Consider the following 55,959-nt stretch of genomic DNA (forward strand, 5'->3'; position numbering starts at 1 on the left):
TTGATCGGTCCGAGTGTGACGTTATCGAGCACGGTCTTGTGGGCGAACAGGTTAAAGGCCTGGAACACCATTCCCACATCCGCGCGCAGATGGGCGAGAGCCTTGCCCTCCTCGGCCAGTTTGACCCCATCGATGGTGATGACCCCATCGTCAATGGTTTCGAGACGGTTGATCGCCCGGCAGAGAGTCGACTTACCCGAACCACTCGGTCCGATCACGACGACGACCTCGCCGCGGTTGACCGTTGCGTTGATGTTCTTGAGAACATGCAGTTCTCCATAGTGCTTGTTGATGTCTTTGACGACGACCAACGGTTCGCCGCGACGGACCGTGATGTTTGACGTGGCCGGCGTGACGTTTGTAGGCTCCATACAACCAACCTAGAACAAAACTCGTGCCGTGGCGCGCCAAACCCCCGACGGTAACCGATTCGTAACAGTCGGCACCGCCGGGGGCGGGTTTAACGGGTGGGAACAGGACTTTATCCCGACGGATTAGCTGCGCTGCGCGAAAGCGCTCTCGTACAGGCATACGGATGCCGCGGTGGCGAGATTCATGGACTCGGCGTGACCATAGATGGGAACGCTGATGGCCCGGTCCGCCTTGGCGAGGTCCTCATCACTGAGACCGCGGGCCTCGTTGCCGAACAGCCACGCCGTCGGCGCGGCGAGCACGCCCTCGTTGCGGGCGGCGAGCAGGTCGTCGCCCTTGATGTCGGCGGCAAGAAGCTGCAGCCCGGACGAGCGAACACGATCGCGCACGTCTTCGAGGCTCGCGGCGATGGCGACGGGCAGGTGGAAGATCGAGCCAGTGGAGGACCGAATCACCTTGGGGTTGTAGAGGTCCACGCTGCGGCCGCAGAGGATCACGGCGTCGGCACCGGCCGCATCCGCGGCGCGAATGATCGTGCCGGCGTTACCCGGGTCGCGAACCTCTTCGAGGATGACGACAAGTTTCGGCTCGGCGTTGAAAATCTTTTTGACCGAGGTGGGGAACTGGTGGCACACAGCGACGAAGCCCTGGGGCGTGACCGTGTCAGCCATGGCGTCGAGCACTTCTTCGGAGACGAACTCCACCTCAACGCCAGCGGCGACGGCGGATTCGGCAATATCGGTGTAGCGTTCGAGGGCTGTCGGCGTGGCGTACAGCTCCACGACGAGCTCTGGACGGAACGTGAGGGCCTCGGAGACGGCCTGCGGACCTTCGAGAAGGAACAGCCCCAACTCCGTGCGCGCATCGCGCTTCGCAAGTTTCGCGACGGCTCTAACGCGCGGTGAACGTGGGTTATCAAGCATGCATCAAGCCTACTTGCAGAAAACGTGAGCGAATGCAGAAAAAGGGAGTGGCCGCTTTCGCGGCCACTCCCTTTTCGCTGTTCTACCTACGCTGCTGTTCCAGCGAAACTGGTGATCTAACTACGCTGCTGCGACCTTCGGTGCCGACGTGTCGGCGGGAAGGGCGTCCTTGGCGGACTCAACGAGGGCCGCGAAGGTGGCGGGCTCGTTGACGGCCAGCTCAGCGAGCATACGACGGTCAACCACGATGCCAGCAAGGCCGAGGCCCTGGATCAGACGGTTGTACGTGAGGCCGTTGGCGCGCGATGCAGCGTTGATGCGCTGGATCCACAGGCGACGGAAGTCACCCTTGCGTGCACGGCGGTCGCGGTAGTTGTAGGTGAAGGAGTGAGTGAGCTGCTCCTTGGCCTTGGTTACCAGACGCGAGCGCTGGCCGCGGTAGCCCTTGGCGCGCTCGAGAATTACGCGACGGCTCTTGTGGGCGTTTACAGCCCTCTTGACTCTTGCCATTTTTCCGGTTCCTTAAAAGTGTGTGCGGTCGTCGGTTGCTTAGAGACCGAGAAGCTTCTTGATGACCTTGGTGTCCGACTTGGCCACGGGCTGGTCCTTGTTGAGGCGAGCCTTGCGCTTCGTGCTCTTAACCTCAAGGTTGTGTCGCATGCCAGCCTGCTGCTTCATGAGCTTGCCGCTTCCGGTGACCTTGAAACGCTTCTTCGTGCCAGAGTGAGTCTTCATCTTAGGCATCTTTTTCCTCCAGTTTCGCTGCCTTATCGGCAACCTTGTCTGCCTTATCGGCAACCTTGTCTGCCTTTTCAGCAGCCTTATGTGCGTTAGTCTCCGCCTTGGCCTCTGACTTGTTCTTCAGAGGTCCGATGACCATGACCATGTTTCGTCCGTCAATGGTCGGAGTTGATTCCACGGAACCGAACTCGGATACATCCTCGGCAAATTTTCTGAGCAGTCGCACACCCTGGTCGGGGCGGGACTGTTCACGACCACGGAACAAGATCATGGCCTTGACCTTGTCGCCGGCCTTCAGGAAGCCTTCGGCGCGTTTGCGCTTGGTCTCGTAGTCGTGTACATCAATCTTGAGACGGAAACGAACCTCTTTGAGGATCGTGTTCGCCTGGTTGCGCCTGGCTTCTTTAGCCTTCTGCGCAGCCTCGTACTTGAACTTGCCGTAGTCCATGATCTTCGCCACGGGAGGCTTAGCTTCAGGGGCAACTTCGACGAGGTCGAGGTCGGCGTCCTGGGCCAGTCGCAGGGCAACATCAATGGCCACGACCCCTACCTGCTCGCCGTTGGGACCAACGAGACGAACTTCGGGGACGCGAATACGGTCATTTGTACGGGGATCGCTGATGCGTCTCTCCTCCTGATTAACTTCGTGGTTACAGCCAGGCGACGGATGTCGACTGGGACGAAGAGAGGAAAATCACGAGCGTTTTTTCGAGCATATTTGCTCGTCCAACCACACGGCACCCTGGCTGCCTTCACCCCCTGGAAACCAGCGGACGACGACGGAGTGCAAACTACCCGGTAACCTTTATGAAGCGGTCAAGCGCGGGTGGGAGATTCTCCACTTTCGCACCGAGACTAATGTCTCGGAACCGACGTAACTCTAGCAGAGGATGGCAGTGAGTACCAATTACGACGAAGAAACCGCCCAAGCAACGCGGGACATCGCGGATGTCGGAGCGGTGGAGATCATTACCACCGCGGCCGTGCACCTCCTGAGCGCAGCGGCAGTGAAGTGCGGACTGGCCGATGACCCGATCGCACAGACCGACCTGGACGAGGCCCGCAAACTCATCACCGCCCTCGCCGGCCTCGTGACGGCGGCCGCACCTGAAATCTCCGACATGCACGCTCGCAGTCTGCGCGACGGCCTGCGTTCCGTTCAGCTCGCGTTCCGCGAGGCATCCACCATTCCCGACCCCATCGGCGAGGGACCGGGCGAAAAGTACACCGGCCCCGTCAACTAGCTCCCGCACGCAGCGCCCACCGCCGGATGGCCTGGTGGGTGCTGCCGCATCGCGGATTCCCGTTCACGTCTGGCAGCGGGGGCACCAGAAGACGTCGCGCAGCTCGAGTTCGCTGCGACCGATTTTCGATCGGACGAGTCGTGTGCCGCACCGGCGGCAGGCCTGCCCGTGTCGCGAGTGGACCCACAGCCGGGCGCCCCGCCGGGTATTGCCCGTCGTCGTGCGTTCGACCCGGTCTCGATTGGCATTGATCAGTCGATGGGCCAGTCCCACGAGCGCGGGAAGATCTGTCACCTCACCGATCAACCTGGTCGGCAGGATGCCGCGCAGGAAGCACAGTTCGTTCACGTAGACGTTGCCGAGGCCGGCGAGGTTCCGCTGGTCCGCCAGTGCCACGGCTACCGGCACGTCAGGCCGGACGGCCAGGCGCCGCACCGCTTCGCCAGCGTCCCAGTCGGCGCCGAGCAGGTCCGGTCCCAGGTACCCGAGCGCCGGCACCTCTGCCGTGCGCGGCATCAGCTCGAGCACGCCGAGGTCGAACCCCGCGGCCGCGCAGTCGAGTGTTTCAAGCACGATCCTGGCCTGAAACGCCGGCCGCTGCCACGCAGTGCCGTGGCGGTACAGGTGCCACGACCCTTCCATCTTCAAGTGGGAGTGCACGCTCACGCTGTCGGTGCGGATCAGTAGATGTTTGCCGCGACTGGCGATCTCCTGCACTGTCTCCCCCGTCAGGTCGATGGTGGCCCATTGAGGAACCCGGATGTCGCAGCGGGTGAGAACACTCCCCCGCAGGGCGTCACCCAGCGACCGCGCCTCGCGGTAAACGGTGTCTCCCTCAGGCACTGAGCCTCAGCCCCTTGGGGGTGAGGGTGAAACCGGCCCTCTGGAGCTGCTCACCGACGGGCGTGCCGATCACGAAGGCTCCGTTGACGGTCTCCACCGCCAGCTTGTCGATCCTTCCGGCCTTCACCACGGTGGCCAGGCTCGCCGCGGCGGCAGCCAGCGGTGCAGCCTCCGACGAATACGACAGCACGGTCTTGCCGCCCCGCTCGATGTAGAGCACGAGCTCACCGTCCACGAGCACGACGATGGCGCCAGACTTGCGTGCGGGACGGTGCCCGGTACCTTCCGCGAGCGGCGGCCACGGCACCACGGCGCCGTACGGGTTGGCCGGATCGGTGGCGGCGAGCGTGTGGGCCATCGGGCGTCGCGGCCCGGCGCCCTCGGCCGCGGCAGCGAAGGACCGCAGCCGGTCAATGGTTCCCCCTCCCGCGAACTGGGCGGCGCCGAGACCGTCAACGAAATACCCGCGCCGGCAGCGTCCGGTCTCCTCAAAACCGCTGAGCGTGCGGTAGACGAGGGCGAAGCCGCCGACAACGCCCTCCGCCTGCACCGCACCTCGGGTGACGACCCCGTAGCGTTCGAGGAGGGTTTCGCCGAGGGCGTGGGCGCGCCGAGTCGCAACGGAGTCGGCGAGCGGCAGGATCGACCACCGACCGGACACCGTCGGCGGTCCGCCACGGGTCGGGAGGGCCGATCGCGGCACCGACCGACCGCGGTGCATGTGGGCGCGCGGGGCCGAGCGGCTGGGTTTGTGCGACGTTCGTCCGCCGTTCAGGCGGGATCGCATCGGAGCGAACGTGTCGTTACTGATCAGCCCGGCCCAGACCAGATCCCACAGGGCGTCCACGAGGTCGGAGTCCACCTTGTTGCCCACCGCGTCGGAGAGTTGGCGGAAGAAATACCCGCCTCCGCCACCCAGGGTCGCCAGCACGTGCTGTTGCTGCTCGGTCAGGTCGCGGTCGAGCGCTGGGGGCAGGGTCAGCGGTGCCGTGTCCGCCAGGTGCAGGCTGATCCAACCGTCGTTCCCGGCGAGGGATCCTGCCCCCGCCCAGATCACCTCCCCCGCATTCGTCAGTTCGTCGAGCATCCCGGGCAGGTACCCGTCTATCCGCGCCGGCAGGATGAGCGATTCCCACGCCGAGGCCGGTATGCGGGCGCCCTCGAGTTGTTCAATAACGGAGGCAACGCCGTCAACTCCGCGCAGCCGTCCGCCCACGTGTTGCCATTGCGGGAGAAAACGGGCCATTGTCACCTGATCAACGGGTTCGACCTCGTGTCGGAGTGCCGCGAGCGAGCGTCGACGCAGTCGCCGCAGTACCTCGGCGTCACACCATTCGCTGCCGGTGCCGTTCGGCCGAAACTCGCCCTCCACGATGCGCCGGGAATCGGCGAGTCGTCGCAGCGCCTGCTGCATGACCGCGGTACCGAGTCCGAAGCGGTCCGCCGCCGCCTCCGTCGTGAACGGTCCGTGCGTGCGGGCGTAGCGGCTCACCAGGTCGCCGAGCGGGTCGGCGACGGACTCGCTGAAGACCCGCGGAATGCCCAGCGGGAGCGGGACGCCGAGCGCGTCACGCAATCGACTGGCGTCTTCGATCACCGCCCACCAGTCGCGGCCGGCGAAGCTCGTGCGCACGGCCCGTTTGGCGTCGACGAGGGCCCCGAGGTGAGCGACCCAGTCGGCCGGGGCGCCCTCCGACAATCGGGGGCCGAACTCGTCGAGGGTGAGGGGGCCGAGCCCGCGGAGGAGGTCAAAAATGCCCTCGAGTCCGAGCGCCTGCCGATCGGGAGCGAGTCGCTGCAGCTCCCGGTCGGTCGCGGCGATCACCGCTGGGTCGAGGAGCTCGCGCAGTTCGACCCGACCGAGCAGCTCCGCGAGCAGGCTGGAGTCGATGGACAGGGCCGTCGCGCGCCGCTCGGCGAGGGGAGTGTCGCCCTCGTACATGAACGCCGCCACGTAGCCGAACAGCAGGGTGCTCGCGAACGGGCTCGCGGCATCCGTTTGCACCTCCATCAGACGAATCGAGCGGGATTCGATCTGTGTGGCCAGTCGCGCCAGGGCCGGCAGGTCATAGACGTCTTGCAGGCACTCGCGTATGGTCTCGAGGATGATCGGGAACGTCGGGTGTTCCCGGGCCACGTCGAGCAGTTGCGCTGCCTTCTGCCGTTGCTGCCACAGCGGCGAACGCGAGCCGGGGTTGTAGCGCGGCAGCAGCAGCGCGCGTGCGGCGCATTCGCGAAACCGCGCCGCGAAGAGGGCAGACCCGGCCACCTGCTCCGTGACGATCTCCTGCAGCTCGTCGGGTTCGAAGACGAAGAGTTCCGCGCCAGGCGGCTCGACTCCCGTGTCGGGAATGCGCACGACGATGCCGTCATCGCTCGCGACACAGTTGCCGTCAAGCCCGAAGAGATCCCGCACCCGGGCGCCCACGGCAAGGGCCCAGGGCGCATGCACCTGCATGCCGTACGGGGAATGCAGGATGACGCGCCAGTCGCCCAGCTCGTCGGTGAACCGCTCCACGACCAGGGTTCGGTCCGTCGGCAGATAGCGGGTGGCGGACCGTTGCTCGTTCAGGAAGGCCAGCAGGTTGGTGATCGCCTGCTCTCCCAGGCCGGCGGCGGCGCACCGCTCGCGGGCCTGGGGCCCGGAGAATGCGGACACCTCGCGCACGAAGACACCGATCGCTTCGCCGAGTTCGGCGGGGCGGCCCTGGCCATCACCCTTCCAGAACGGCAGTCGGCCAGGTTCCCCAAACGCCGGCAGCACCAGCACGCGGTCGTGGGTGATCTCCTGGATGCGCCAGCTGGTGGTGCCGAGCGCGAAGACGTCGCCCACGCGCGACTCGTAGACCATCTCCTCGTCGAGTTCGCCGACTCGCTTGCTGCCCACCTCGTCGCCGCCCACCATGAAGACACCGAACAGGCCACGGTCGGGAATGGTTCCGCCGCTGGTCACGGCGAGCCGTTGTGCGCCGGGTCGCCCGGTGAGGGTGCCGGCCACCCGGTCCCAGATGATGCGCGGGCGCAGTTCGGCGAACCGGTCGGACGGGTACCGCCCGGCGAGCAGGTCGAGGGTGGCCTCGTACAGGGAGCGGGGCAGGCTCGCGAACGGGGCGCTGCGGCGAATGGTCTCGAACCACTCCTCCACGTCGATCTCATCGAGTGCCACGGCGGCCACCGTCTGCTGGGCCAGGATGTCCAGCGGATTGGCGGGAATGCGCAGGGCTTCGATCTGGCCGGTGAGCATCCGCTCCGCGGTGACGGCAGCGTGAATAAGGTCTGCCCGGTGCTTGGGATAGATCACTCCGCGGGAGATCTCCCCCACCTGGTGCCCGGCCCGCCCCACCCGTTGAAGCGCACTGGCCACCGACGGCGGCGATTCCACCTGCACCACGAGGTCGACGGCGCCCATGTCGATACCGAGCTCGAGGGTCGAGGTGGCCACGACGCACCGCAGCCGCCCGGACTTCAGGTCGTCTTCGATGAGCGCTCGCTGTTCTTTGCTGACCGATCCGTGGTGGGCCCTGGCGAGCACGGCGTCGGCGCCGGTGGTCTGGCCGCTCGCTCCGAGCAGTTCGGCCGGTGGCCTCGTGCGGGCGGCGGATGCCTCGGTACCGAGTGGCGCATCCAGTCCCCCGGCGTCATCGGCTGCCGCGAGCCGATCGGTGTAGATCTCGTTGAACCGGGCGGTGAGACGTTCGGTGAGTCGCCGAGAGTTGGCGAACACGATTGACGAGGAGTGCGCGAGCACCTCGTCGACGATGGCCTCCTCGACGTGCGGCCAGATTGACCCGGTCTGGGCCGACGACGCTGCGGTGGATCCTTCGCGCGGCACCACCGGTCCCAACTGGCTCATGTCCTCGACGGGCACGACAACGCGCAGGTCGAACCGTTTCGGTGAGGCCGACGCGACGATGCGCACCGGGGCGCTTCCGCCGAGGAATCGGGCCACCTCGCTATGCGGGCGCACGGTGGCCGAGAGGCCGATGCGCTGGGCCGGCTTGGCCAGCAGCGCGTCGAGGCGCTCGAGGGACACGGCGAGGTGGGCGCCACGCTTGCTGGCCGCCACGGCGTGCACCTCATCAATGATGACGGTGTGCACCCCGCGCAGGGACTCACGTGCCGCGCTCGTGAGCAGCAGAAAAAGCGACTCCGGCGTGGTGATGAGAATGTCGGGGGGCGTTTTGACGAGGTGTCGGCGTTCGGCGGCGGGGGTGTCACCCGAACGCACCCCCACGCTCACCTGCGGCACCGAAAGGCTCAGGCGTTCCGCCGCCCGGGTGATGCCCACGAGGGGTGCACGCAGGTTGCGTTCCACATCGACGCCGAGGGCCTTGAGCGGTGAGATGTAGAGCACGCGGGTGGAGGCGGGTTCCACCGCGGCGCCGGGCGGGGGTGCGAGGGCGAGCCGGTCGATAGCCCACAAAAATGCGGCCAGCGTCTTGCCCGAGCCCGTTGGCGCGACGACGAGGGCATGGGAACCTCCGGAGATGGCCTCCCAGGCACCGAGCTGCGCCGCGGTGGGCGCCGCGAATGCGGCGTCGAACCACGCCCGGGTTGCGGGCGAAAAGCGATCCAGCACCGTCATGGGTCTATTGTCGCGCGCCGCACCGACATCCGCTCGTTGCTACTTCAGGAGAAACGCACACGCGAACGCCCCGCCCCCGCGCCAACACGCCGGCGCGCGAGCCGCAGCAGCCGGGATCTCCTGAACGAGCAACCACGCGGGCTATGTCGGCGGCGAGTGGATGCCGGGGACGGGCTACTCGGAGGCGACGAGCTGCACCGTGAGGGAATCCACCCCGGTGGCGATCACGTCGCTCGCGGCCCAGCGTGCGGCGAGGCGAGCCAGGGTAGCGTCGAGTTCCGGCTGGGTCAGGCCGACAACGAGCTCAAGGCGCACGATGAGTTCGGGTCCGCTCAACCGGCCGTGCGGGTCTCCGGCGACGAGCTCGAGGCCGAGCACGGAGAGCTCGGTGGCGACCGTGGCGTCGAAGGCTGCTCGCACCTGCGCGCTCGCGTAACTCGGCGTCCAGGGCAGTGCTTGCGCAATCGACCACAGGGCCGGGCGGCGAATGACGAATTCCGTCGGCGCCATCGGGTCGAGAACAACGACGTCGGTGTTCTCCTGCGCCGCGGCGAGGGCAACCCGAACCCCGTCGGCGGGAACCGGGCGGGCCTCGGGGTTCCAGGCCGACATGGCCGCCGCGGAGGTGAACGCCGGCAACACGTTTCGTCCGTCGGGCCCGGCCACGGTGATGATCGACAACTCCTGCGTCTTGTCGATCGTCACGCCGTCGTCGTTGGTGCCGGACTCGCCAAGCGCGGTGACGAGGGGGATCAGCAACCGCGAGGTACGGATCGCGTCGATGACGCCCTCCTCGCCCGCTTCACGCGCGTGGAATCGACGCACCGCCTCGATGAGCGGCGCCGGAGCGAGCCCGTCGTCGTCGGCGCTCATGTTCGGCTCGAAGTCCCGCCCCGCCCAGGGCTGCCCGGCGGAGTCGGCCGTGTTGCCGCCGATGGTCGGCCCGGACGATGAACCGGTGGAACCGAGGTTACGAGCCCGAGACATCCAGCGCCTCGGCGAGGGTGAAGGCTCCCGCATACAGCGCCTTACCGACGATGGCCCCCTCCAGGCCGAGCGGCACGAGTTCCCGCAGGGCAATCAGGTCGTCGAGGCTCGACACTCCCCCGGAGGCGATGACGGGTTTGCGGGTCTTGTCGAGGATCTGGCGCAGCAGGTCAATGTTGGGTCCCTGCAAGGTGCCGTCCTTGGTGACGTCGGTCACGACGTAGCGGGCGCATCCGGCAGTTTCGAGGCGCTCAAGGACCTCCCACAGGTCGCCGCCATCCTTCGTCCAGCCGCGGGCCGACAGGGTGGTTCCGCGCACGTCGAGTCCCACCGCGACGGCCTCGCCGTACTGCGCGATGACGTTCGCTGCCCACGCGGGGTTTTCGAGCGCGGCAGTGCCGAGGTTGATGCGCTTCACGCCCGTGTTGAGCGCCGCCTCGAGCGACTCGTCGTCGCGAATTCCGCCGGACAGCTCAATATTCACGTCCTTGACCTGCCGAATGACCTTCTTGATGACGCCCGTGTTGTTTCCACGGCCGAAGGCTGCGTCGAGGTCCACGAGGTGAATCCACTCGGCTCCCTGGCGCACCCAGTCCGCTGCAGCGTCTTCGGGGGTGCCATAGCTGGTCTCGGTGCCGGCCCGCCCCTGCGTCAAACGCACGGCCTTGCCATCGGCGACGTCGACGGCCGGCAACAGAACGAGACGCGGGGTGGTGTTGAACTCACTCATTAGTTTCCTCTAATTCACATGGCCGCTGAGACGGCCGACTTGAACACAATAATGTGGGGTGATGCGCTAGTGGCGCAGGGTTGCCAGCCAGTTTTTTAGCAGGTGAATGCCAGCCTCCCCGGATTTTTCCGGATGGAACTGCGTGGCCGAGAGCGGCCCGTTTTCAACGGCGGCGAGAAAGGGCCCACCATGCTCGGCCCAGGTCAGGCGCGGCTGTGGAAACGGGGGCTGAACCTCGAGCGTCCACGACTGCGCGGCGTAGGAGTGAACGAAGTAGAACCGCTCCTCCTCGATACCCCGAAACAGTACGGAATCGGGGTCGGGGGACACGGTGTTCCAGCCCATGTGCGGCAAGACCGGCGCGGGAAGCTCCGTCACCGTTCCCGGCCATTCCCCGAGGCCCTCGGTATCGACACCACGCTCCACTCCGTGCTCGAAGAGCACCTGCATTCCCACACAGATGCCCAGCACGGGTCGTCCTCCGGCGACGCGCCGGTCAATGATCTCGTCACCACGCACGGAGGTGAGCGCCGCCATGACCGCGCTGAACGCACCAACACCCGGAACAACGAGGCCATCGGCCTCCAGGGCAGCCTTCCGGTCGTGGGTGAGTGTCACGTCGGCGCCGGCAAGTTCCAGCGCCTTGACGGCGGAGTGCACGTTGCCGGTTCCGTAGTCGAAGACCACAACAGAGGTCACAGGGCGCCCTTCGTGGAGGGGATACCGCTCACGAGCGGGTCAAACGCCTTGGCGAGACGGAAGGCACGAGCGAAGGCCTTGAATTCTGCCTCCGCAATGTGGTGCGCATCCCGACCGCCCAGAACTCGCACGTGTACGGTCAGTCCGGCGTTGAAGGTGATGGCCTCAAAGACGTGACGCACCATAGAACCGGTGAAGTGCCCGCCGATGAGGTGGAACTCGAATCCAGCGGGTTCTCCACCGTGCACGAGGTACGGCCGACCGGAGATGTCCACGACGGCCTGCACGAGTGCCTCGTCGAGCGGAACCACGGCGTCACCGTAACGGGAGATGCCGGACTTGTCGCCGAGCGCCTGCTTGATGGCTTGGCCGAGCACAATCCCAATGTCTTCGACCGTGTGGTGCACGTCGATCTCGGTATCGCCATGAGCGCGCACCGTAAGGTCGGTGAGGGAGTGCTTCGAGAACGCCGTGAGCAGGTGGTCGTAGAACGGTACGGTCGTCTGAATGTCACTCACCCCGGTTCCGTCCAGGTTGATCGACAGCTCGATACTTGATTCGCTGGTCTCGCGTTGCAGGTGGGCGACGCGCGGTGCAACCGGCGTTGAAGATGAGCTCATGAGCCTAGTTTATTCGCCTGCGGACGAAGCCGGTCGACCGAGGCGCTCAAGCGCCTCGAGGAACGCCGTCGTCTCGGTGCGGGTACCGGCCGTGACACGCAGGTGGCCGGCGATCCCAACGTCGCGGATGAGGATTCCCTCGGCCAGCAGCGCCTCGAAGATGGCGTGCGGATCCGGTACGCCGCCAAAGAGCACGAAGTTGCTCCCGCTCTCGTACGGGGAGTAGCCCAGACGCGCGAGTTCGACCACCAGACGGTCCCGCTGACCGCGAATTTCGTCCACCATGGCCAGCATCTCCTCGGAGTGGGCCAGCGCCGCGTTGGCGGCCGCCTGGGTGAAGGCCGACAGGTGGTACGGCAAGCGAACGAGGCGCAGGGCGTCTGTCACGGCGGGGTCGGCGGCGAGGTAGCCCACCCGGGCGCCGGCGAAGGCGAAGGCCTTGCTCATTGTGCGAGAGACAAGCAGGCGTTCGCGCCCCGGAAGCAGCGCAACGGCGCTCGGAGTGCCGTCCGGCTCGAACTCGGCGTAGGCCTCGTCTACAACAACGATCCCGCGGCTCGCCTCATAGACAGCGGTGATCGTGTCGAGGGACAAGCTCGTGCCCGTTGGGTTGTTGGGGGAACACAGAAACACGAGGTCGGGGTTTGTGCGCGTTACCCAGTCCGCCGCAGTCTCTGGTGACAGGTGAAAATCGGCATCGCGGTCGCCCTCGATCCACTCAGTTCCCGTGCCCGAGGCGAGAATGGAGTACATAGAGTAGGTGGGGGCAAACCCCAGTACGGACCGGCCGGGGCCGCCGAACGCCTGCAGCACCTGCTGCAGCACCTCGTTGGAGCCGTTGGCCGCCCAGATGTTCTCCCGGGTCAGTTCGTGGCCGAGGTATGCGGCGAGTCGATCCCGGAGCTCGGTGAACTCACGGTCGGGATACCGGTTCACGGTGAGAACCGCCTGAGCCAGGGCGCGCACAATGTCCAGAGCCACGGGCTCCGGTATCGGGTGCGTATTCTCATTCACGTTGAGGGCTACCGGCACGTGCAGTTGCGGAGCTCCATAGGGGATTTGACCGCGAAGGTCAGCGCGCAGGGGAAGATCATTGAGGCTGGTCACCCGTCAATGCTACGGCGACCCGGGGCCTCTCCCCCAACCCGCAGGTTCTCGGAGCGGAGTACGCGCGCGGGGGTTGGCCTCCGTCAGTAGCCGGCGGGCAGGGTGAGACGCTGACCGGGCTGCACGGAATCACCCTGCAACTGGTTGAGATCGATGATGTCGACAATGACATCTCGGGGGTCTGCGCTGGGGGCGATCGACTCGGCGAGGTTCCACAGGGTTTGGCCCGGGGCCACGGTGACGTACCGGAATGACACGAGTTCCGCGTGCAGGACAGCGCTCGAAGCGGCACCGGGCGTTGTCGCCTCGGCGATTCCTCCGTTCAGTGCCAGCATGATTGCCGCGACAACCAGTGGGGTCGCCGCGATCGTGGTGAGGACGATTCGTCCGCGCCGGGTCAGTCGAAATCGGGTGTTGGCCGCTGTTGCCGCATTGCCAGGTGCCGTGGTCATGTGTACGGTGCTGATGTCTACTGCCCTCATGTCGAACCTCCGGGTGATCTAATTCGGCGAGTTCCGCATCCGACTCTCGGCCGGGAGGGACGAATGCGAAACTATGTTCCGAATATAACTTCGAATATTCGAACAATCAACCCTTTCGCTTGCAATCTACCCAAATAGTTCGCGACACCCTCGAATAGATGTTTGTCTTGGCTGCGCAAACTGGATAAAGTTTCGATAGAGAAATTGTTCATTCCGAACTCAACCAGACACCACCGACATTCCCGTCTCACAGCCATCAGGCCCAGGCGGGACCGACTCGAGGAGCGAAAGCGTGACGAAAGACACCAGCGGTTCCCGCGACAAGGGCGGCACCAGGCGACGCAAGAGCCTGAGTGACCGCCAGCTCGCCATCCTTGACGTGATCCAACGCTCGGTCAGCCAGCGTGGGTATCCGCCAAGCATGCGAGAGATCGGCGACGCGGTGGGACTTGCTTCCCTATCGAGCGTCACCCATCAGCTCAACCAGCTTGAGCTGAGCGGCTATCTGCGCCGCGACCCCAACCGCCCCCGGGCGCTTGAGGTACTGATCGAAGTTCCCCGATCGGCAGAGGACACCGTCGTGCGCGAGGGCGAGGGCTCGGCGAGCCCCGCCCAGATCGGCGACGCGGCCATGGTTCCGCTCGTCGGGCGTATCGCTGCCGGCGTTCCCATCACGGCCGAGCAACAGATTGACGAGATCTTCCCTCTCCCCCGGCAGCTCGTGGGCAAGGGAGAGCTCTTCATGCTCAAGGTCATCGGCGAGTCGATGATCGACGCGGCCATCTGCGACGGGGACTGGGTCGTCATCCGTCAGCAGAAAACGGCCGAGAACGGCGAGATCGTCGCCGCCATGCTCGACAATGAGGCCACCGTCAAGGTCTTCCGGCAGCGGGACGGCCACACCTGGCTTCTCCCCCGCAACTCCAACTTCGAGCCCATCGTTGGCGACTTCGCCGAGATCCTCGGCAAGGTCGTGGCCGTTCTCCGATCCGTATAGCTACGACACACACACGACGCCGCGCGGCGAGAAGCACGGTATGTGCAGCTCCCCGCGCGGCGTCTGTTGTTTCGGCTAGGCCAGTACGGCAGCGACGATTCGTTCGCGAACGATCCGGGTCGCTTCGAGCATGTTCTTGAGCGAATCGACCGTCTCGGCATACCCGCGGGTCTTGAGACCGCAGTCGGGGTTCACCCAGACCTGTCGCGCCGGGATCGAGCCGAGTGCGGTTTCGAGCAGTTCCGTGAGTTCGGTGACACTCGGAACCCGCGGGGAGTGGATGTCCCATACTCCCGGCCCGATGCCGTGGTCGAAGCCACCGGCCTCGATGTCGTGCACCACCTCCATGCGCGAGCGCGCGGCCTCGATGCTCGTCACGTCGGCGTCGAGGTTCGCAATCGCGTCGATGACGACACCGAACTCCGAGTAGCAGAGGTGAGTGTGGATCTGGGTGGCGTCCGCGACGCCGGCCGTCGCCAGCCGGAAGGATCCGACCGACCAGTCGAGGTAGTCCGGCTGCTGCTCCTTCTTGAGCGGCAGTAGCTCCCGCAGTGCCGGCTCGTCAACCTGCACGATGCCGATACCGGCAGCCTCGAGGTCGCCGATCTCATCGCGCAACGCGAGCGCCACCTGACGGGCGGTCTCGCCCAGGGGCTGGTCGTCGCGAACGAATGACCAGGCGAGGATCGTCACCGGGCCGGTGAGCATGCCCTTGACCGGCTTCGTCGTGAGGCTCTGTGTGTACACGGACCAGTCCACGGTGATCGCCCGCGGCCGGGACACGTCGCCCCACAGAATGGACGGTCGGGTGCACCGGCTGCCATAGGACTGTACCCACCCGTTCTCGGTGACGGCGAAGCCGTCGAGGTTTTCGGCGAAGTACTGCACCATATCGTTGCGCTCGGGTTCGCCGTGCACGAGAACGTCAAGTCCGATCTCCTCCTGCAGCGCCACAACCCGAGCGATTTCGGCCTGCATGAGCGCACGGTACTCGGCCTCGGTAAGCGAGCCCTTGAGCAGCTGGGCACGTGCGCGCCGGATCTCACCGGTCTGGGGGAAGGATCCGATCGTGGTGGTCGGTAGCAGCGGCAGGCCGAGCGCCTCTTCCTGGGCCGCGAGCCGATCGACGTAGTCACCGCGAGAGAAGTCGGCGGCGCTGAGGGCGCCCGTACGCACGCGCACCGCGCCGTCGCGCACTCCCGGTGCCGCCTGGCGAGATTCCAGAGCAGCAGCGGCAGCGGCCAGTTCGGGTTCAATCGCTGCGGGACCGTCGAAGAGCCCGCGAGCCAAAACAGCCACCTGGGCGACCTTCTGGTCGGCAAAGGCGAGCCAGCTCGTGAGGTCCGCACCGAGCGATGACTCGTCCGTCACGTCGTGCGGCACGTGGAGCAACGATGTCGACGTCGCGATGGTCACCGACGGGGACAGCTCACGCAGCGCCTCGGCGCGGGTGAGGGCGTTCCGAAGGTCGCCCCTCCAGATGTTGTGCCCGTCGACCACGCCGGCCACGAGCACCTTGGTGGAGAGCCCCGGCGTCGACGCCGGTACGGCTCCGCGTACGAGGTCGATGCCGATGGCCTCCACCGAGGTGCCGGCGAGAACGGGAAGTGCATCGTCGAGGCTGCCGTAGGGAGCGGCCACGAAGATGGCCGGGCGGCGGTCCAGCTGTCCGAGGGTCGCGTACGTCGCGGCAAGCGCTCCGAGCGTTTCTGCGCGAGGCACGTCGATGCTTTCGCTCACGAGGCCGGGCTCATCCAGCTGCACCCACTCGGCTCCGGCTGCGGCGAGGCGGCCGAGGAGCTCAGCGTAGACGGGCACGAGATCATCCAGGCGCGACAGGGGCTGGAAGCCCACCGGCGCTTCGTCGCTCGGCTTGCTCAGCAGTAGGAACGTGATGGGGCCCACAATAACGGGCCGGGTGGTGAACCCAGCCGCCCGAGCCTCCTCGAATTCGCGCACAATTCGGTCACTCGCGAGCGAGAAGACCGTTTCCGGTCCGATCTCCGGCACGAGGTAGTGGTAGTTCGAGTCAAACCATTTGGTCATCTCAAGGGGCAGCTTGTCGCCCTCCCCGCGGGCCAGGGTGAAGTAGCCGGCGAGGTCGATTCGACCGTCAGCGCCCACGAGCGACGCGAAGCGTGAGGGCACCGCCCCGACGGTTACTGCGGCATCCAACACCTGGTCGTAGAACGAGAAGGACTCCGGGATCGATGAATCGGTGCGTCCCAGGCCGAGGGAAGCCAGACGCTCTCGGGTGCTTGAGCGCAGGCCGGCGGCAGTGCCCTCGAGTTCGTCGGCACTGGTCGCGCCGCTCCAGAAGGCCTCGACGGCCTTCTTGAGCTCACGACGGCGCCCAATGCGCGGGTAGCCGAGGATCGTTCCGGACGGGAATTCGGGGATGGTTGTCATGCTGATTTCCTGACTGGATAGGCCACCGAAAAGGCGGGATAGCTGGAAGCTGAACGGGTGGAAGCGGGGTGAAGTTTGCGGGTGTCGAGGGCGCCGCATCGGTGCAGCACCTCGAGCACGGTTGGGTGCTGGTTGAAGGCATAGAGGTGCAGGCCAGGGGCGCCACCGTCGAGGACCTGCTGCGCGAGCTGGGTCGCATGCGCGATACCGATCTCCCTCTGGCCTTCCGGGGTCGGTTCGACCTCGAGTTGGATGGCGAGGTCCGACGGCAACTCCTCGCCGGAAAGTTCGAGGATGCGCCGCAGCCGACCGGGGCTCGTGACGGGCATGATCCCGGGCAGGATCGGAAACTCGACGCCGGCGCGGCGGGCCCGCTCGATGAAAGTGAGGTAGTCGTCGGCGTGGAAGAACAGCTGGGTGATCCCGAGGTTGGCGCCGGCGGCCTGCTTGGCCAGCAGCGTGTCGATGTCCTGCGATGTGGCGCGGGACCGTGGGTGACCATTGGGGAACCCGGCCACGGCAATGCGCACCTTGTCGCGCTCCGTCTTCACGCCGCGGGCGCCCGGCAGGCCGGGAATGACCGTCTCCCGGTAGGGCACGCGCTCGGCCTGCACCCGGTGAATCAGCTGTACGAGCTCGGCGGCGCTGTGCAGGTCGCCGAGGAACGTCTCTCCCTCGGCAACCCCCTGCGGCGGGTCGCCGCGCAGCGCGAGGAAACTGCGCACACCCGCGTCGAGAAACTCCCGAATCAGCACGCTGGCCTCGACATTGGAGGATCCCACGCACGTGAGGTGCGCCATCGGGTCCACCGTCGTGTGCTCGAGAATGTACCGCAGCACCTCGAGCGATGAGGAACGAGACGAGCCGTTGGCCCCGTAGGTCACGGAGAGGAACTCGGGTCCGGCCGCCGCGAGGTGGTCGATTGTTGTGTGCAGGGCGGATACCGCGGCATCCGTTTTCGGCGGATACAGCTCAAACGAGAACGGCACGTGCGTCGTGCGCGGTGTCGATGTCGTCGTCTCGGTCATCGGGTTCCTCATTCGGCAGAAGCGGTGGAAAGTGCGGCCGGGCGGCCGCGGACCATCAGCGGAGCTGACAGTGACTCGCGGGCGGGTGCCGGGCTCGGCTGTCGCTCCATGCCGCGGGAGAAAATCCCCGGGCAACGATTGTGTAGAAATCTACAACACTCCCAACCGGCACGTCGGAGTGTGACGCCGCGTGACTCGAGTGTGCTCAGAGTGCGGACCGCGCGCGCAAAAAAGCCGCCAGCCGTCGACGAGTGTCGGCGGGCTGGCGGCTTTCGACGCCGCGGCTGGGGTCAGTCGGTGACGGCGGGCTGCTGCACGAATGGGGTGAAGTGCGGCGCGATCTCCGACGTGACGAACGCCGTGATGAGCGTGCCCGCTTCCACATACTCGGTCGAGACGACCCGTCCCTCGTCGTGCAGCAGCGCGATGAGGTCACCGCGTTCGTAGGGGACGAGCAGGTGGAGTTCGATCTGTGGCGTGGGCAGCAGCTCTGAGATGGCGGCGAGCACGGTGTCAATGCCCTCGCCGCTTCGCGCGGAGACGAACGTGGCGTGTGGCTCAAGGCCACGCAACACGAGGCGATCGTCTTCGCTGATGAGGTCGCTCTTGTTGAAGACCACGAGCTCGGGAATGTCCCGGGCGCCAACCTCGGAGATGACGTCGCGCACGGTGGACAGTTGGCTCACCGGGTCGGGGTGTGACCCATCGACGACGTGCACGATGACGTCGGCGTCCGCGACCTCCTCGAGCGTCGAGCGGAAGGCCTCGACCAGCTGGTGCGGCAGGTTGCGCACGAAACCGACCGTGTCGGTGAGCGTATACAGGCGCCCGTCCTCGGTCGTGGACTTGCGCACGGTGGCGTCGAGGGTCGCGAACAGGGAGTTCTCCACGAGCACACCGGCGCGGGTGATGCGGTTGAGCAGGCTCGACTTGCCCGCGTTCGTGTAACCCACAATGGCGACGGAGGGAACGGCGTTGCGCTTGCGGTTGGCCCGCTTCGCAATCCGCGCCGGCTTCATCTCGATCATCTGCTTGCGCAGGCGAGACATTCGGGTGTGGATGCGACGGCGATCGAGTTCGATTTTCGTCTCACCGGGTCCGCGCGACCCCATGCCGGCTCCCGCACCACCGACCTGGCCACCCGCCTGGCGGGACATGGAGTCACCCCAACCACGCAGGCGCGGAAGCAGGTACGCCAACTGGGCGAGCTCGACCTGGGCCTTGCCCTCCCGGCTCGTGGCGTGCTGGCTGAAGATGTCAAGGATGACGGCGGTGCGGTCGATGACCTTGACCTTCACCACGTCTTCGAGGGCGCGTCGCTGGCTCGGGGCCAGCTCGGTGTCGGCGATCACGGTGTCGGCACCCATCGCCTTGACGATGTTCGCGACTTCCTCCGCCTTGCCCTTACCCAGGTACGTGCTGGGATCGGGTGTGGCGCGGCGCTGCAGCAGGCCGTCCAGCACCGTGGCGCCGGCCGTCTCGGCAAGGGCCGCAAGTTCGCGCATGGAATTCTCGGCGTCCGCGACCGTGCCGTGGGAGTACACCCCCACGAGCACGACGTTTTCGAGGCGAAGCTGCCGGTATTCGACCTCGGTGACGTCTTGAAGCTCGGTGGAGAGACCGCCGACGCGCCGGAGCGCGTTCCGGTCCTCACGCTGGGTCTGCTCACCGTCGAAGTCGTTGCTGTGTTTCACGGTGGAGGCCGGTTCGGCCTGCAACGCCTGCGCTGACCCGCTGGTAAAAAGCGAATAGCCGGCAGCACGACTTTCGGTGCTCGCAAGCACCCGGGCTACTACATCGTCATCATCATGGGGCACGATTGAATCAATCATTCCTTTAACTCTAGTTCAATGAACTCGGATAGGTTCCATTTATGTCGTCCGACCACTACTTCTCCCCCGCACCCGGCACGGAATTGCGAACGCGCACCATTGAGGTCGAGCTCAACGGCGCCACGCACGAGGTGACCACAGCCAACAACGTCTTCAGCCCTGGGCATATTGATACCGGTACCGAGGTACTGATCAAGTACGCCCCGGCGCCACCGCTCGCGGGCGATTTCCTGGACCTGGGGTGCGGCTGGGGCCCGATCTCCCTCCACCTCGCGCTCGTCTCCCCCGAGGCGACCATCTGGGCCGTTGACGTCAACGAACGAGCCCTGGCACTCGTGCGCATGAATGCGGAGCGCCTCGGCCTCACGAATATTCGCGCGGTCCTTCCCGGCGACGTACCTGAGGACATCCGTTTTCGCACCATCTGGTCGAACCCGCCCATTCGAGTGGGCAAGGACGAACTGCACAAACTCATGCAGACCTGGCTGCCGCGCCTCGAACCCGGTTCGGATGCCTGGCTCGTCGTGCAGCGCAATCTCGGTTCGGACTCGCTGCAGCGCTGGCTCGAGGCCGAACTGAGCGATGAGTGCACGGTGTCCCGGGAATCGATCAGCAAGGGCTTCCGGGTGATGCGCGTCGACCGCGCGTCGACCATCTGACAGGTCGGCGGCACGGTCGAAGGCTAGCCGAGGGCGAGGACCCCGTCGAACACCAGGTCGGCGGGGCCGGAGAGGGAGACGTGTTCACCGTCTTCGGTCGGGAACATTCGTACGCCGAGCACGCCGCCCGGCACCTCGACGCGCCACTGGTTCGGTGCCCCTGGGCCTGCCCAGTGCCGGGTGGCCAGAGCCGCCGCTGCGGCGCCCGTGCCGCACGACAGGGTCTCCCCGCTTCCGCGCTCGTGCACGCGCATCCGGATCCGTCCGACGCCGTTGACCACGAGGGGCTCATGCGGGACAACGAGCTCCACATTGGCGCCGTCGGCCGCTTCGGGCTCGAGCTGGGGAATGAACGTGAGGTCGGCGGATTCGAGCTCTTCATCGTCGGCGAGGGCGACGACCACGTGCGGGTTGCCCAGGTTGATGCCGAGGCCCGGGCGGGCGATCGACAGGTTTTTCACGCGCACGAGCGGCTCACCGCCGTCGAGACGCCAGCGTCCAAGATCAACCTGATAGCCGGTGGCGTTGCGCTGAACGTCACGCACGCCCGCTCGTGTTCCGATAGCGAGCGTGTCGCCCACCGCAAGGGTGGCGAGCCCGTTGTCGAGCAGGAAGCGCGTGTACACGCGGATGCCGTTGCCGCACATCTCGCTGACGGAGCCGTCGGCATTCCAATAGTCCATGAACCACTCGGCGTGGTTGTCCTCGGCGAGGGCGGCGGCGCCCGCGGCGATGTTCGCGGACCGAACGGCCCGAATGATTCCGTCGCCGCCGACGCCGAACTTGCGGTCACACACGGCGCGGATCTGTTCGGTGCTGAGCTCCATGTGTCCGTCCGGGTCCGCAAACAGAACGAAGTCGTTGCCGGTGCCGTGACCCTTGGTGAAGTTCAGATTAGTGCCCATGCGCCCAGTTTAGGCGACTGGCACGGTGGGGACGGGGTCGGGGGCGCCGCGGCGAATGTGCACGAGCGCCTGCTCGAGGCGATCGGGCGCATCGGCGTCGATCCACAACGTGGGGTAGCGCTTGAACCAGCTCACCTGCCGGCGAGCGTAGCGCCGGGTGAGCTGTTGGGTGCTCTCAATCGCCTCAGCGCGGGTCAACGTGCCGTGCAGCTCGCCGAGGGCCTGCGCGTAGCCGATGGCCCGGCTCGCCGTAATCCCCCGCTCGAGGCCGACGGCGAGCAAGCCCTCAGCCTCCGCCACGATCCCGTCGGCCCACATGCCTTCAACCCGGGCGTCGAGCCGGGGTGTGAGGTCTTCCCGCGGCACCCGAAGGCCCAGAGTGACGGTCGGGCGCCAATAGACGGGGTCAGCGGGGAGCACGGCGATGTGCGGTGCACCGGTGAGCTCGACGACTTCGAGGGCTCGCACAAGGCGTCGTCCGTTGCTGGAGCCGATGCGCGCCGCGGCTTCGGGGTCAACGGCCTTGAGGCGCGCGTACATGCTGCCAGGGCCGGTTGCCGTGAGTTCGGCCTCCAGCCGGGCGCGCAGCGCGGGGTCGGTGCCGGGAAAACGAAAGTCGTACACGACGGAGGACACGTAGAGCCCGGAACCGCCGACGAGGATGGGCGTTGCTCCCCGCTCCAGGATGTCGGAAATGACCTCGCGGGCGTCGCGCTGGTAGTTGGACACCGTGGCTTCGTCGGTGACCTCGAGGGTATCGAGCATTCGGTGTGGAATGCCGCGCCGCTCAGCCACCGGAAGCTTCGCGGTTCCCACGTCCATACCCCGATAGAGCTGCATCGCATCGGCGTTGACGATCTCGCACGGTTGGCCGCGGGAGGCGAGGTTTTCGGCGACGTCAAGGGACAGCGCCGATTTGCCGGTTCCGGTGGATCCGACGATCACGATCAGCGGATGCGCATCCTGGCCGGCAACGTGCAGCCGGTCGGCGCCGACTTCCTGAGCCGCACCGAACTCGTGACGAGAGTCGAGCACCGCTCTAGCGCTGCCCGTCATTGACATCGTAGATCGGAACGGTCGAGGCCCCGCTTGGCAGCCCCGGCGCTGTTGCGTCGGTGCTCGCGTCGCGGACCCGCAGCGCGGGCAGCCACACGGCGCCGGACGATGCCGGAGCATGCGCAGGAACCCCACAGGACTCGGCCTCGCCTCGGTCCCACGCCTCGCCGGCCCGGGTGGCGCGGATGAGCAGCGGCGCCTGGTCGCTCGAATCCGCGATGAGGTGGAAGGGTGCGGCCTCCGTGATGACGACGGTCACCATGTCGCCGGGGCGAGGGCGTGCCGACCCGGCCGGAACATCAAAGTGCACGAGGCGGCTGTCGGGCGCGCGGCCGCTCATCCGGTGGGTGTCTGCGTCTTTGCGGCCCTCGCCATTGGCGACGAGCAACTCGACTCGCGTGCCGATCAGCGCCTTGTTCTCTTCCCATGCGATGCGGTTCTGAAGCTCAGCCAACCGCTCGTAGCGCTCCTGCACGACCGCTTTCGGTACCTGGTCGGGCATGGTGGCGGCCGGTGTGCCGGGGCGAATGGAGTATTGGAAGGTGAAAGCCGTGGCGAACCGGGCCTCCTCGACCACTCGGAGTGTCTCCTGGAAGTCTTCTTCGGTTTCGCCGGGGAACCCCACGATGATATCGGTGCTGATGGCCGCGTTCGGCATCTGCGCACGCACGCGTTCCAGGATGCCCAGAAACTTCGTGGAGCGGTAGGAGCGACGCATGGCCTTGAGCACGCGGTCCGATCCGGACTGCAGCGGCATGTGCAGCTGCGGCATCACGGCGGGAGTGTCGGCCATAGCGTCGATGACATCATCGGTGAACGCTGCCGGGTGCGGGCTGGTGAAACGGATGCGTTCCAATCCCTCGATCTTGCCGGCCGCGCGCAGGAGCTTGCCGAAGGCGAGACGGTCGCCGAACTCGACACCGTAGGAGTTGACGTTCTGACCCAGCAGGGTGACCTCGATGGCACCGTCATCGACGAGTGCCTGAATCTCCGCGAGGATCTCGCCGGGGCGGCGGTCTTTCTCCTTGCCCCGGAGTGCCGGCACGATGCAGAACGTGCAGGTGTTGTTGCAGCCGACGGAGATGGACACCCAACCGCTGTAGCTGGAGTCTCGTTTGGTGGGAAGCGTCGACGGGAACGTCTCGAGGGATTCCAGGATCTCCAGCTGAGCCTCGCCGTTGTGGCGGGACCGCTCAAGCAGACTGGGAAGCGATCCCATGTTGTGTGTGCCGAACACGACATCCACCCAGGGGGCCTTGTCGAGAATGGTGGTCTTGTCTTTCTGGGCGAGGCATCCGCCGACGGCGATCTGCATGCCGGAGTGGCGTCGCTTCACCGAGGCGAGGTAGCCGAGGTTTCCGTACAGCTTGTTGTCGGCGTTTTCGCGCACTGCGCAGGTGTTGATCACGACGACGTCGGCCTCTTCGCCGTTGGCGGAGACATACCCGGCTGCCTCGAGGGAGCCGCTCAGCCGTTCCGAGTCGTGCACGTTCATCTGGCAGCCGAACGTGCGTACCTCGTAGGTGCGCGCCCGGCCCTCGGCATCGACCGCTGCCGCCGACGGGGTGATCACGGTTCGGCGGGTGGCTTCAGGGGCGGGGGCGATGCTACTCATAGTGGGTCCAGTTTACGCGAGCATTGTGTGAACTCGGCCAGAGCCCTCCAGGACGGCACCAATCAGCGGAATCGCACACCGGAGGAGCTGCCACCCCGCGAGGCTAGCGCTGCCTTCACGGCCTCCCGCACCACGGCAAAGTTGTAGCCTTTTCGCATGAGGAAGGCATTGAGCCGACGGTCAATTGTCTGGTCGTCGAAGCGGCTGAGCTGCTGAATGCGCTTGATGGCTTCCTCGTTCGCGCGCTCCTGCTCGTCGTCCGGCAGCTCTTCGAGCTTGTCGAGCATGATGCCGGCGTCAAGTTTGCGGCGACGCATTTCGGTCTCGACACCGGCGCGCCCGAGTCCCTTGCGCTCGTGGTGGGTGTGGATGATCTGATCGGCGAGTTTCACGTCGTCGAGGTACCCCAATTCGACCAACCGCTCGACCAGGTCGTGCGCCTCACCACCATCGAGATCAAGGTCGGTGAGCACGGCGTAGGCCTCCACGAGCGACAGGGAACGTGCCCGGAGGCGCTGCAGGAGCACGGACTCCGCTCGCTCCCGCAGCTCGGCAGCGTCTGGTTCCGCGACGAGCTCGTCCGGCTCGGTCGTTTCGTCCGGCTCGGTCGTTTCGTCGAGTGCGCGCCCGATAGCCACGGGCGGTGGCGGCGCCTTCTCGAACCCGGTTTTCTTACGCGGCGCAGCGCTCGGGTCGCGGGATTCCAGGGGTGAACGGCGTTTCATTCCGGGCCCGGCCCCCGGCAGATAGGTCACGGGCGCCACCGCATCGTTGCTCGGTGTCGTTGCCTCATCGGCGGGTTCGAAGTGAACCATTCCCGTGACCTATCTTTCGTCGTGTGTTCGGTGGAGGTGAACGCGTCAGCTACGCGGACTTGCGTCCGCCGGCCTTGACCGCCACGGGCGGGGCCACGATTCCGGCCTCAGCCGCCTTGGCCTTTTCAATGGCCTCCGCTGCTTCGAGGGCGACCTTCTCGGCCGCCTTGAAGGCGATGCCCTCTGCGCCGACTCCGAGCTTGTTGAGAATCTTGCGCTCGATCTCGTTGGCCATATCGGGATTGCGCAGCAGGAAGTTGCGTGAATTCTCTTTTCCCTGGCCGAGCTGATCGCCGTCGTAGGTGTACCACGCGCCGGACTTCTTGACGATGCCCTGGTCGACACCGAAGTCGATGAGGCTTCCTTCGCGGGAGATGCCGATGCCGTACATGATGTCGAACTCGGCCTGCTTGAAGGGCGGCGCCATCTTGTTCTTCACGACCTTGACCCTGGTGCGGTTACCGATGGCGTCGGTTCCGTCCTTGAGAGTCTCAATGCGGCGAATGTCGAGGCGAACGGAGGCGTAGAACTTGAGTGCCTTTCCACCGGAGGTGGTTTCGGGGCTGCCGAAGAACACCCCGATCTTCTCGCGCAGCTGGTTGATGAAGATCATGGTCGTGTTTGTCTGGCTGAGTCCACCCGTGAGCTTTCGGAGGGCCTGGGACATGAGGCGAGCTTGCAGGCCCACGTGGGAGTCACCCATTTCTCCCTCGATCTCGGCCCGGGGAACGAGCGCGGCCACGGAGTCGACGACGATGAGATCGATGGACCCGCTTCGCACGAGCATGTCGGCGATCTCGAGGGCCTGCTCGCCGGTGTCCGGCTGGGATACCAGAAGTGCGTCGATATCGACGCCGAGCTTCTTCGCGTATTCCGGGTCGAGGGCGTGCTCAGCGTCGATGAAGGCGGCGATGCCACCATTCTTCTGTGCGTTCGCGATGGCGTGCAGCGTGAGGGTGGTTTTACCGGAGGACTCCGGCCCATAGATCTCGACGATGCGGCCGCGCGGCAGCCCGCCAACGCCGAGGGCGACATCAAGCGCAATCGAACCGGTGGAGATGGTCTCGACGGGCGCGCGTTCGTCGCTGCCCAAACGCATAACGGAACCCTTGCCGAACTGGCGGTCGATTTGGGCGAGGGCAGTCTCGAGCGACTTTTCGCGATCTGCTGCTGATGCCATGATGTGATCTCCTTCGGTCGTGCGTTTCGGCGCCTATAGGCTGTCGTGGCAGGCATCGGGAAGACCCCGACGCTTGCTGTCGACAAGGCAATTGCTGCGTATTGCTGACGTGTGTGACTGTACGCCGCCCCTCCGACATTGCGCCTGAGGGGTCGCGCACGGTGGACAGAATCGAACAATCCGCGCTGTGGAGGAGTCTAGCAATTACCGAACACTTCTTCGAGCATTGTTCGCGTACATTTACGGACGTGTCGAAATTCCAGGGCGGTCAGTGGCGGGCGGCGGGAAGGCCGGCACCATGTCGGCGGCCCGCAGGAACGTCTGTTTCGGCGCACAACGCGAGCCACACGTCGCGAGCGGGTACACCCGCCTCGAGGGCGGCATCCGCTGTTCTCCCGCTCAGCGGCCCGAGAACCAGGTCGCGGGTGAGGACATTTCCGTAGGCCTGGCCGAATTCGTCGGCGACGGCGCGGCGAAATTCACTCAATCGCACTGGTCACTCCTCGCTGGGGCACGAAAAATGCAGTGCGCGGGGTTCTGTGCGCACTGCATTCGTCGATGGTAAATCTTCGATGGGGAACGAGGTGATTACCGCACCAGGAGCCCGGGGTCGTAGGCGGCCCCGAAGTCGTCGGGAACGGTGTCGGGGAACGCTTCGATCCCTTCGATGACGGCCAGACGATCGCCGACCTCACGCATGATGACCGAGATGGGTGTGTCGAGTGCGTCCGCGACGGACGCGAGGATCTCAGAAGATGCCTCTTTCTGCCCGCGCTCTACCTCACTGAGGTAACCGAGGGCGACACTTGCTTTACTCGCGACCTGCCGCAGAGTTCTACCTTTTTGCAGGCGGAAGTCCCTGAGCACATCGCCGATTTCCTGACGTACAAGAATCATCGGAACCTCCTTCTTTTGCCTGTCAACCTAGTGGATAGAACCGTGTGGTGGTGCATCGGACATGTTACGCCGCTTAGCGGATCTGACAACACGAGACTATCGAGGGTGACTGATCTTTTATTGTTAATGTGCTCAATGTAACCCGGACGTAACATCATCTATTCCACAGTATCCCGGGCTAACAGGTCACGCACAGCCTCGATCGCACGAGTCACCGTCTCGGCTCGAATCTCGTCGCGGGTCCCGGTCAGCTGCAGTGGTACAGCCCACGACCCGGTTCCCTTGCAGAGTCCGATGAAAACCGTTCCCGCCTCGTGGCCGCCCTGGGGTCCCGGTCCGGCGACGCCTGTGGTCGAGACGCCAATCGACGCTCGATCACCATTCACCGCGAGGGCCGTGCGCGCCCCAATAGCCATGAGCTTCGCCACGTCGGCGTGCACCGGTCCGTGCACGTTGAGCACACTCGAATCCACGCCGAGCAGAGTGCGTTTGAGTTCGGTGTTGTACGCCACGATTCCCCCGTTAACGACAACGGATGCCCCGGGAACGCGCACGAGTTCGGCCACGAGCAGTCCCCCGGTCAGCGACTCGGCGACGGCGATACTGAGGTGCGCGGCGGTGAGCTCTGCGATCAGATCGGCGGTCGCATCCACGCGCTCAGGCACTCGCGGGCTTCGTTGAGTCCCGGCGTCGCGCGGCGAGGAGGTAGTCGACTCCCGAGTACACGGTGAGCACGAGAGCGATCGACATGGCCACCGTATTGACCCAGTGCATGACCTCGTCGCCGAACAGCAGCCAGAGCGGGAGCAGGGCGAGAGAGAGAGCCACGGATTGTGCGATGGTCTTGAGCTTGCCCCCACGGGAAGCGGGGATCACCCGATCGCGCAGCATGACAAAGCGGAAGACCGTGATCCCGATCTCACGCACCAGGATGACGATGGTGACCCACCATGGCAACTCGCCGATGATCGACAGGCAGACGAAGGCACCGCCGGTGAGGATCTTGTCGGCGATCGGGTCGAGAAGCTTTCCGAGGTCGGTCACGAGGTTGTGCCTGCGCGCAATCGCCCCGTCGATGCCGTCGGTTGCTATCGCGATGATGAACAGCGCGGCGGCCGCCCAGCGCAGTGCGCCGTCCGCGTCACCGTCCGCCAGCAGCATCCAGATGAACAGGGGTGCCAGCAGAATGCGCACGACGGTAATGGCGTTCGGTACGTTCCAATTGCTGGGCCGTACGAGCGGATCGTGCGGTGTCGCCATGCGTTCAGTCCCTGTCCGTAAGGTTCCAGGCATCCTCGTTTTCAGAGCTGACCTCAACCTCAGGATACCCCTGCGACATTTTCTGCACCGGGTCGTCGGAATACCGCGAGTCGGGAAGCTCGTTGTTCGGCTTCGCAGCCTGCGCCGCCTGCGCCGCGTGATGTTCGGCATCCGAACCACGGAGCCTGGCCAGAACGCTGGGGATCTGCTCGGCCGAGACGAGCACGTCACGGGCCTTCGAGCCCTCGGAGGGGCCGACAATATCACGGGATTCGAGCAGGTCCATGAGCCGGCCGGCCTTGGCAAACCCGACCCGGAGCTTACGCTGCAACATCGACGTAGAACCGAACTGGGTCGAGACCACGAGCTCGGCCGCGGCCAACAACACCTCGAGGTCGTCGCCGATGTCTGAGTCGATCTCCTTGCGCGGCTGCACCATCGCCACGTCGGGCCGGTAGTCGGGTCGTGCCTGATTGGTGACGTGCTTGACCACCTTCTCGATCTCATCCTCGGTGACCCACGCGCCCTGAACGCGGATCGCCTTCGACGCTCCCATCGGCAGGAAGAGCGCGTCACCCTGGCCGATGAGCTTGTCGGCACCCGGCTGGTCGAGAATGACCCGTGAGTCCGTGACGCTCGTCACGGCGAAGGCGAGGCGCGAGGGCACGTTCGCCTTGATCAGTCCGGTGACCACGTCGACGCTCGGACGCTGGGTGGCCAGCACGAGGTGAATTCCGGATGCGCGGGCGAGCTGGGTGATGCGCACGATCGAGTCTTCGACGTCTCGCGGCGCGACCATCATGAGGTCGGCGAGCTCGTCGACGACCACGAGCAGGTACGGGTAGGCCTTGAGCTTGCGCTCGCTCCCGACGGGCAGCACGATCTCCCCGCCGATGACGGCCTTGTTGAAGTCGTCGATGTGCCGAAAGCCGAAGCTCGCGAGGTCGTCGTAGCGCATATCCATCTCTTTCACGACCCATTGCAGCGCTTCGGCCGCCTTCTTGGGGCTCGTGATGATGGGTGTGATGAGGTGCGGCACGCCGGCGTACGCGGCGAGTTCCACGCGCTTGGGGTCGATGAGCACCATGCGCACGTCGCTCGGCTTGGAGCGCATGAGCAGGCTCGTGATCATGGAGTTGACGAAGCTTGACTTACCGGATCCGGTCGAACCGGCCACGAGAAGGTGGGGCATCTTGGCGAGGTTGGCGAGCACGAAGCCGCCACCCACGTCTTTGCCGACGCCGATCGTCATGGGGTGGGTGCTACTGGTGGCCACGGAGGAGCGCAGCACATCGCCGAGCGTCACGATCTCGCGGTCGGTGTTGGGAATTTCAATGCCAATGGCGCTCTTGCCGGGAATCGGCGACAGAATGCGCACTTCGTTCGATGCGACCGCGTAGGAGAGGTTCTTGCTGAGCGCTGTCACCCGCTCCACCTTCACGCCGGGGCCGAGCTCGATCTCGTACTGGGTCACGGTAGGGCCGCGGGAGAATCCGGTCACCTTGGCATCGACGCCGAACTGGCGTAGAACCTCGGTGATCGACTTGACGATCACATCGTTGGCGGCGGACCGTGCCTTGGCCGGCGGGCCGGCGGTGAGGGTGGATGCCGCCGGCACGACGTAGGGCAGGTCAGACTCCGGCTCGCTCGGTCGCAGCGACTCTGACGATTCATCGGACTGGCCCGACTCACCCTCCGTGGGCCGCGCGGCATTGAACGCGGGAATCACCTCGGTGAGGCCGGTCGGGTCGTCAGACTGCAAGCCGGTGGATCCAGAAGGGGACAGGTCGACCTCACCCGTGAGCCGTTTGACGGCCAGCTCGGCACGACGCAGGTCTTCGAGCACCTCCGTGCCATAGTGATCGCCCGGTGCCGCGGCATCCGTGGAGCCTTCAAGGGGGGTGTCGAAGCCGCCCCGTGAAGCGTCGCCTCCGAGTAGGACGCCGAGCGGGTCGGCGGCGTGACCGCCGTCGTCGGCCGGAGCCTTCTCCGCACTCAGCCCGCCGTTGAAGTCGGGGTCTTCTTCGCGTTGGCTGGTGTTGCGTCGCCACCACGGCAGGGCTGCGGTGGCGCCGTCGACGCCTTCAAGTTCGACCTGCTCGGTCTTGTCGACCTTGCTGGTCTTGTCTGACTTGTCTGACTTGTCTGACTTGTCTGACTTGTCTGACTTGTCTGACTTGTCGGTGCGGGTGCTCTTGCTCGCCGCGCGCTCGACTTCGTCGGGCAGGGGGGCGCCAAAGAGCCAGGCGTAGAGCTCACGGGAGCGGGCGGGGATGCGGTTCGGCGGGGTCTTGGTGATGATGAACAGGCTCAGGATGAGCAGCAGGATCACTACGATTGACGCGCCGACCGACGTGGTGAGCAGGATGAGCGGGGCCGCAATCATCCAGCCGATTACGCCGCCGGACAGGGCGAGAACGTTCATGCCCTCGCTGGGTTGCGGCTGGCCGCCGAAGATATGGCAGATACCGGAGACCGCGACGAGAAGCAGGGTGAGGCCAATGCCGATGCGGCCGTTGTCATGCACCGAGCTCGGCTTGCGGAAGAGCCACACAGCGAAGATGAGCATGATGACGGGCAGCGCGAAGGCAACCCTGCCGAAGATGCCACCGAAGGTCCACGCGTCGAGGTTCTGCGCCACGGTGTTGTTGATCAGGAACCACTCCACCACGGCACCGGCAATCGCCAGGAGCACGAGGAAGAAGGGCAGGCCGTCGCGGCGCTCCTCCTTCGAGAGCTGCTCGGGGCCGAGAGCGCGCGCGGCACCGCCGGTGATGTGCGCCAGGCCCATCCACAGTCGGGCGCCGGCGCTCGGCTTAACCTCGGTTTCGGTGAATTTCACGGTCTTGGCCGTGGTCGCCTTTTTGGCAGGGCTCCGCGCCGGAGCACCCCGCGCAGGGGCGCTACGGGTTCGACCGGTCGACTTCGTGCTCGTTGCCATGGTTCAACGGTACCGCCGCCTCACCCGATCCGGGTGATCCCACGCCCAACGCCCTTGTGGTTGCCCGCCAGCAGCGGTGCCGCTCGTGGCGGCCCTAGTAGCGGATGGCATCGATCACCTTGACCCGCACCGCCCCGCCCCGCCCCGAGCGCGGGCACGAGCCCGGCTAGCGCACCGACCACCGTGGCGCAGACCAGACCGAGAATCGCCGCCTCCACCGCCACCGCAATCAGCGCAATGAGCGCCAGTCGTACGATCGGAACGATCCATGTGCGTGTGATTTTCACCGACGCCTCCCAAGACGGACAACCTCAGCCGGCCAACACGTGCCGGGTGTGGCGGCCACGGTCGGATCGAGCCGCCGCGGAATTTGCGCATGGTGCCGTCAACGGGACCGATACCATCGACCTCATGACCACGCGACTGGAGGCGACCATCATCACGGTGAGCGGCGTGCACGACGACGTTGACGAGGAGGATCCGACGAGCGCCGATGCGCTCCATCAGATCGTCGAGCGCCGCCAACAATTCGCCCGCCAGGCTCGAACGGGCCCGCCCCTCGAGGGGCGGGCCCGTGTGCGCCGTTACGCGCTTCTGTTGCCGGTCAGCATGCGAACCAGAAAGAGGATAACCGCGACAACGAGGAGCACCACCCCGACCCAGAGTAGGAAGTTCAGCGACTGCACGAATCCGCCTGTCAAGAGGAGAATCACGGCAATCACCCCAACGATGATCAACAAGGTATTCATTGCTTGTCCTTTCCTGTTCCACCGGAAATTCCGGTCAGTCGCTACTTCCGAAAAGCATCTTTCACTTTTGCGCCGGCCTGCTTGAGATCAGACTTAACCTGATCCTTCTTTCCTTCGGCCTCCAGCGACTGATCCCCCGTGAGCTTGCCCGCACCTTCTTTGATCTTGCCGCCGACGTCCTCGGCCGCATTCTTGGCCTTTTCACTATCCGCCACGTTGCCATTTCCTTTCACTGTCGGTTCACGGAATATCGAGCATGAAGAAACGGACGAGCTGCCCCTTTCTGCCAGGACACTACCCCCGTCTGAGGCATCCATCAAGGGATCTGCGCGCCCATTCCTGGCGCGTGGCATCGGCAGAATCGAACTCGTCGTGACGAGCTCGCTCCGCGGCGTCGATCATCAACAGGTCGATCCCCGCGCGGCCGAGCGGGATACCCGAAGCGTGCCACGCGGGAGGTCCGCCTGATCGGAGATCTGCCAGAACCCGGACCCTTCTCGCGGCGTGGCGGCTACCGCGTCGTGCCGGCGACTTTGGGCAGCGACCCGCCGGCCGCAGCGTTGCGATCGGGACGGAAATTGCTGAAGTCGACCCCGGGGATGTTCTTCACCAGGTCGAGTTCGGCTTCGATCTGCGCGGCTTCGGACTCCTCAGGCCCAACCAGGGGAAGACGCACGCGCGGGCTGCCGATGCGGCGCAGGCCGTGCAGGATGTACTTGACGGCAACGGTCCCCGGCACGTGGGTCATGATGGCACGAACCAGCGGCTCGAGCTGCATGTGCGCCGTGGTGGCGGTCGCGAGATCGCCGGCGTTGACCGCATCCACCATGGCCCGGTACGGCGTGGCGGTGATGTTTGCGGTGACACCGATGAGCCCGGTGGCGCCGATGGAGAGGTGCGGCAAAACGTTGACGTCGTCGCCGGAGAAGTACATCAGGTCCGTTTGGTTCAGCACGCGGCTCACCTGGGCGAAATCACCCTTGGCGTCTTTGACGGCGAGGATATTGGGGTGCTTGGCCGCGCGGAGAATCGTCTCATAGTCGATGGGCACACCCGTGCGACCCGGGATGTCATAAAGGATAACCGGCAGGTCGGTGGCATCCGCGATCATGCGGAAGTGGGTGAGGATTCCGGCCTGTGTTGGCTTGTTGTAGTAGGGCGTGACGATCATGTTGCCGTCGGCGCCGGCCTTCTCGCTCTGCCGTGCAAGCTGCATGGCGTGCGCGGTCTCGTTTGAGCCACCACCCGTTATGATCTTCGCGCGGCCGCCCGCAACGGACTTGCCCACCTCGACCAGGCGGATCTTCTCCGGGTCGGTGAGGGTGCTGGTTTCACCCGTGGTACCGGTGACGACGATGCCGTCGGCGCCGGCGTTGATCACATCATCGATGTGCTTCTCCACGCCGGCCCAGTCCACTTCGCCGTCGAACGTGAATGGTGTGACCAGTGCGACTAGCACCTGGCCAAAGGGATTCGTAGAAGAGCTCACACGATACAGGCTAGCGCCTATGGGGCAACGCGGCCGTTCTTGTTGAAGGCCGCATAGGTGAGCGGCATGAGCTCGGCGAAGTGATTCTCCATCTGCTCAGCGCACATTTCGATCTCGCGCTGCGGAAAGGAGGGAAACACCGAACCCTCACGCTTGGTGCGCAGGCTCAGGAAGTTCATGAGCGATCGCGCGTTGAGCGTGACATACATGGACGAGTAGATGTTGACCGGAAGAACGATCCGCGCGACCTCACGGGCCACGCCGGCTTCGAGCATCCGCTGGTAGGCCTCGTAGGAATGCACGGCGGCGGCACGCGTCTGCTGCTGGACCAGGGCCGTCTGTTCGGCTGTACCCGGCAGGAAGTCGTAGGCGCCGGGCTTGCCCACCTGCACGAGGTTGCGCTCTTCGGAGGGCACGTAGAAGACCGGGTTCAGCTCGCGGTAGCGGGCCGATTCTTCGTTGTAGGAGGCGATGCGGTGGCGCATGAACTCCCGAAAGACAAAGATCGGTGCGCGCACGTAGAACGTCATCGAGTTGTGCTCGAAGGGCGAACCGTGCCGGTCGCGCATGAGGTAGTTGATGAGTCCGCTGCTGCGTTTCTCGTCGGCCTCGGTCTCCGCGCCGTCAAGCTGACTGGTCTCGAGGGTCTGTTCCCCCAGGGTGGACACACGGGCAGCGAACAACACGTCGGAGTCGTGTGCGCTAGAGCGCACCAGCTCGACGGTCATCTCGGAACGGAACTCGATATCAGGCACGGATGAAATTGTATCGTCCGTTCGCCCCGATGGCGGGAGGTCCCGGCCGTAATCTGTCGTCACAATCAAGGCCTGCGTGAGTTCCCGCGTAACGTTGATGTCATGAATTCTCTTTCCGCCGCTGCGGTTGTGCTGGGCCTCGTGGGCGCGGCGACCGTGCTCGGCCTCCTCTGGCGCTCACGCCAGGGCCGTGTTTCCCAGGTGCGCGGCGATGTGATCACCCCAGCGGATGTCGCGACCGAGGTCGTATTCGGGAAACACGCCACACTCGTGCAGTTCTCCACCCAGTGGTGCTCCCGCTGCCCCGGAACCGGTCGCCTGCTGGCCAGAGTGGCCGACGCGCGCACGGGGGTCGTGCACCTCGATGTTGATGTGTCGGATCGCGCCGATATCGCGAGCCGTTTCTCGATCTCGCAGACCCCGACCACGCTGATCCTCGACGCCAACGGGCGCGTGCACGCCAGGGTGGGCGGCGTCCCCAACGCGGCCGATATCACCCGACAGCTCGACGAGCTCGCGGCCCTGCAGCGCGAGTCCCCGACCAGAAGCGCTGCCTTTGTCTAAGCCGCGACCCCCCATCGACCCGCGCGGCCCGCGCTTCAGCGCGGCGATCACCGCGGCCCTCCTGCTCGTGACGGTCTTTCTCTCGCTCGTGGGGGCATCCGCCTCGGCGCTCGTGCTCCTGACGGTGCTCGCCGGCCTGTTCGCGTGGGGTGCGATTGCCGGCGCCGGACGCCACCCCTACGGGCTGCTGTTCAAACGCTTCGTGCGGCCGCGACTGGCTCCGCCCCTGGAGTTGGAGGACCAGGCACCGCCCACGTTTGCGCAGGCCGTCGGCCTCGCCGTGACGCTCGTCGGTGTCGTGCTCGGTGTGGTCGGCATACCGGAGGCCGTGGGGGCGGCTGCCGCGGTGGCTTTCGTGGCCGCCTTCCTCAACGCGGTGTTTGACTACTGCCTGGGGTGCCAGGTTTACCTGCTCCTGGTGCGGGCCCGGGTGATCCGGGCGTAGACCCCGCTCCCAGCATTTTCCCAGACGGGACTTGCGGCGCGGGGCACCTCGACGGATAGGGTGGAATTCCACCTTATGGAGGTAACACAATGGCCACGACGCTCACCAGTGAAGCAACCACCGTTTGGACCGGCACACTTGCCGCCGGCAGCGGCACCGTCACGCTCGACTCCTCCTCTACCGCCGAATTCTCGGTGAATTGGAAGGCTCGCGCCGAGGGCGTCGCCAACACCACGAACCCCGAAGAACTGCTCGGAGCGGCCCACGCCTCGTGCTTTTCCATGGCTCTCGCCAACGCACTGGCTACCGCCGGGCACACGCCCACGAGCATCCAGACCACCGCGGCCGTCACCTTCGGCGCCGGCAAGGGTGTACTCGGCAGCCACCTGCTCGTGAGCGCGAAGATCCCCGGCCTGACCGAAGAAGAATTTCAGGCTTTCGCCCAGGACGCCAAGGTCAACTGCCCCATTTCGAAGGCGCTGTCGGGCATTCCGATCACGATTGAAGCCGAACTGGCTTAGCCCTGATGCGGGTTCTGATCGCCGGGGCGTCCGGGCTGATCGGCAGTGAACTGTCGCTTCAGCTGGGCGTCGCCGGCCATGATGTTCGGCGCCTCGTGCGCAGGGAAGCAATCCGTCCCAACGAATTCCGTTGGGATCCCGCCGCACTGTCCCTCGACCCGGCAGCCCTCGACGGCGTCGATGCCGTCGTCAACCTGTCGGGGGCGTCATTGGCCCGCCTACCGTGGACTCCCGGCTACCGCAAGGAGATTCTCCACTCCCGCGTGCAGGCGACGCACACGCTCGTGGATGCGTTGCGGCGCGCTCACACTGCTCCCAGTGTGCTGCTCAACGGCTCTGCCGTTGGCATCTACGGGGACCGCGCCGGCGAAACCGTTGATGAGGCGTCTGCGCCGGGGACCGATTTTCTCGCGGAGGTCGTCACGGCCTGGGAGCGCGAGGCTGCTCTCGCGCCGGACTCAACCCGGGTCGTGATGCTGCGCACCGGACTCGTTCTCGCCAAGGGCGGCGCGCTCAAGCCGCTTCTGCCGATCACCCGGCTGGGCCTCTCGGGGCCGCTGGGGGCGGGAACGCAGCATTGGCCGTGGGTGAGCCTGCACGATGAGGCCGCCGCGATCGTGCATCTGCTCACGTCGACGCTCAGCGGGCCTGTCAACATTGTCGGGCCCACCCCCGCGACGGCGAACGACATCATGGGGTTGCTCGCACGAGACCTGCACCGACCGTTCAAGATTCCCGTGCCGGAGAAGATGCTGACGCTGCTGCTGCAGGATGCCGCGCGGCAGCTGCTGCTCGCGGACCAGAACGTGAGCTCGACGCTCTTGCAGGAGGACGGTTTTCGATTCATGCATGAGACGGCTGGCAGCGCCCTGGACTGGATGCTGCGGCAACCATAGGCCCCGTTTGGCACCACCGCCCCCGAAATCGGTGGCTGCTACGGTAACCGGCGTAGCGGCCACCGAAACCGGGCGCGGCGGCGATTCAGGGCTGGGGCGCGCGCTCCAGGGCGATGGCCGTGCGAATGGCGCCGCGGGCACGACGGCGGTCCCCGGAGGCATCGTAGGCGAGCCCGAGGCGCAACCAGACACGCCAGTTGTCGGGTTCGGCATCCGCTTCTGCCTTGTACTGGGGGAAGTCAGCGTCCGCCGCGGCGCGGATCGGGCGTCCGCTCGCGCGGCGCGGCAGGTTATCGACCGGCAGGCCGCCCTGTTCCTCGAGCAGGTGCACCAACCGCTCGGAACGTATGCCGAACGTGATCTCCTTGACCAGTGCCCAGAAGCCGATGATCGGGAGCACGAGCAGCGACACGCCGATCATGATCCCCACCGGTTCGCCGCTCTGCATGAACAGCACCGCGCGCCACCCCATGAGCACGAGGTAGAGCACGAGCAGGAGCGACATCAGGACGACGGCGATGCGGCCCTTCATGCGGCGGCTCCGGGGCTGAGCCCCAGGTCGACGATCTGCTCAAGCCCCACGGTCACGCCGCGAGCCTCGCGCGTGGCGGCCAGCGCGAGCAGGATTCCTTGGATGTAGGCATCCGTGGACAGCGTGTTGTGACTGATGGTCAGCGTCTCCCCCGTGCCGCCGAGGAAGACATCCTGCCTGGCCAGCAGGCCTTCGAGTCGCAGGCTGTGCACGGGCACGTTTGACACCTGCTGGCCGCGAGCTCGCTGATCTGTGTGCGGTGCAGACACCGGCCCTCGGCCGGCACGAGCCGCACCGATGAGTTCGGCCGTGCGTACGGCCGTTCCGGACGGCGAGTCGACCTTGCCGGCCTGATGAGCCTCCACGATCTCGATCGAGTCGTAGAAGCTCGCGGCGAGTGCCGAAAAAGCGGTGGCGAGCACGGAGCCGATGGAAAAGTTGGGGATGATGATAACGCCGACGTCGTCCCGATCGGCGAGGCGATGCGCGAGGGATCCGATACGGTCCTGCGACCAGCCCGACGTGCCCACGAGTACGTGCAGGCCGTGGTCGAGAGCGAAGTCGACCACGCTCTGGCTCACTCCGGGCCTGGTGAGATCGAACGCGATGTCCGCGCCAATCATCTCGTCGAGCGAACTCTGCGAGTTCAACTGAGCCACCAGCTCATAACCCTCGGTCCGCTCAATGAGCCCGCAAACCAGGCGGCCCATCTTGCCCGTTGCGCCGATTACGGCCACCCTCGTTGTCATATAACCAATCTATCAAGCCGCGAACGGGGTCGCCCACTGCGGGCACGGCCCCGCGTGCTCCAGGGAGGGCGGGGCCGGTGGCAATAGCCTTGAGCCATGCCCCTATTCACGGATGTCCCGGTGTCCGACCCACGCGCCACCGCCCTGCTCACCGAGTACTTCGGCGACCGGGATCTGTCCTTTCCGGTCGAGCAGGGAAAATACCGGCCGACGTTCCCCACCCCGGAGCAGTTCGTGCCGCCCGCCGGCGTGTTCGTGTTGCTGATCGACGCCGACGATGCCATCGGGTGCGGCGGCATCCGTCGCCTCGGCGATACCCCGGACGGCACCCTGCGGTACGAGGTGAAGCACCTGTGGCTACAGCCGCGCACCCGGGGACGCGGGTGGGGGCGCCTGCTGCTCACCGAACTCGAGCGCCGCGCGGCAGGGTTCGGCGCCACCGAGGTCGTGCTCGACACGAACGCGAGCCTCGAGTCTGCGGCGGCGCTGTACCAGCGTTCCGGATACGTGGGCATTGCGCCGTACAACGACAACCCCAATGCCACGAACTGGTATCGCAAGACACTGCCGCTGACCTAGAACATCACTGACCTAGAACATGAGGGTCTCCGGCAGGCCCGTGCGCAGCTCGACGGGGAGGTGACCGAGGTCGTTGTGCGTCACGAGGGTCCAGGGACGGCCCGGCTTCTGCTGCAGCACGGTGAGCCCGCAGTGTGCCTGGTTGATGCCGACCCAGCGCCAGTCCGGCGCGCCGAGCACCTCACGTACAAACCACGCGATCACGAAATTGTGCGTGATGAGCAGGTCGTGGCGGTCTGTGCGGCGCGGCTGCAGGAATTCGGCAACGGCGTCCTCCATCTGGGCACGACCGGCGTCAATGTCCTCCTCGGTAACCGAACCGAAGAACGGGTCATAGGCCGACGGGGTTTCCGGCGCCCGGCCCGACGGAATGCAATCCATCAACAGCGGTGAGGGCTGGGAGGTGAGGGACGGCAAGCGTTCGGCGATGATGGCTGCCGTCTCCTCGGCCCGCTGCAACGGCGAATGCCAGGCTCCCGTGAACGGCACTCCGCCGAGCCGCTCGGCGATGAGCTGGGCCTGCCTTTTTCCCCTCGGTGAGAGCGGGCCGTCCTGCATTCCGTGCTCGGCGTCCATCTGTTCGCCGTGGCGAACCAGGTAGAGGTATTGGGGCATCATCGACCCTTTCCATTGTGTGCGGTCACCCAGGGTCAGGCGAGGTACGGCGTGGGGACGTGGTTAGGCGCCGACTGGAATGATCGAGGCGAACGTGTCATCGGAGAGTGCGCCGACCGCCACGATGGAGACCGGCCCGCGCGCGAGTTCGGCGGCAAGCTCCTGCACGTCGTCCTTCGTGACCAGGGCGAGGCGACGAAGCGCCTCGTCGAGGTCGGCGAATTCCCCCAGAGTGATCTCCGACCGTCCCAACCGGGACATCCGGGTGTCCGAGTCCTCAAGGGCGAGAGCGGATGCCCCCGAGAGCTGCCCGGCGGCGCGGCGCATCTCCTCGTCGGTCACACCGTGCTCGGCGAGGCGGTGCAGCTCACTCAGTAGGAGTTCGGCGACCTGGCCGGCCTTGGCCGGTGAGCATCCGGCATACATGCCGAACAGGCCAGCGTCGGAATAGCCGGGCGCGAAGGAATACACCGAGTAGGCCAGGCCGCGCTTCTCGCGCACTTCCTGGAAGAGCCGGGATGACATGCCGCCCCCGAAGATGGAGTTGAGCACGCTCATCGTGACCCGGCGATCATCCGTTGCCAGAATGCCGGGCATACCGATCAGCAGGTTCGCCTGCTCCAGGGGCCGGTGCACGATCGTGACGGATTTTCCCTGGGTGATGGTGGCGGGATGATCGACCCGGCGAACCACGGGAGCGGCCGGAACACTCAGGTCCCAGCCCGCGAGTTCGAGGGCACGCACCACGCCAGCGACGAGCGCGTCGTGGTCGACGGCGCCGGCAACGGTGACGACGAGGTCCTGGGGCCGGTAGTTGGCCTGGTAATGCTCGTTCACGCCGGTGCGGGTCGCTCCGCGGATGGTCTGCGCGCTGCCTCCGATCGGGCGGCCGAGTGGATGCCCGCCGAGCACGGCCTCAAAGAAACGCTCGCTGGCCACGTCGGCCGGGTCATCATCGGCCATCGCGAGTTCTTCGAGAATGACGCCCCGCTCCGTTTCAAACTCGATCGCGTCGAGGGTGGATGAGGTGAGCATGTCGGTGAGCACCTCGACAGCCATCGACAGGTCGCGGTCCTGGACCTTGGCGTAGTAGCAGGTATATTCCTTGGCGGTCATGGCGTTGTGCTCGCCACCGACCTCGTCGAAGGAAATGGCGATGTCGAAGGCTGTTCGGGTGGGCGTTCCCTTGAACAGCAAATGCTCGAGAAAGTGCGTGGACCCGAAGTGGCCGGGGAGCTCATCCCGAGAACCCACGGCAACCCAGTAGCCGACGGTGAGGCTGCGGCTGCCGGGAACCTGCTCGCTGAGGATTCGCACTCCGCTCGGGAGAACAGTGCGCCGAACCAGCGCATCACCGGCCGCTCGAAAGGAGAGTTCGGGTACGTTCAGGGGGAATTTCACTGCAGCGTTCATATTTGATCAAGCTTACGGCAGCAGCGGAAAGCCTATGTTTGGCGCCTCGAATGCCGACAGACAAGTCTGTCTAGTCTGTGCTACAGTCGGGAAGAGCGGTTCCGATCGACCCCTTGCCTCCCGGCGGAACACCAGCAGAACCGCATCCGAGATTCAAGGAGTTGAGCATATGGCTGAGCTGACAGACACGGTGGCCAAACCGGCTACCCACGCAAAGGTGCGTATCCTCGCGACAGCTGACCGCCTCTTCTACGCCGAGGGCGTGCATACGGTCGGCGTCGACCGCATCATCAGTGAGTCCAAGGTGACCAAAGCCACGTTCTATAAGTACTACCGCTCGAAGGACGCCCTGATCGTGGTGTACCTGCAGGGACGGGACCGTCTCGCCCGGGAATTCTTCCTGTCCGTCGACAAACGCTACGACACGCCTGAGCAACGCCTCCGTGGCATCATGGCCGAGATCTCCACCCAGGTCACCCGCCCGGGGTTTCATGGCTGCCCCTTCATCAACGCAGCCGCCCAGTTCGCTGATCCGAACCATCCGGTTCGAGAGGCCATCACGGCACACCGCGACTGGTACGGCACCTCCGTGGAAGATTTGTTTCGCGGCATGGGGCACCCGCGCCCCGGCGACGCGGCCGACGATTTCGTCCTCGCGCGCGACGGGGCCTTCGCGGGGGCCAACCTGGGCGATCCAATCGGCGCCCACACGGCCCTGCTCCGTTCCGTGCAGCGCGTTCTGAACGAAGCGGGCGGCTGACCCGCCGAGCTGGGCCGCCCGAGCAGAGCCAGCCCTATTTGGACAGATGGTCCAGGTCAAGTACGTCGCTGCGCGCCAGGTAAAGACCCGCAGCCGCGACGAGGGCCTCTACCTGGTCGGCGTGGCTGGCTCCGGCCACGGGCGCGAGCACGCCAGGGCGGGCGAGCAACCAGGCGAGCGCGATCGTCGCCGGCGGCACGTCATGTTCCGCCGCAATGCGATCGAGCAGCCCGAGCAGGCGCAGGTTCTTGCGGTTGAGGTACACCGCGGCGCGCTGGGATCTCGTGTCGGTGCCGATATCCGCCTTGCTGCGGTACCGACCGGCGAGGAAGCCGTGGGCCAGAGGGAAATACGGCATGACGGCCATCCCCTGCGCCTGGGTCACGAGCGAGAGCGACGCCTCGAAGTCCCGTCGACGAACGAGGCTGTACTGCGTTTCGAGGGCGCTGAAGCGGGGAAGGCCGTTGGCGGCGAGCACCCGAGCCTCAATCAAGCGTTCCGGTGAAAAGTTCGACGCCCCGAGGTAACGCACCTTTCCACTCTGCATGATCGTGGCCATGGCCCCGAGGCTTTCTTCGAGCGGAATATGAACGTCGTCCCCGTGAAAATAGAGCAGGTCAATGTAGTCGGTTCCGAGTCGTCTCAACGAGGCGTCGACAGCGCCCATGATGCTGCGCGGGCTGAGGCCGGGATTGTCGAGATTGCGCCCGATCTTCGTTGCGATGACGGTCGTTTCCCGTCCCCCGCGCATGCGCAGCCAGGACCCGATCATGGTCTCGCTGCGACCGGCCGAGTAGCTGTCGGCCGTATCGATGAAGTTGCCCCCGAGTGCCGCGTGCTCGTCGAGGATCCGCCGGCTCGCCTCACCGCCCACCGACCAGCCGAATGAGCTGCAGCCGAGGGCGAGCGGATGCACACTCAGGGTGGTCTCGGGGATCGAACGACGACAGGGGCTGCGCCCCAGGTCGCGATCCGCGACAGGTTCCCCCGATGCGGCGCGCTCGGGCGGGGGCGGGGGCGATCCGACGATCGCGTGGGCCCCCGTTGGGTGGGCCGGGCGCAATACTGCCAGTCGGGACATCAGTGTCTCCTCACTCTCCTGGCGACCATAGCCCGATATCACCCCGAGGCGGGGATGAGGTGATGATTTGAGGCGAAATGTCGCCAAGACGACACCTTCGAAGGGTTGACCCTCACGCCGCGTGCCGATGCAGGCAGCAGTCCACAGGGTCACAAGTTAGGGTGGTACGGAGAGCGAATTCGTGCGGAAGCCGATGTAGGGCCCACTTTTGGCCTGCCGAATCATTCGCCGGAAAGCACTTATGACCCAACTCGCTGACGCATCCAACCCCAACGTGCCCGTCGAAGCCCGGCGCCGCCGTACCTTCGCGGTAATTTCGCACCCCGATGCCGGAAAATCGACACTGACCGAGGCCCTGCTTCTGCACGCCAGGGCCATCAATCACGCCGGCGCCGTGCACGGCAAAGCCGGGCGCGGCGGCACCGTCTCCGACTGGATGGAGATGGAAAAGGCCCGAGGAATCTCCGTGACGAGCGCCGCCATCCAGTTCGAGTACGCCGATGCCGTCATCAACCTCGTCGACACTCCGGGGCACGCCGACTTCTCGGAAGACACCTTCCGGGTGCTGTCGGCCGTGGATGCAGCCGTGATGCTCGTTGACGCCAACAAGGGTCTCGAACCGCAGACCATGAAGCTTTTCGCCGTGTGCAAGCAGCGCGGCCTTCCGGTGATCACCGTCATTAATAAGTGGGACCGACCAGGGGCATCCCCCCTCGCCCTGATGGACGAGATTCAGAACCGCACCGGCCTGCTGCCCACGCCGTTGAACTGGCCGGTGGGCGAGGCCGGCAACCTGCGCGGCGTCATGGATCGTCGCTCCGGCGACTTCCTGCGCTTCACCCGCACTCCCGGCGGCGCAACCGCCGCCGTGTCGACCCGCCTGAGCGCGGCCGCAGCGGCGGACGAGGAGGGACTGGAGTGGGAGAACGCCACCGACGAGTCCGAACTTCTCGACGTGGAGGGCCAAAACCACGATTCGGAGCTGTTCCTGGCCGGCGACACCACGCCGGTCCTGTTCTGTGCCGCCGTGGCAAACTTCGGCGTGCAGCAACTGCTCGACACGCTCGTTGAATTTGCGCCCCCGGCCGAGGCCCGTCCCGACATTGAGGGCGTTCCCCGGCCCGTGGCCAGCGCATTCTCGGGCTTCGTCTTCAAGGTGCAGTCCGGTATGAATACGGCGCACCGAGACCACGTCGCTTACGTGCGCGTGTGCTCCGGCGAGTTTCGGCGCGGCATGATTGTGACACACGCCGCCACTGGTCGGCCGTTTGCCACGAAGTATGCGCAGCAGCTTTTTGGGCGGGAACGCACCGTGATCGACCAGGCGTGGCCCGGCGACATTGTCGGCCTGGTGAACGCGTCAGCACTGCGCGTGGGCGACTCGATCTTCGAAGACGAACCGGTGGAGTACCCGCCGCTGCCTCTGTTCTCCCCGGAGCATTTTCGCGCCATCCGCCCGGTTGACAGCAGCAAGCACAAGCAGTTCCGGCGCGGCATCGAACAGCTCGACCACGAAGGCGTCATCCAGGTGATGCGATCAGAGTTACGCGGCGAACAGGCCCCCGTGCTCGGCGCCGTCGGTCCGATGCAGTTCGAGGTCGTCGAAGACCGCATGGTGCACGATTTTCACGCCGACATTCGTATGGAGGCGCTTCCCTACCAAGTGGCCAGGCGCACAGACAAGGCCAGCGCCCTGCTGCTGGCACCCATGCGGCAGGTGGAGGTGTTCACGCGTTCCGACAACACCCTGCTCGCCCTGTTCAGCACTCCGTGGCGCCTGCAGGCGATTCACCGGGAGAACCCGGACCTCGTGCTCATCGACATTGCGAACGCCACGGTCGAGGACTTCCGCTAGGAGCGCTTCACGACGCGTAGGCTCCCCGCGCTCAACACACAAAGCCGGCCGCACCCCCGAGAGGTGCGGCCGGCTTTGTGTGTGGCGAGTGTCGCTTAGGCGTCGACAACCACTGCGGTGATCAGCGGGCTGCGACGGTACTTGCGCTGCATCCAACGGCTCACGGACGACGTGAAGAGTTCCTCGAGCTCGGCACCGTTGACAGTCTTAACCCGGTTGGCGACCTTCATGGCCTCGTCGATGACCTTGGTGGCGCCGCGAACCCACTCGTCATCGTGCACGAAGCCGCGAGCGAGGAATTCGACCGGCTCGGAGAGCAGGCCGGTCTTGGCGTTGAGAATTCCGAGGATCGTGATGGTTCCATCCTCGGCGAGGCGGCGACGGTCTTCCATTGCGGCTTCGGATGCGCCACCGACGGTCATACCGTCGACGAACACGTAGTCCGCAACGACACGGCCGGTGATCGAGGCACGGCCGTCGACCAGGTCGACGACGACGCCATCCTCGGCGATCAGGACGCGGTCCTCTTCAACACCGGTCTGCACGGCGAGTTCGGCGTTGGCCTTGAGGTGGCGCCATTCGCCGTGCACGGGCATGACGTTGGTGGGCTTGACGATGTTGTAGCAGTAGACGAGCTCGCCGGCGCTCGCGTGGCCGGAGACGTGCACCTTAGCGTTGCCCTTGTGCACGACGTTGGCGCCCCAGCGGGTGAGCCCGTTGATGACGCGGTAAATCGAGTTCTCGTTTCCGGGGATCAGCGAGCTCGCAAGCAGGACGGTGTCGCCCTCACCGATCTTGATGATGTGCTCACGGTTGGCCATGCGCGACAGGGCCGCCATGGGCTCTCCCTGCGAGCCGGTGCAGACGAGAACAACCTTGTCGTCCTTCATGCGCTCGAGGGCCTTCATGTCCACGATCAGGTTCTTGGGAACCTTGAGGTAGCCGAGCTCCGTGGCGATGCCCATGTTGCGAACCATGGAGCGGCCAACGAAGGCAACCTTGCGGTTGTGCTTCACGGCGGCGTCAATGACCTGCTGGATGCGGTGCACGTGGCTCGCGAAGCTCGAGACGATGATCCGGCGCTGCGAGGTGCGGAACACGGTGTCAATTGCCGGTCCAATGTCCTTCTCGGCGGTCGTGAATCCGGGAACCTCAGCGTTGGTCGAGTCGGTGAGGAACAGGTCGACGCCCTCTTCGGCCAGGCGCGCGAACGCACCGAGGTCGGTGAGGCGTTTGTCGAGCGGGAACTGGTCCATCTTGAAGTCGCCGGTGTGCAGCAGCAGGCCGGCCTCGGTGCGCACTGCGATGGCGAGCCCATCAGGGATGGAGTGGTTCACCGCGATGAACTCGAGGTCGAAGACGCCGACGGTGCGACGTTCGCCCTCCTTGACCTCGATGAAGTTCTGGCTGAGGCGGTGCTCCTGCAGCTTGGCCGCGAGGAACGCGAGGGTGAGCTTGGCGCCGATCACGGGGATGTCGCCGCGCTCCTTGAGGAGGTAGGGCACCGCGCCGATGTGGTCTTCGTGGCCGTGGGTGAGCACGATGGCCTCAATGTCCTGCAGGCGATCACGCAGAATACTGAAGTCGGGCAGGATCACGTTAATGCCGGGCTGGTTGTCCTCGGGGAAGAGAACACCGCAGTCGATGATAAGCAGCTTGCCCTTGTGTTCGAAGACGGTCATGTTGCGACCAATTTCGCCCAGGCCGCCGAGCGGAGTGATCCGCAGGCCGCGCGAGGGCAAAACCGGAGGGGCGGACAGGTCAAGGTCGTGAGTACTCATGAAACTCTTTTCTCTTGTGCGGTGTTGCAGGTCTCAGCATGAGGAGACGCAGGAATCCAGGGGTCTTTCACCGGGAAACCAGCGATGTGAGTCGCATGAAGTTCAACCGGATGCCTGGCCTGAGTCAGAAAAATGGCGGGCACGAAGCCGTGCGTTGTGCCACTAGCTCTTCCAGTGTACCGGGGCCGGGCAAACGCCCGCACCGGGCGCACGAACAGGAGGGCCCCGCCAACCGGCGGGGCCCTCCTGTTACGGCTGCTGCGAGTCAGGCCGCGCGGCGACCGAATGTGCTGCCGGTCGACGACACGTAGCCGCCCACCTGCTTCTGCTGGCCCTGGTGGGTGACATAGCCGGTGCCGACGGCAGCCCGGCGACCGGTGAGGCTGATGTAGCCGGTGGTCTCATCGGCGTGGAGGGTGTTGCGTGATACGTAGGAATTCATGGTGCTCCTTGTCTCTGCGGAAGCCGCACGAAGCCGGGGGCAGAAGAAACACGGGTGCTGTTCATACTCGAGGGGCTCGGACGGCGGGAAGTCTGCGCTGCGCCGCGCGGGCCGGGACGGCGGGCTCACAATCAGCCTCAATCGGTTCCGGGTGTGCGTCGACGTTACGTCACGTGTGGGAGATCGGCGCGGAAACGGGCCGATGGACAGGGTCTGCACAGCCGGTGCACAGGCCCGGGCGATGCGCTCGCAGTCGCCTCGCAGCGTCCTCGCAGCCGCGGATGGGGGTGCGGCGATAGCATCAAGACATGGACACGTCTTCTCTCTATGAGATCCCGCTCACACTCATTGACGGCACAGAGACCACGTTCGGCGAGTTTCGCGGTAAGACCGTTCTCGTCGTCAATGTGGCCTCGAAGTGCGGCTTCACCCCGCAGTACGCCGGCCTGGAGGCGCTGTACGAGAAGTACGCGACGGATGGTCTGGTTATTCTCGGCATGCCGAGCAACCAGTTCATGGGTCAGGAACCGGGCGGTGAAGACGACATTGCGGCCTTCTGCGGCCTGACCTACGGTGTGACGTTTCCCATGACGGCCAAGATCGCCGTGCGTGGGAAGGACCAGCATCCGCTGTTCACCGAACTGACCAAGTTCAAGCGCGGCCTGCTGCCCGGGCTGGTCAAATGGAACTTCGAGAAGTTTCTCGTGAACCCCGACGGTCAGGTTGTCGACCGATTCGCCTCGACGGTGGAACCACAGTCGACCGAGATCGTCACCGCGATCGAAAAGGTCATCGCCGCCGAGTCCGTCGCGTAGGCGACGCAGCGCGCGGGTCAGTTTCCGGCGCGCCGCACGACCGTTTCGGCGTGGCGCAGCACGGGGCCATCAATCATGCGGCCCTCGAATTGGAAGACGCCACGCTCGGTGGCGGCCGCCGCGAGCAGCGCCCGGGCGTGAGCGACGGCATCCGCTGTGGGCAGGTACGCCGCGCGGATGACGGCGACCTGGCTCGGGTGGATGCAGGCCGTGGCCCGGAACCCACACGCCACGGCGTCGGCGGCCTCTTCTGCCAGCCCGGCCGTGTCGGGGATGTCGAGGTACACGGAGTCGATGGCGGCCTTGCCCGCGGCGCCGGCAGCGAGCAGAACGGTACTGCGTGCGTGCCGGGCCACGTCGCGGTAGCGTCCCGAGGCGTCCCGGCTTGACGTGCCGCCGAGGGAGGCGATGAGGTCTTCGGCGCCCCACATCAGGGCGGCGACGTTGCTCGCCGCGGCCAGCACGGCCGCCCCCTGTACGCCGGCGGCCGTCTCGCACAGGGCGATGACCCGGTACGACGACAACGCCGCCATCTGCGTGGCCGTCTCCGCCTTCGCGACCATGACAAAGCGGTAGTCCGTGTGCTCCAGGGCGGACAGGTCGAGCGTGAAGTCCGGCGTTCCCACCGGGTTGACGCGCACGATGGTTCGTTCGGGGTCGAGCGGATGCTCGAGGAGAGCGGCTCTGGCGTCTCCCTTGGCCGCCGGCGACACGGCGTCTTCAAGGTCGATGATCACGGCGTCGGCGCGCTCGGCGGCCTTGGCAAAACGTTCGGGGCGGTCGGCCGGGCAGAACAGCAGGGCCGGGCCGAGCTCAAACGTCACGGTGCCGCATCCTTGCACCAGACCATGACCGTGCGTACCGCCGTGGCGACCACGTCGTTGTACTGGTTGCGGCCGGTGTGCGTGAGGGTGATGATGCCCTGGCCGGGACGCGACGCGGACATCCTCTTGCTCGTGACGATGGTCTCCGCGTAGAGGGTGTCGCCGTGGTGCATGGGGTGCGGGAACGTGACCTCGCTAAAGCCGAGATTGGCGACGATCGTACCCTGGGTCAGCTGGGCGACGGATGCCCCCACGAGCGTGGAGAGCGTCCACATGGAGTTCATCAGGCGCTCACCGAAGGGTTGGGTAGCGGCCCAGGCCGCATCGAGGTGCAGGCCCTGCGTGTTCATCGTCATCGTCGTGAACATGACGTTGTCGGCCTCGGTCGCGGTGCGTCCCGGGCGGTGCTGGTACCGCACCGTGAGATCGAATTCCTCGAAGAACAGCCCACGCTGCTCGACGGAGCGTCGTGCGTCCCTCATCGGATGGCCTCCGCCACGGTCAGGTCGACGGTGAGCGCGGCCCCGGTCGCGGCGATCACCTGCTCCACGGTGACGCCCGGCGCCGTCTCGCGCAGTACGAGTCCCTCCGGGAGAACCTCGATCACGGCGAGGTCGGTGATGATGAGATTCACGCAGCCGCGGCCGGTGAGGGGGAGGCTGCATTGCTGCACGATCTTGGGGTTACCGGACTTGTCGGTGTGCTCCATCATCACGATGAGACGCTTGGCCCCGAACACGAGGTCCATGGCGCCGCCCATCCCCTTGACCATCTTGCCCGGGACCATCCAGTTGGCGAGGTCGCCGTTGGCGGCCACTTCCATGGCACCGAGCACGGCAACGTCGACGTGACCGCCGCGCACCATGCCGAAGGACGATGCCGAGTCGAAGAAGGCCGCTCCCGTGTTCACCGTGACGGTTTCCTTGCCCGCGTTGATGAGGTCGGGGTCGATGTTCTCCTCGGTGGGGTACGGGCCGACACCGAGGATGCCGTTTTCGGAATGCAGCACGACCTCGATGTCGTCCGGAATGTAGTTCGGGATCAGGGTGGGCATGCCGATGCCCAGATTGACGTACTGACCGTTTTCGAGCTCGCCGGCAACGCGTGCCGCGAGTTCCTCGCGGGTGAGGCTCACTGGGTTCCTTCCTCGGTGGCCGGGGCGGCGGAGACGGTTCGGCGTTCGATCCGCTTCTCCACCTCGCCGACGACCACGACCCGCTGCACGAAGATGCCGGGGGTGTGAATACTGGCGGGATCGAGTTCGCCGGGTTCGACCAGCTGCTCCACCTGGGCAATGGTGATTTTGCCGGCCATGGCGGCCAGCGGGTTGAAGTTCGCGGCCGCAGCATGAAAGACCAGGTTGCCGTAACGGTCACCCTTGAGCGCGTGCACGAAGGCGAAGTCGGGCGTGACCGAGCGTTCCATCACGTAGTCGGCGCCATCGAAGGTGCGCACCTCCTTCGGCTCGGAGGCCTTCGCCACGGTGCCATCGGGGTGGTACCGCTGCGGCAGGCCGCCCTCGCTCACCTGCGTGCCCACTCCCGCCGGGGTGAAGAACGCCGGGATCCCCGCGCCGCCGGCGCGGAGCTTCTCGGCGAGTGTGCCCTGCGGGGTGAGTTCAACCTCAAGCTCGCCGGATAGGTACTGCCTCGCGAACTCCTTGTTCTCACCCACGTAGGAGCTGACCGTGCGGCGAATGCGGTGATCGGCGAGCAGCCGACCGAGCCCCCAGCCGTCGACACCGCAGTTGTTGCTGATGGTTTCGAGGTCGGTCGTTCCCTGCTCGTGGAGCGCTTCGATGAGCACCTCCGGGATACCGCAGAGCCCGAACCCGCCCACGGCAATGCTCGCGCCGTCTGGAATATCGGCCACCGCCTCTGCGGCGTTGCCAACAACTTTGTTAATCATTCAGTCTCCCGTTCGGCGTGCATCGACTGTGTGCTGCGGTGTGGAGCTGGCCGGGACTCTAGCCTGCGAAGCCCAGCGACCGGGAAATGACCATGAGCTGCACCTCGGTCGTGCCCTCGCCCAGTTCCAGGACCTTCGAATCACGATAGTGCCGCGCCACCGGATTCTCGTTCATGAAGCCGTATCCGCCGAAGATCTGCGTCGCGTCACGGGCATTGTCCATGGCCGCCTCGCTGCCCACCATCTTGGCGATGGAGGCCTCCATTTTGAACGGCTTGCCGTTGATCATTTTCAGGGCGGCGTCATAGTAGGCGAGGCGAGCGGTGTGCACGCGCGCCTGCATCCGCGCAATCTTGAATGCGATGTGCTGGTTCGAGCCGATGGAACGACCGAACACGTTGCGGCTGTTCGCGTAGCGGATGGACTCCTCCAGGCAGCCCTGGGCGGCTCCGGTGCACAGCGCGGCGAAGGCGATGCGGCCCTCGTCGAGGGTCTGCACGAAGTTGGCGAAGCCGCGGCCACGCTCACCGAGCAGGTTGGCCTCGGGAACGCGCACGTTCTCGAACAGGAGCGGGTGCGTGTCTGACGTGTGCCAGCCCACCTTGTCGTACGGCGGCAGCGCCGTGAACCCGGGGGTGGGCGTGGGCACGAGGATGGCGGTGAGTTCTTTCTTGATCGAACCGTCGGCGCGTGTGGACTCCCCCGTGACCGCGGTGACCGTGACGAGGCGGGTGATGTCGGAGCCCGAGTTGGTGATGAACTGCTTCGTACCGTTGATCACCCATTCGCCGCCGGCGAGTTCTGCGGTGGTTTTGGTGCCCGCGGCGTCTGAGCCGGCATCCGCCTCGGTGAGGCCGAACGCGGCGAGCGCCGACCCACTGGCGAGGCGGGGAACCCACTCTTCCTTCTGCGCCTCGGTGCCTCTGCGGTACACGGGCATGATGCCCAGGCCAACGCCGGCCTCAAGGGTCACGGCGATGCTCTGGTCGGCGCGCGCGAGCTGCTCAACGGCGAGGCAGAGGGCGAAGTAGTCCTTGCCCTGGCCGCCGTACTCCACCGGGAACGGCAGTCCGAACAGCCCCATGTCGCCCATCTGGGCGATGATGCCGTACGGCAGGCTGCGCTTCGTGTCGTACTCATACGCGGCGGGCGCCACGACAGTGTCGGCGAAGTCGCGTACCCGGTCACTCAAGGCCTGGTATTCGGGGGTGAGTTCGTAGCTCATTCTGTGGCTCCCTTGTCTGGAGTGTTGACTGGCGTAATGGTGGCGACGATCTGGTCGAGTTTGACGAGGTCGCCGGTTTTCACGTTCACGGTGACCCGCCCGGCGGCCTCGGCCACGAGTTTGTGTTCCATTTTCATGGCCTCGACCACGAGGATGGTCTGGCCGGCCTCGACGGCGTCTCCGCTGGCGGCGTTCACGGCGATCACCGTGCCGGGCATCGGCGAGCGCACGTCGGGGCTCACCGCTCCGGGTACCCGATCGCGGCTCAGCAGGTGTTCGGCGAGTTCTTCGGCGCGCGAGCGGTTTCGCAGCTCCATCTGGAAACCGTCGGCACCGATATGCAGTACGGCGCCGTGAAGGGCCACCTCGTACACCCGGGTGATGCCGCGGTAGTCCACGCTCATTGTTCCGTCGTGCCCGGCCGAGAGCCCGGCCGCTACCGGCGAACCATCGCCGACCGTCACGGATGCCCCGCCCGGCTCCCCCCTGACGCCAACGGAAACGGAGTCGGTCGCCGACACCCCCAGGCAGTAGCGGCTGGCCCGTGCCTCACCGAGCCGCCACCCGGTGGGGCGAGCCCACACGGCGTTCGCCTCCGCCGTGGTGGACGCGTTCAGTGCCCGCTCGTGCAGGAAGAGCGCGGCTGCGGCGAGCAGGTGATCGTCGGCACCGCGAAAGGCGAGGGTCGGCAGCCTCCGTTCGATCAGGCCCGTGTCGAGGTGACCCGCACGCACGTCTTCGTCCTGCAGCAACAGCCTCAGGTACTCGGTGTTGGTGTGCACGCCGAGCACCACGGTCTCGCCCAGTGCCCGGTCGAGCCGGGTGAGCGCCTCCAGCCGGGTGGGCGCCCAGGCGATCACCTTGGCGAGCATCGGGTCGTAGTGGGAGGCGATCTCGAGGCCGTCGGCCAGCGAACTGTCCACGCGGATGCCCGCGCCGCTCGGTTCGTGCAGCCGCAGCACCGTGCCCGTCGTGGGCAGAAAACCGCGTTCCGGGTTCTCGGCGTACACGCGGGCCTCCACGGCGTGGCCGGTGAGGTGCACGCCCGACTGCTCCACGGTGAGGGCCTCCCCCGCGGCGATGCGCACCTGCCAGTCCACGAGGTCGATACCGGTCACCATCTCGGTCACCGGATGCTCCACCTGCAGCCGGGTGTTCATCTCCATGAAGAAGAACTCGCCGGGCGCGGCATCGGAGACCAGGAACTCCACGGTGCCGGCGCCGCTGTAGCCCACGCTTCGGGCGGCGGCGCAGGCAGCCTCACCGATGCGGGCGCGAGTGGCGTCATCGAGAAGCGGCGAGGGCGCCTCCTCGATGACCTTCTGGTGGCGACGCTGCAGCGAGCATTCGCGCTCGCCGAGGTGGATGACGGCGCCGTGGTTATCGGCGAGCACCTGCACCTCGATGTGGCGGGGCGTGTTGATCAGGCGCTCGATCAGCAGCGTGTCGTCACCGAATGCCCTCTGCGCCACGCGCCTGGCGGTTTCGAGCGTCGCCGCGAGGTCTTCCTCGCGTTCGACGATGTGCATCCCCTTGCCGCCGCCGCCCGCCGAGGGTTTGATCAGCATTGGGTAGCCCACTCCACCGGCAGCCTCGATGAGCTGCTCATTGCTGAGACCCGGCTCATTGATGCCGGGAATGGTCGGTACGCCGTAACCGGCCACGTGGTTCTTCGAGCGAATCTTGTCGCCCATCATGTTGAGTGCGTGCACACTCGGTCCGATGAACACGATTCCCGCGTCGGCGCAGGCCTGGGCGAAGGACTGGTTCTCGCTCAGAAACCCGTAGCCGGGGTGTATCGCCTGGGATCCGCTCTTGGCAGCGGCGTCGAGAACGGACCGAACGTTGAGGTAGCTGTCGGCGGGGGCCGGGCCGCCGAGGCGCACTGCGGCATCCGCCAGTGACACGTGGCGGGCGTTGCGGTCGGCGTCGCTGTACACGGCAATGGAGCGGATGCCCCGCTCGCGCAGGGTGCGGATGATGCGGCACGCGATCTCACCGCGATTGGCGACGAGGACCGTGTCGAAATGGGTGGTCTGGGGCTCTGTCATGGTCTCACTCACATCCGGAAGAGGCCGAAGGCGGAGTCGCCCAGCGGCGCGGTGGCGCAGACGGACAGGGCGAGGCCGAGTACCGTGCGCGTGTCGGCGGGGTCGATGACGCCGTCGTCCCAGAGCCGGGCGGTGGAATAATACGGGCTGCCCTGCCGCTCGTAGGTGTCGAGGATCGGTTCCTTGAAGCTGGTTTCTTCGGCGGCCGACCACTCGTCGCCGGCGCCCTCGATCTGTTCGCGCTTCACGGTGGCGAGTACGGATGACGCCTGGGCGCCGCCCATCACCGAGATGCGGCTGCCCGGCCACATCCACAGGAACCGCGGGGAATAGGCCCGGCCGCACATGGAGTAGTTGCCGGCGCCGAAGGAGCCGCCGATGACGACGGTGAGCTTGGGAACGCGGGCGGTGGCGACGGCGGTGACCATTTTGGCACCGTTCTTGGCGATGCCGCCGGCCTCGTAGTCGCGGCCCACCATGAAGCCGGAGATGTTCTGCAGGAAGACGAGCGGGATGCCCCGCTGGTCGCAGAGCTCGATGAAGTGCGCACCCTTGAGCGCGGACTCGGAGAACAGAACGCCGTTGTTGGCGACGATGCCGACCGGGTGGCCGTGCAGATGCGCGAAACCGGTGATGAGGGTCGTGCCGTATTCCTTCTTGAACTCATGGAATTCGCTGCCGTCGACGAGGCGCGCAATCACCTCGTGCACGTCGTACTGGCCCTGCACGTCGGTGGGCACGGCCCCATACAGCTCGCCCTCGTCGGCGACGGGCGCGACGGTGGGGATCACATCCCACGGCGCCGTGGCCGGTCGGGGCAGGGTTGACACGATGTCGCGCACGATCTGCAGCGCATGCTCGTCGCTCTCGGCGAGGTGATCGGTGACGCCGGAGGTACGAGCGTGCAGGTCGCCGCCGCCGAGCTCTTCGGCGGTGACGATCTCACCGATCGCGGCTTTCACGAGCGGCGGCCCGCCGAGGAAGATGGTGCCCTGACCCCGCACGATCACGGTCTCGTCGCTCATGGCCGGCACGTAGGCCCCACCGGCGGTGCACGAGCCCATGACCGAGGCGATCTGTGGGATCTTGGCGGCGGACATGCGGGCCTGGTTGTAGAAGATGCGGCCGAAGTGGTCGCGGTCGGGAAAGACCTCGTCCTGCATCGGCAGGAAGGCGCCGCCGGAGTCGACGAGGTAGACGCAGGGCAGGCGGTTTTCGAGGGCGATCTCCTGGGCGCGCAGGTGCTTCTTCACCGTCATCGGGTAATACGTGCCGCCCTTGACGGTGGCGTCGTTGGAGATGACGAGCACGAAGCGTCCGTGCACGAGGCCGATCCCGGCGATCACGCCGGCGCCGGGGCTGTCCTCGTTGTAGAGGCCGGTCGCGGCGAGTGGGGCGATCTCGAGGAAGGGGCTGCCCTCATCGAGCAGCTGGTCGATGCGCTCCCGTGGAAGGAGTTTGCCGCGGGCCAGGTGGCGCTGCCGGGACTTTTCGGGGCCGCCGAGGGCGGCGCGGGCGAGGCGCGTCTTCAGGTCAACGACAAGCGCGCGCTGGGCGGCTTCGTTGGTCTGGAACGTCTGAGCAGTGGAGTCCAGCTGACTCGTGAGTGTCTCCATCGACATCTTCCCGTTGTGAACCCGGATGACCCGGATTCAAGTACAGTTAGTGTTCACTAACTGAAATTCAGGTTAGTCAGTATTAACTGGGATGTCCAGTCAGGGTAGTCATGGGAGAGAAGATGAGCGCAGCGGTCGAGTACCCCGCCACGCCCCGCAGCCAGGCCAAGGCCGATCGCCGCGAGGCCCTGCTCGGGGCCGCTGCAGCGCTTTTTGCCCGCTCGGGCTACAACGGGGCATCCATTGAAGATCTCGGAGCGGCGGTCGGTGTCAGCGGTCCGGCCGTGTACCGGCACTTCAGCGGCAAGCAGGCCGTTCTCGCCGCACTACTGGTGGGCGTGAGCGAACACCTCGTCGCCGGCGGCCAGGGCGTCGTCGACGAGGCAGCGAATGCCGGGGCAGCCCTCGGCGACCTGGTGCGGTTCCACATTGACTTCGCTCTCTCCAATCCCGACATCATTCGAGTGCAGGACCGGGACCTCGACAGCCTCGCCGACGAGGACCGACACCGCGTGCGTGCGCTGCAGCGCACCTATGTGGAACTCTGGGTGGGCGTGCTGCGCCGCGTGCACCCCGAGGTCAGCGAGACCCTGCTGCGCATTCGCGCCCATGCCACGTTCGGGCTGCTCAACTCGACTCCGCACAGCGCTCGCGCGTCGTCCCAGGTGGCCGTGCGCACCCTGCTCGAAGAAATGGCCCTCGCCGCCCTCGCCGCGCCCCGCTGCGGTGCGTAGCAACGGACTTTTTCGCAACACGCCGCATCCGCAGTCACAGATCACGGCGTGTCGCGAAAAGTTCCGAGTTTGCCTACACGCCCGCAACCGGGGCGGGGCTAGTGCCCGAGGGCGAGACGGATGCCGAGGGCCAGCATCACGACGGCGATGACGACGTCGAGTACCCGCCAGGAACTCGGGCGCGCGAAAAGCGGGCGCAGGAGGCGGGCTCCGAAGCCGAGCGCGGCGAACCACACGAAGCTCCCGAGCACGGCACCGGCGGCCCACCACCAACGTTCCGGCGAGCCCTGCTGGTTGGCCACGCCGCCGAGAAAGAGCACGGTGTCGAGGTACACGTGCGGGTTGAGCCAGGTCAGCGCGAGAACCGTGGTGACCGCCACCCGCAAACCGGTCTCCCCCCGCGCTCCCGTCACCACGAGGGCCCCCGGGCGGATGGCCCGCCTGGCGGCCCAGAGTCCGTAGCCGATGAGAAAGGCAGAGCCGAGCACCCGAATGACCACGATCGCCACGGGGGCGGCGGTGATGACCGCGCCGAGTCCGACGACTCCGGCGAGGATCAGTGCCGCATCGGACAGCGCGCAGATGGCCACGACCGGAGCGATGACGCGGTTGCGCCCTTCGATTCCGAGTCGC

At 65.9% G+C, this 55,959-nt stretch carries 58 protein-coding genes (2 of these 58 only partly in view); 12 read left to right on the forward strand and 46 right to left on the reverse strand.

The genetic code is table 11. The features are described 5' to 3' along the window. The 5 genes from EDD25_RS03230 to infC all read right to left on the reverse strand — a co-directional run. Window positions 1–371, reverse strand: partial view of an amino acid ABC transporter ATP-binding protein gene (locus EDD25_RS03230; RefSeq protein ID WP_134171998.1) — the 5' portion only. It extends 418 nt beyond the left edge of the window; the window shows 371 of its 789 coding nt (coding positions 1–371); the start codon lies at window positions 369–371; its stop codon lies off the left edge, out of view. Window positions 372–494: 123 nt separating this feature from the next. Beyond that, complete coding sequence (locus EDD25_RS03235) at window positions 495–1,295, reverse strand: TrmH family RNA methyltransferase (RefSeq protein WP_134171999.1); 801 nt, start codon at window positions 1,293–1,295, stop codon at window positions 495–497. A gap of 120 nt (window positions 1,296–1,415) precedes the next feature. Beyond that, a complete protein-coding gene (gene rplT / locus EDD25_RS03240) occupies window positions 1,416–1,805 on the reverse strand; it encodes a 50S ribosomal protein L20 (protein ID WP_134172000.1) in 390 nt (129 codons plus the stop codon). 39 nt (window positions 1,806–1,844) lie between these two features. Continuing rightward, window positions 1,845–2,039, reverse strand: coding sequence for a 50S ribosomal protein L35 (gene rpmI / locus EDD25_RS03245; RefSeq protein ID WP_134172001.1), 195 nt, complete (start codon window positions 2,037–2,039; stop codon window positions 1,845–1,847). Next, window positions 2,032–2,658, reverse strand: a complete 627-nt coding sequence (infC, locus tag EDD25_RS03250) for a translation initiation factor IF-3 (protein WP_134172002.1) — start codon at window positions 2,656–2,658, stop codon at window positions 2,032–2,034. The genes rpmI and infC overlap by 8 nt, the downstream gene beginning before the upstream one ends. A gap of 274 nt (window positions 2,659–2,932) precedes the next feature. Between infC and EDD25_RS03255 the strand changes: the two genes are divergently transcribed. Then, window positions 2,933–3,280 carry a DUF1844 domain-containing protein gene (locus EDD25_RS03255; RefSeq protein WP_241986363.1) on the forward strand — a complete coding sequence of 116 codons (348 nt, stop codon included), beginning with the start codon at window positions 2,933–2,935 and terminating at the stop codon, window positions 3,278–3,280. 63 nt (window positions 3,281–3,343) lie between these two features. Here the strand turns inward: EDD25_RS03255 and EDD25_RS03260 are convergent, their stop codons facing one another. The 8 genes from EDD25_RS03260 to EDD25_RS03295 all read right to left on the reverse strand — a co-directional run bounded on the left by EDD25_RS03260 (window position 3,344) and on the right by EDD25_RS03295 (window position 13,333). Beyond that, the gene (locus tag EDD25_RS03260; RefSeq protein WP_134172004.1) at window positions 3,344–4,123 is read right to left on the reverse strand and encodes a DNA-formamidopyrimidine glycosylase family protein; all 780 of its coding nucleotides are present in this window, start codon (window positions 4,121–4,123) and stop codon (window positions 3,344–3,346) included. Further along, complete coding sequence (locus EDD25_RS03265; RefSeq protein WP_134172005.1) at window positions 4,116–8,708, reverse strand: ATP-dependent helicase; 4,593 nt, start codon at window positions 8,706–8,708, stop codon at window positions 4,116–4,118. Before EDD25_RS03265 ends, EDD25_RS03260 begins: the two co-directional genes overlap by 8 nt. A gap of 174 nt (window positions 8,709–8,882) precedes the next feature. Next, window positions 8,883–9,695 (reverse strand): SseB family protein, encoded by an 813-nt coding sequence (locus EDD25_RS03270; RefSeq protein ID WP_134172006.1) that lies wholly within the window; start codon window positions 9,693–9,695, stop codon window positions 8,883–8,885. Beyond that, window positions 9,679–10,425, reverse strand: coding sequence for a bifunctional 1-(5-phosphoribosyl)-5-((5-phosphoribosylamino)methylideneamino)imidazole-4-carboxamide isomerase/phosphoribosylanthranilate isomerase PriA (gene priA, locus EDD25_RS03275; protein WP_134172007.1), 747 nt, complete (start codon window positions 10,423–10,425; stop codon window positions 9,679–9,681). The genes EDD25_RS03270 and priA overlap by 17 nt, the downstream gene beginning before the upstream one ends. Window positions 10,426–10,491: 66 nt before the next feature. Next, a complete protein-coding gene (gene hisH, locus EDD25_RS03280; protein ID WP_134172008.1) occupies window positions 10,492–11,124 on the reverse strand; it encodes an imidazole glycerol phosphate synthase subunit HisH in 633 nt (210 codons plus the stop codon). Continuing rightward, window positions 11,121–11,744, reverse strand: coding sequence for an imidazoleglycerol-phosphate dehydratase HisB (gene hisB, locus EDD25_RS03285; protein ID WP_134172009.1), 624 nt, complete (start codon window positions 11,742–11,744; stop codon window positions 11,121–11,123). Before hisB ends, hisH begins: the two co-directional genes overlap by 4 nt. Before the next feature lie 9 nt (window positions 11,745–11,753). Continuing rightward, window positions 11,754–12,851, reverse strand: a complete 1,098-nt coding sequence (locus EDD25_RS03290) for a histidinol-phosphate transaminase (RefSeq protein WP_134172010.1) — start codon at window positions 12,849–12,851, stop codon at window positions 11,754–11,756. Between the two features lie 83 nt (window positions 12,852–12,934). Then, window positions 12,935–13,333 carry a LysM peptidoglycan-binding domain-containing protein gene (locus EDD25_RS03295; RefSeq protein WP_243834547.1) on the reverse strand — a complete coding sequence of 133 codons (399 nt, stop codon included), beginning with the start codon at window positions 13,331–13,333 and terminating at the stop codon, window positions 12,935–12,937. 292 nt (window positions 13,334–13,625) lie between these two features. Here EDD25_RS03295 and lexA point away from each other — a divergent pair, with 292 nt between their 5' ends. Further along, a complete protein-coding gene (gene lexA, locus EDD25_RS03300) occupies window positions 13,626–14,330 on the forward strand; it encodes a transcriptional repressor LexA (protein WP_134172012.1) in 705 nt (234 codons plus the stop codon). A gap of 75 nt (window positions 14,331–14,405) precedes the next feature. Here lexA and metE read toward each other — a convergent pair whose 3' ends face one another. The 3 genes from metE to hflX form a co-directional block, all read right to left on the reverse strand. Then, entirely contained in the window at window positions 14,406–16,739 is a 2,334-nt protein-coding gene (metE, locus tag EDD25_RS03305; RefSeq protein WP_134172013.1) for a 5-methyltetrahydropteroyltriglutamate--homocysteine S-methyltransferase, read from the reverse strand. Continuing rightward, a complete protein-coding gene (locus EDD25_RS03310; RefSeq protein WP_134172014.1) occupies window positions 16,736–17,767 on the reverse strand; it encodes a methylenetetrahydrofolate reductase in 1,032 nt (343 codons plus the stop codon). Before EDD25_RS03310 ends, metE begins: the two co-directional genes overlap by 4 nt. Window positions 17,768–18,057: 290 nt before the next feature. Beyond that, complete coding sequence (gene hflX / locus EDD25_RS03315) at window positions 18,058–19,599, reverse strand: GTPase HflX (protein WP_134172015.1); 1,542 nt, start codon at window positions 19,597–19,599, stop codon at window positions 18,058–18,060. A gap of 41 nt (window positions 19,600–19,640) precedes the next feature. On the opposite strand from hflX, the gene EDD25_RS03320 reads away from it, so the two are divergent. Next, the gene (locus tag EDD25_RS03320; RefSeq protein ID WP_134172016.1) at window positions 19,641–20,258 is read left to right on the forward strand and encodes a class I SAM-dependent methyltransferase; all 618 of its coding nucleotides are present in this window, start codon (window positions 19,641–19,643) and stop codon (window positions 20,256–20,258) included. Between the two features lie 23 nt (window positions 20,259–20,281). Here EDD25_RS03320 and dapF read toward each other — a convergent pair whose 3' ends face one another. The 15 genes from dapF to thyX form a co-directional block, all read right to left on the reverse strand. After that, window positions 20,282–21,163, reverse strand: a complete 882-nt coding sequence (gene dapF, locus EDD25_RS03325) for a diaminopimelate epimerase (RefSeq protein WP_134172017.1) — start codon at window positions 21,161–21,163, stop codon at window positions 20,282–20,284. Between the two features lie 9 nt (window positions 21,164–21,172). Next, window positions 21,173–22,144 carry a tRNA (adenosine(37)-N6)-dimethylallyltransferase MiaA gene (gene miaA, locus EDD25_RS03330; protein ID WP_241986365.1) on the reverse strand — a complete coding sequence of 324 codons (972 nt, stop codon included), beginning with the start codon at window positions 22,142–22,144 and terminating at the stop codon, window positions 21,173–21,175. A 58-nt stretch (window positions 22,145–22,202) separates the two neighbouring features. Continuing rightward, on the reverse strand, window positions 22,203–23,834 hold the full coding sequence (miaB, locus tag EDD25_RS03335) for a tRNA (N6-isopentenyl adenosine(37)-C2)-methylthiotransferase MiaB (RefSeq protein WP_134172019.1): 1,632 nt from the start codon (window positions 23,832–23,834) through the stop codon (window positions 22,203–22,205). A gap of 62 nt (window positions 23,835–23,896) precedes the next feature. After that, window positions 23,897–24,649 (reverse strand): regulatory protein RecX, encoded by a 753-nt coding sequence (locus tag EDD25_RS03340; protein WP_134172020.1) that lies wholly within the window; start codon window positions 24,647–24,649, stop codon window positions 23,897–23,899. A 49-nt stretch (window positions 24,650–24,698) separates the two neighbouring features. Next, window positions 24,699–25,829: a recombinase RecA gene (recA, locus tag EDD25_RS03345; RefSeq protein ID WP_134172021.1), complete on the reverse strand. Its 1,131-nt coding sequence runs from the start codon at window positions 25,827–25,829 to the stop codon at window positions 24,699–24,701. A 268-nt stretch (window positions 25,830–26,097) separates the two neighbouring features. Then, window positions 26,098–26,322 (reverse strand): DUF3046 domain-containing protein, encoded by a 225-nt coding sequence (locus tag EDD25_RS03350; protein WP_134172022.1) that lies wholly within the window; start codon window positions 26,320–26,322, stop codon window positions 26,098–26,100. A 95-nt stretch (window positions 26,323–26,417) separates the two neighbouring features. Continuing rightward, window positions 26,418–26,726 (reverse strand): helix-turn-helix domain-containing protein, encoded by a 309-nt coding sequence (locus tag EDD25_RS03355; RefSeq protein ID WP_134172023.1) that lies wholly within the window; start codon window positions 26,724–26,726, stop codon window positions 26,418–26,420. Between the two features lie 158 nt (window positions 26,727–26,884). After that, window positions 26,885–27,391, reverse strand: coding sequence for a CinA family protein (locus EDD25_RS03360; RefSeq protein ID WP_241986362.1), 507 nt, complete (start codon window positions 27,389–27,391; stop codon window positions 26,885–26,887). Next, window positions 27,384–27,986 (reverse strand): CDP-diacylglycerol--glycerol-3-phosphate 3-phosphatidyltransferase, encoded by a 603-nt coding sequence (gene pgsA, locus EDD25_RS03365; RefSeq protein ID WP_134172024.1) that lies wholly within the window; start codon window positions 27,984–27,986, stop codon window positions 27,384–27,386. The genes EDD25_RS03360 and pgsA overlap by 8 nt, the downstream gene beginning before the upstream one ends. Window positions 27,987–27,990: 4 nt before the next feature. After that, complete coding sequence (locus EDD25_RS03370; protein ID WP_134172025.1) at window positions 27,991–30,927, reverse strand: FtsK/SpoIIIE family DNA translocase; 2,937 nt, start codon at window positions 30,925–30,927, stop codon at window positions 27,991–27,993. A gap of 20 nt (window positions 30,928–30,947) precedes the next feature. Continuing rightward, a complete protein-coding gene (locus tag EDD25_RS03375; protein ID WP_134172026.1) occupies window positions 30,948–31,214 on the reverse strand; it encodes a hypothetical protein in 267 nt (88 codons plus the stop codon). A gap of 297 nt (window positions 31,215–31,511) precedes the next feature. After that, complete coding sequence (locus tag EDD25_RS17390) at window positions 31,512–31,676, reverse strand: hypothetical protein (protein ID WP_166671184.1); 165 nt, start codon at window positions 31,674–31,676, stop codon at window positions 31,512–31,514. 41 nt (window positions 31,677–31,717) lie between these two features. Next, window positions 31,718–31,891, reverse strand: coding sequence for a CsbD family protein (locus tag EDD25_RS03380; protein ID WP_134172027.1), 174 nt, complete (start codon window positions 31,889–31,891; stop codon window positions 31,718–31,720). Window positions 31,892–32,187: 296 nt separating this feature from the next. After that, window positions 32,188–33,165, reverse strand: a complete 978-nt coding sequence (gene dapA, locus EDD25_RS03385; RefSeq protein ID WP_134172028.1) for a 4-hydroxy-tetrahydrodipicolinate synthase — start codon at window positions 33,163–33,165, stop codon at window positions 32,188–32,190. Window positions 33,166–33,182: 17 nt separating this feature from the next. Next, entirely contained in the window at window positions 33,183–33,893 is a 711-nt protein-coding gene (thyX, locus tag EDD25_RS03390; protein ID WP_422386773.1) for an FAD-dependent thymidylate synthase, read from the reverse strand. 129 nt (window positions 33,894–34,022) lie between these two features. Between thyX and EDD25_RS03395 the strand changes: the two genes are divergently transcribed. The 4 genes from EDD25_RS03395 (at window position 34,023) to EDD25_RS03410 (ending at window position 36,346) form a co-directional block, all read left to right on the forward strand. Then, window positions 34,023–34,484 (forward strand): TlpA family protein disulfide reductase, encoded by a 462-nt coding sequence (locus EDD25_RS03395; RefSeq protein ID WP_134172029.1) that lies wholly within the window; start codon window positions 34,023–34,025, stop codon window positions 34,482–34,484. Then, window positions 34,477–34,929 (forward strand): DUF4395 domain-containing protein, encoded by a 453-nt coding sequence (locus tag EDD25_RS03400; RefSeq protein WP_241986361.1) that lies wholly within the window; start codon window positions 34,477–34,479, stop codon window positions 34,927–34,929. The genes EDD25_RS03395 and EDD25_RS03400 overlap by 8 nt, the downstream gene beginning before the upstream one ends. A gap of 89 nt (window positions 34,930–35,018) precedes the next feature. Next, entirely contained in the window at window positions 35,019–35,450 is a 432-nt protein-coding gene (locus EDD25_RS03405) for an OsmC family peroxiredoxin (protein ID WP_134172031.1), read from the forward strand. Window positions 35,451–35,455: 5 nt separating this feature from the next. Next, window positions 35,456–36,346 carry a TIGR01777 family oxidoreductase gene (locus EDD25_RS03410; protein WP_134172032.1) on the forward strand — a complete coding sequence of 297 codons (891 nt, stop codon included), beginning with the start codon at window positions 35,456–35,458 and terminating at the stop codon, window positions 36,344–36,346. An 85-nt stretch (window positions 36,347–36,431) separates the two neighbouring features. On the opposite strand, the gene EDD25_RS03415 is transcribed toward EDD25_RS03410, so the two are convergent. Beyond that, the gene (locus EDD25_RS03415) at window positions 36,432–36,878 is read right to left on the reverse strand and encodes a hypothetical protein (RefSeq protein ID WP_134172033.1); all 447 of its coding nucleotides are present in this window, start codon (window positions 36,876–36,878) and stop codon (window positions 36,432–36,434) included. After that, window positions 36,875–37,627 (reverse strand): 4-hydroxy-tetrahydrodipicolinate reductase, encoded by a 753-nt coding sequence (dapB, locus tag EDD25_RS03420; RefSeq protein WP_134172034.1) that lies wholly within the window; start codon window positions 37,625–37,627, stop codon window positions 36,875–36,877. The genes EDD25_RS03415 and dapB overlap by 4 nt, the downstream gene beginning before the upstream one ends. A 96-nt stretch (window positions 37,628–37,723) precedes the next feature. On the opposite strand from dapB, the gene EDD25_RS03425 reads away from it, so the two are divergent. Next, complete coding sequence (locus EDD25_RS03425) at window positions 37,724–38,206, forward strand: GNAT family N-acetyltransferase (protein ID WP_134172035.1); 483 nt, start codon at window positions 37,724–37,726, stop codon at window positions 38,204–38,206. Between the two features lie 12 nt (window positions 38,207–38,218). On the opposite strand, the gene EDD25_RS03430 is transcribed toward EDD25_RS03425, so the two are convergent. Both EDD25_RS03430 and EDD25_RS03435 read right to left on the reverse strand, forming a co-directional pair. Next, entirely contained in the window at window positions 38,219–38,821 is a 603-nt protein-coding gene (locus tag EDD25_RS03430) for a histidine phosphatase family protein (RefSeq protein ID WP_134175101.1), read from the reverse strand. Between the two features lie 63 nt (window positions 38,822–38,884). Further along, complete coding sequence (locus EDD25_RS03435; RefSeq protein WP_134172036.1) at window positions 38,885–40,234, reverse strand: M16 family metallopeptidase; 1,350 nt, start codon at window positions 40,232–40,234, stop codon at window positions 38,885–38,887. Window positions 40,235–40,403: 169 nt separating this feature from the next. Here EDD25_RS03435 and EDD25_RS03440 point away from each other — a divergent pair, with 169 nt between their 5' ends. After that, a complete protein-coding gene (locus EDD25_RS03440) occupies window positions 40,404–40,994 on the forward strand; it encodes a TetR/AcrR family transcriptional regulator (RefSeq protein WP_134172037.1) in 591 nt (196 codons plus the stop codon). Window positions 40,995–41,028: 34 nt separating this feature from the next. On the opposite strand, the gene EDD25_RS03445 is transcribed toward EDD25_RS03440, so the two are convergent. Then, window positions 41,029–42,075: an aldo/keto reductase gene (locus tag EDD25_RS03445; RefSeq protein ID WP_134172038.1), complete on the reverse strand. Its 1,047-nt coding sequence runs from the start codon at window positions 42,073–42,075 to the stop codon at window positions 41,029–41,031. A gap of 241 nt (window positions 42,076–42,316) precedes the next feature. On the opposite strand from EDD25_RS03445, the gene EDD25_RS03450 reads away from it, so the two are divergent. Next, window positions 42,317–43,930, forward strand: coding sequence for a peptide chain release factor 3 (locus EDD25_RS03450; RefSeq protein WP_134172039.1), 1,614 nt, complete (start codon window positions 42,317–42,319; stop codon window positions 43,928–43,930). Window positions 43,931–44,025: 95 nt separating this feature from the next. Here EDD25_RS03450 and EDD25_RS03455 read toward each other — a convergent pair whose 3' ends face one another. Both EDD25_RS03455 and EDD25_RS17395 read right to left on the reverse strand, forming a co-directional pair. Continuing rightward, window positions 44,026–45,711, reverse strand: a complete 1,686-nt coding sequence (locus EDD25_RS03455; RefSeq protein WP_134172040.1) for a ribonuclease J — start codon at window positions 45,709–45,711, stop codon at window positions 44,026–44,028. Window positions 45,712–45,976: 265 nt separating this feature from the next. Next, a complete protein-coding gene (locus tag EDD25_RS17395; protein WP_166671185.1) occupies window positions 45,977–46,153 on the reverse strand; it encodes a hypothetical protein in 177 nt (58 codons plus the stop codon). 308 nt (window positions 46,154–46,461) lie between these two features. On the opposite strand from EDD25_RS17395, the gene EDD25_RS03460 reads away from it, so the two are divergent. Continuing rightward, window positions 46,462–46,968: a glutathione peroxidase gene (locus EDD25_RS03460; RefSeq protein WP_134172041.1), complete on the forward strand. Its 507-nt coding sequence runs from the start codon at window positions 46,462–46,464 to the stop codon at window positions 46,966–46,968. 17 nt (window positions 46,969–46,985) lie between these two features. On the opposite strand, the gene EDD25_RS03465 is transcribed toward EDD25_RS03460, so the two are convergent. Genes EDD25_RS03465 through EDD25_RS03495 form a run of 7 tightly spaced genes read right to left on the reverse strand, consistent with a single transcriptional unit; the run spans window position 46,986 to window position 54,592 of the window. Next, a complete protein-coding gene (locus EDD25_RS03465) occupies window positions 46,986–47,792 on the reverse strand; it encodes an HpcH/HpaI aldolase/citrate lyase family protein (protein WP_134172042.1) in 807 nt (268 codons plus the stop codon). Beyond that, a complete protein-coding gene (locus EDD25_RS03470; protein WP_134172043.1) occupies window positions 47,789–48,274 on the reverse strand; it encodes a MaoC family dehydratase in 486 nt (161 codons plus the stop codon). Before EDD25_RS03470 ends, EDD25_RS03465 begins: the two co-directional genes overlap by 4 nt. Continuing rightward, window positions 48,271–48,927: a CoA transferase subunit B gene (locus EDD25_RS03475; RefSeq protein WP_134172044.1), complete on the reverse strand. Its 657-nt coding sequence runs from the start codon at window positions 48,925–48,927 to the stop codon at window positions 48,271–48,273. The genes EDD25_RS03470 and EDD25_RS03475 overlap by 4 nt, the downstream gene beginning before the upstream one ends. Beyond that, on the reverse strand, window positions 48,924–49,700 hold the full coding sequence (locus tag EDD25_RS03480; RefSeq protein WP_134172045.1) for a CoA transferase subunit A: 777 nt from the start codon (window positions 49,698–49,700) through the stop codon (window positions 48,924–48,926). The genes EDD25_RS03475 and EDD25_RS03480 overlap by 4 nt, the downstream gene beginning before the upstream one ends. 58 nt (window positions 49,701–49,758) lie before the next feature. Beyond that, window positions 49,759–50,925: an acyl-CoA dehydrogenase family protein gene (locus tag EDD25_RS03485; RefSeq protein WP_134172046.1), complete on the reverse strand. Its 1,167-nt coding sequence runs from the start codon at window positions 50,923–50,925 to the stop codon at window positions 49,759–49,761. Next, the gene (locus EDD25_RS03490) at window positions 50,922–52,976 is read right to left on the reverse strand and encodes an ATP-binding protein (protein ID WP_134172047.1); all 2,055 of its coding nucleotides are present in this window, start codon (window positions 52,974–52,976) and stop codon (window positions 50,922–50,924) included. Before EDD25_RS03490 ends, EDD25_RS03485 begins: the two co-directional genes overlap by 4 nt. An 8-nt stretch (window positions 52,977–52,984) precedes the next feature. After that, the gene (locus EDD25_RS03495; RefSeq protein ID WP_134175103.1) at window positions 52,985–54,592 is read right to left on the reverse strand and encodes a carboxyl transferase domain-containing protein; all 1,608 of its coding nucleotides are present in this window, start codon (window positions 54,590–54,592) and stop codon (window positions 52,985–52,987) included. Between the two features lie 122 nt (window positions 54,593–54,714). On the opposite strand from EDD25_RS03495, the gene EDD25_RS03500 reads away from it, so the two are divergent. Next, window positions 54,715–55,326 (forward strand): SACE_7040 family transcriptional regulator, encoded by a 612-nt coding sequence (locus EDD25_RS03500; protein ID WP_134172048.1) that lies wholly within the window; start codon window positions 54,715–54,717, stop codon window positions 55,324–55,326. Window positions 55,327–55,424: 98 nt separating this feature from the next. On the opposite strand, the gene EDD25_RS03505 is transcribed toward EDD25_RS03500, so the two are convergent. After that, on the reverse strand, window positions 55,425–55,959 hold the 3' portion of the coding sequence (locus tag EDD25_RS03505) for a LysE/ArgO family amino acid transporter (protein ID WP_134172049.1). The gene runs 95 nt beyond the window's last position; only the last 535 of its 630 coding nucleotides appear in the window; its start codon lies off the right edge, out of view; it ends in the stop codon at window positions 55,425–55,427.

Source organism: Cryobacterium psychrophilum, assembly GCF_004365915.1.
GTDB lineage: Bacteria > Actinomycetota > Actinomycetes > Actinomycetales > Microbacteriaceae > Cryobacterium > Cryobacterium psychrophilum.

Bases quoted from the DNA above. Each gene is read 5' to 3' on its own strand.
- EDD25_RS03470 (WP_134172043.1), bottom strand. From the start codon at position 48,274: ATGAGGGACGCACGACGCTCCGTCGAGCAGCGTGGGCTGTTCTTCGAG.
- EDD25_RS03430 (WP_134175101.1), bottom strand. From the start codon at position 38,821: ATGCCCCAATACCTCTACCTGGTTCGCCACGGCGAACAGATGGACGCC.
- recA (WP_134172021.1), bottom strand. From the start codon at position 25,829: ATGGCATCAGCAGCAGATCGCGAAAAGTCGCTCGAGACTGCCCTCGCC.
- EDD25_RS03370 (WP_134172025.1), bottom strand. From the start codon at position 30,927: ATGGCAACGAGCACGAAGTCGACCGGTCGAACCCGTAGCGCCCCTGCG.
- EDD25_RS03500 (WP_134172048.1), top strand. From the start codon at position 54,715: ATGAGCGCAGCGGTCGAGTACCCCGCCACGCCCCGCAGCCAGGCCAAG.
- thyX (WP_422386773.1), bottom strand. From the start codon at position 33,893: ATGACCGTCGAGCTGGTGCGCTCTAGCGCACACGACTCCGACGTGTTG.
- miaB (WP_134172019.1), bottom strand. From the start codon at position 23,834: ATGAGTAGCATCGCCCCCGCCCCTGAAGCCACCCGCCGAACCGTGATC.
- EDD25_RS03485 (WP_134172046.1), bottom strand. From the start codon at position 50,925: ATGAGCTACGAACTCACCCCCGAATACCAGGCCTTGAGTGACCGGGTA.
- hflX (WP_134172015.1), bottom strand. From the start codon at position 19,599: ATGATTGATTCAATCGTGCCCCATGATGATGACGATGTAGTAGCCCGG.
- EDD25_RS03480 (WP_134172045.1), bottom strand. From the start codon at position 49,700: ATGATTAACAAAGTTGTTGGCAACGCCGCAGAGGCGGTGGCCGATATT.
- EDD25_RS03450 (WP_134172039.1), top strand. From the start codon at position 42,317: ATGACCCAACTCGCTGACGCATCCAACCCCAACGTGCCCGTCGAAGCC.
- rplT (WP_134172000.1), bottom strand. From the start codon at position 1,805: ATGGCAAGAGTCAAGAGGGCTGTAAACGCCCACAAGAGCCGTCGCGTA.
- EDD25_RS03440 (WP_134172037.1), top strand. From the start codon at position 40,404: ATGGCTGAGCTGACAGACACGGTGGCCAAACCGGCTACCCACGCAAAG.
- dapF (WP_134172017.1), bottom strand. From the start codon at position 21,163: ATGGGCACTAATCTGAACTTCACCAAGGGTCACGGCACCGGCAACGAC.
- EDD25_RS03460 (WP_134172041.1), top strand. From the start codon at position 46,462: ATGGACACGTCTTCTCTCTATGAGATCCCGCTCACACTCATTGACGGC.
- hisB (WP_134172009.1), bottom strand. From the start codon at position 11,744: ATGAGCTCATCTTCAACGCCGGTTGCACCGCGCGTCGCCCACCTGCAA.
- rpmI (WP_134172001.1), bottom strand. From the start codon at position 2,039: ATGCCTAAGATGAAGACTCACTCTGGCACGAAGAAGCGTTTCAAGGTC.
- EDD25_RS03495 (WP_134175103.1), bottom strand. From the start codon at position 54,592: ATGGAGACACTCACGAGTCAGCTGGACTCCACTGCTCAGACGTTCCAG.
- EDD25_RS17390 (WP_166671184.1), bottom strand. From the start codon at position 31,676: ATGAATACCTTGTTGATCATCGTTGGGGTGATTGCCGTGATTCTCCTC.
- EDD25_RS17395 (WP_166671185.1), bottom strand. From the start codon at position 46,153: ATGAATTCCTACGTATCACGCAACACCCTCCACGCCGATGAGACCACC.
- EDD25_RS03340 (WP_134172020.1), bottom strand. From the start codon at position 24,649: ATGGTTCACTTCGAACCCGCCGATGAGGCAACGACACCGAGCAACGAT.
- metE (WP_134172013.1), bottom strand. From the start codon at position 16,739: ATGACAACCATCCCCGAATTCCCGTCCGGAACGATCCTCGGCTACCCG.
- EDD25_RS03425 (WP_134172035.1), top strand. From the start codon at position 37,724: ATGCCCCTATTCACGGATGTCCCGGTGTCCGACCCACGCGCCACCGCC.
- EDD25_RS03270 (WP_134172006.1), bottom strand. From the start codon at position 9,695: ATGTCTCGGGCTCGTAACCTCGGTTCCACCGGTTCATCGTCCGGGCCG.
- EDD25_RS03320 (WP_134172016.1), top strand. From the start codon at position 19,641: ATGTCGTCCGACCACTACTTCTCCCCCGCACCCGGCACGGAATTGCGA.
- EDD25_RS03445 (WP_134172038.1), bottom strand. From the start codon at position 42,075: ATGTCCCGACTGGCAGTATTGCGCCCGGCCCACCCAACGGGGGCCCAC.
- EDD25_RS03355 (WP_134172023.1), bottom strand. From the start codon at position 26,726: ATGATTCTTGTACGTCAGGAAATCGGCGATGTGCTCAGGGACTTCCGC.
- priA (WP_134172007.1), bottom strand. From the start codon at position 10,425: ATGAGTGAGTTCAACACCACCCCGCGTCTCGTTCTGTTGCCGGCCGTC.
- EDD25_RS03455 (WP_134172040.1), bottom strand. From the start codon at position 45,711: ATGAGTACTCACGACCTTGACCTGTCCGCCCCTCCGGTTTTGCCCTCG.
- EDD25_RS03295 (WP_243834547.1), bottom strand. From the start codon at position 13,333: ATGAGGGCAGTAGACATCAGCACCGTACACATGACCACGGCACCTGGC.
- EDD25_RS03265 (WP_134172005.1), bottom strand. From the start codon at position 8,708: ATGACGGTGCTGGATCGCTTTTCGCCCGCAACCCGGGCGTGGTTCGAC.
- EDD25_RS03490 (WP_134172047.1), bottom strand. From the start codon at position 52,976: ATGACAGAGCCCCAGACCACCCATTTCGACACGGTCCTCGTCGCCAAT.
- EDD25_RS03435 (WP_134172036.1), bottom strand. From the start codon at position 40,234: ATGAACGCTGCAGTGAAATTCCCCCTGAACGTACCCGAACTCTCCTTT.
- pgsA (WP_134172024.1), bottom strand. From the start codon at position 27,986: ATGGCGACACCGCACGATCCGCTCGTACGGCCCAGCAATTGGAACGTA.
- EDD25_RS03235 (WP_134171999.1), bottom strand. From the start codon at position 1,295: ATGCTTGATAACCCACGTTCACCGCGCGTTAGAGCCGTCGCGAAACTT.
- EDD25_RS03405 (WP_134172031.1), top strand. From the start codon at position 35,019: ATGGCCACGACGCTCACCAGTGAAGCAACCACCGTTTGGACCGGCACA.
- EDD25_RS03410 (WP_134172032.1), top strand. From the start codon at position 35,456: ATGCGGGTTCTGATCGCCGGGGCGTCCGGGCTGATCGGCAGTGAACTG.
- EDD25_RS03415 (WP_134172033.1), bottom strand. From the start codon at position 36,878: ATGAAGGGCCGCATCGCCGTCGTCCTGATGTCGCTCCTGCTCGTGCTC.
- dapB (WP_134172034.1), bottom strand. From the start codon at position 37,627: ATGACAACGAGGGTGGCCGTAATCGGCGCAACGGGCAAGATGGGCCGC.
- EDD25_RS03310 (WP_134172014.1), bottom strand. From the start codon at position 17,767: ATGACCGAGACGACGACATCGACACCGCGCACGACGCACGTGCCGTTC.
- EDD25_RS03395 (WP_134172029.1), top strand. From the start codon at position 34,023: ATGAATTCTCTTTCCGCCGCTGCGGTTGTGCTGGGCCTCGTGGGCGCG.